Origin of the sequence: Pseudomonas sp. QD4 (assembly GCF_049199125.1) — a bacterium.
In the GTDB taxonomy this organism is placed as follows: Bacteria; Pseudomonadota; Gammaproteobacteria; order Pseudomonadales; family Pseudomonadaceae; genus Aquipseudomonas.
This window is the reverse complement of record NZ_JBLZOM010000009.1, coordinates 140,375-197,142: the sequence shown is the minus strand read 5'-3', so window position 1 is coordinate 197,142 and position 56,768 is coordinate 140,375. Positions and strand designations below refer to the sequence as shown.

General features: G+C 64.6%; 49 protein-coding genes and 1 pseudogene (2 of these 50 running past the window's edge). 39 read left to right on the top strand and 11 right to left on the bottom strand.

Features of this window, described 5'->3' with window-relative positions; genetic code table 11:
• The 6 genes from ACOZJV_RS32310 to ACOZJV_RS32285 all read left to right on the top strand — a co-directional run.
• Positions 1–1,507 carry the 3' portion of an MFS transporter gene (locus ACOZJV_RS32310; protein WP_201128834.1) on the top strand. 38 nt of this gene lie to the left of the window's left edge, so the window shows 1,507 of its 1,545 coding nt (coding positions 39–1,545); the start codon falls outside the window, past its left edge; it ends in the stop codon at positions 1,505–1,507.
• A 25-nt stretch (positions 1,508–1,532) separates the two neighbouring features.
• The gene (locus ACOZJV_RS32305; protein WP_078469164.1) at positions 1,533–2,591 is read left to right on the top strand and encodes an HlyD family secretion protein; all 1,059 of its coding nucleotides are present in this window, start codon (positions 1,533–1,535) and stop codon (positions 2,589–2,591) included.
• Positions 2,588–4,087, top strand: a complete 1,500-nt coding sequence (locus tag ACOZJV_RS32300) for an efflux transporter outer membrane subunit (RefSeq protein WP_421549375.1) — start codon at positions 2,588–2,590, stop codon at positions 4,085–4,087. Before ACOZJV_RS32305 ends, ACOZJV_RS32300 begins: the two co-directional genes overlap by 4 nt.
• A gap of 71 nt (positions 4,088–4,158) precedes the next feature.
• Positions 4,159–4,668 carry a sigma-70 family RNA polymerase sigma factor gene (locus ACOZJV_RS32295; protein WP_020300726.1) on the top strand — a complete coding sequence of 170 codons (510 nt, stop codon included), beginning with the start codon at positions 4,159–4,161 and terminating at the stop codon, positions 4,666–4,668.
• Positions 4,665–5,618, top strand: coding sequence for a FecR domain-containing protein (locus ACOZJV_RS32290; RefSeq protein WP_078469166.1), 954 nt, complete (start codon positions 4,665–4,667; stop codon positions 5,616–5,618). Before ACOZJV_RS32295 ends, ACOZJV_RS32290 begins: the two co-directional genes overlap by 4 nt.
• A gap of 102 nt (positions 5,619–5,720) precedes the next feature.
• A complete protein-coding gene (locus ACOZJV_RS32285) occupies positions 5,721–8,183 on the top strand; it encodes a TonB-dependent siderophore receptor (protein WP_421549374.1) in 2,463 nt (820 codons plus the stop codon).
• A gap of 9 nt (positions 8,184–8,192) precedes the next feature.
• On the opposite strand, the gene ACOZJV_RS32280 is transcribed toward ACOZJV_RS32285, so the two are convergent.
• Together ACOZJV_RS32280 and ACOZJV_RS32275 are read right to left on the bottom strand one after the other, a co-directional pair.
• The gene (locus tag ACOZJV_RS32280) at positions 8,193–8,906 is read right to left on the bottom strand and encodes a DUF3142 domain-containing protein (RefSeq protein WP_421549373.1); all 714 of its coding nucleotides are present in this window, start codon (positions 8,904–8,906) and stop codon (positions 8,193–8,195) included.
• A 3-nt stretch (positions 8,907–8,909) separates the two neighbouring features.
• Positions 8,910–11,075, bottom strand: a complete 2,166-nt coding sequence (locus tag ACOZJV_RS32275) for an outer membrane assembly lipoprotein YfiO (protein ID WP_421549372.1) — start codon at positions 11,073–11,075, stop codon at positions 8,910–8,912.
• Positions 11,076–11,327: 252 nt separating this feature from the next.
• On the opposite strand from ACOZJV_RS32275, the gene ACOZJV_RS32270 reads away from it, so the two are divergent.
• Genes ACOZJV_RS32270 through ACOZJV_RS32255 form a run of 4 tightly spaced genes read left to right on the top strand, consistent with a single transcriptional unit; the run spans position 11,328 to position 16,045 of the window.
• The gene (locus ACOZJV_RS32270; protein ID WP_421549371.1) at positions 11,328–12,110 is read left to right on the top strand and encodes an efflux RND transporter periplasmic adaptor subunit; all 783 of its coding nucleotides are present in this window, start codon (positions 11,328–11,330) and stop codon (positions 12,108–12,110) included.
• Positions 12,107–13,426: an efflux RND transporter periplasmic adaptor subunit gene (locus ACOZJV_RS32265; RefSeq protein WP_421549370.1), complete on the top strand. Its 1,320-nt coding sequence runs from the start codon at positions 12,107–12,109 to the stop codon at positions 13,424–13,426. Before ACOZJV_RS32270 ends, ACOZJV_RS32265 begins: the two co-directional genes overlap by 4 nt.
• On the top strand, positions 13,426–15,522 hold the full coding sequence (locus tag ACOZJV_RS32260) for an HlyD family efflux transporter periplasmic adaptor subunit (protein WP_421549369.1): 2,097 nt from the start codon (positions 13,426–13,428) through the stop codon (positions 15,520–15,522). Before ACOZJV_RS32265 ends, ACOZJV_RS32260 begins: the two co-directional genes overlap by 1 nt.
• A gap of 28 nt (positions 15,523–15,550) precedes the next feature.
• Positions 15,551–16,045, top strand: coding sequence for a GNAT family N-acetyltransferase (locus tag ACOZJV_RS32255; RefSeq protein ID WP_421549368.1), 495 nt, complete (start codon positions 15,551–15,553; stop codon positions 16,043–16,045).
• Here ACOZJV_RS32255 and ACOZJV_RS32250 read toward each other — a convergent pair.
• Positions 16,038–16,349 carry a DUF6916 family protein gene (locus ACOZJV_RS32250; RefSeq protein WP_078469174.1) on the bottom strand — a complete coding sequence of 104 codons (312 nt, stop codon included), beginning with the start codon at positions 16,347–16,349 and terminating at the stop codon, positions 16,038–16,040. The genes ACOZJV_RS32255 and ACOZJV_RS32250 overlap by 8 nt on opposite strands.
• A gap of 56 nt (positions 16,350–16,405) precedes the next feature.
• Positions 16,406–16,996 (bottom strand): phage tail protein, encoded by a 591-nt coding sequence (locus tag ACOZJV_RS32245; protein ID WP_421549367.1) that lies wholly within the window; start codon positions 16,994–16,996, stop codon positions 16,406–16,408.
• Between the two features lie 217 nt (positions 16,997–17,213).
• Between ACOZJV_RS32245 and ACOZJV_RS32240 the strand changes: the two genes are divergently transcribed.
• The 7 genes from ACOZJV_RS32240 (at position 17,214) to ACOZJV_RS32210 (ending at position 28,932) form a co-directional block, all read left to right on the top strand.
• Entirely contained in the window at positions 17,214–18,791 is a 1,578-nt protein-coding gene (locus ACOZJV_RS32240; protein ID WP_421549366.1) for a glycosyltransferase family 39 protein, read from the top strand.
• Between the two features lie 163 nt (positions 18,792–18,954).
• On the top strand, positions 18,955–19,800 hold the full coding sequence (locus tag ACOZJV_RS32235; protein WP_421549365.1) for a sulfotransferase family protein: 846 nt from the start codon (positions 18,955–18,957) through the stop codon (positions 19,798–19,800).
• A gap of 51 nt (positions 19,801–19,851) precedes the next feature.
• On the top strand, positions 19,852–25,035 hold the full coding sequence (locus tag ACOZJV_RS32230) for an Ig-like domain-containing protein (protein WP_421549364.1): 5,184 nt from the start codon (positions 19,852–19,854) through the stop codon (positions 25,033–25,035).
• A gap of 40 nt (positions 25,036–25,075) precedes the next feature.
• The gene (locus ACOZJV_RS32225) at positions 25,076–26,590 is read left to right on the top strand and encodes a TolC family protein (RefSeq protein WP_421549363.1); all 1,515 of its coding nucleotides are present in this window, start codon (positions 25,076–25,078) and stop codon (positions 26,588–26,590) included.
• Entirely contained in the window at positions 26,574–27,179 is a 606-nt protein-coding gene (gene cysC / locus ACOZJV_RS32220) for an adenylyl-sulfate kinase (protein ID WP_421549362.1), read from the top strand. The genes ACOZJV_RS32225 and cysC overlap by 17 nt, the downstream gene beginning before the upstream one ends.
• Positions 27,176–27,967 (top strand): aspartyl/asparaginyl beta-hydroxylase domain-containing protein, encoded by a 792-nt coding sequence (locus tag ACOZJV_RS32215; RefSeq protein ID WP_421549361.1) that lies wholly within the window; start codon positions 27,176–27,178, stop codon positions 27,965–27,967. Before cysC ends, ACOZJV_RS32215 begins: the two co-directional genes overlap by 4 nt.
• Positions 27,955–28,932 carry a sulfotransferase family protein gene (locus ACOZJV_RS32210; RefSeq protein ID WP_078469182.1) on the top strand — a complete coding sequence of 326 codons (978 nt, stop codon included), beginning with the start codon at positions 27,955–27,957 and terminating at the stop codon, positions 28,930–28,932. Before ACOZJV_RS32215 ends, ACOZJV_RS32210 begins: the two co-directional genes overlap by 13 nt.
• On the opposite strand, the gene ACOZJV_RS32205 is transcribed toward ACOZJV_RS32210, so the two are convergent.
• Together ACOZJV_RS32205 and ACOZJV_RS32200 are read right to left on the bottom strand one after the other, a co-directional pair.
• A complete protein-coding gene (locus ACOZJV_RS32205) occupies positions 28,921–29,679 on the bottom strand; it encodes a slipin family protein (protein WP_078469183.1) in 759 nt (252 codons plus the stop codon). The two genes, ACOZJV_RS32210 and ACOZJV_RS32205, sit on opposite strands and share 12 nt — an antisense overlap.
• Position 29,680: 1 nt before the next feature.
• A complete protein-coding gene (locus tag ACOZJV_RS32200; RefSeq protein WP_421549360.1) occupies positions 29,681–31,051 on the bottom strand; it encodes an NfeD family protein in 1,371 nt (456 codons plus the stop codon).
• Positions 31,052–31,285: 234 nt separating this feature from the next.
• Here ACOZJV_RS32200 and ACOZJV_RS32195 point away from each other — a divergent pair, with 234 nt between their 5' ends.
• The 22 genes and pseudogenes from ACOZJV_RS32195 (at position 31,286) to ACOZJV_RS32090 (ending at position 52,288) form a co-directional block, all read left to right on the top strand.
• A complete protein-coding gene (locus ACOZJV_RS32195; RefSeq protein ID WP_020296389.1) occupies positions 31,286–31,747 on the top strand; it encodes an aminoacyl-tRNA deacylase in 462 nt (153 codons plus the stop codon).
• Positions 31,748–31,790: 43 nt separating this feature from the next.
• Positions 31,791–32,036, top strand: coding sequence for a DUF2789 domain-containing protein (locus ACOZJV_RS32190; protein WP_020296390.1), 246 nt, complete (start codon positions 31,791–31,793; stop codon positions 32,034–32,036).
• A gap of 65 nt (positions 32,037–32,101) precedes the next feature.
• The gene (locus tag ACOZJV_RS32185) at positions 32,102–32,347 is read left to right on the top strand and encodes a type II toxin-antitoxin system Phd/YefM family antitoxin (RefSeq protein WP_421549359.1); all 246 of its coding nucleotides are present in this window, start codon (positions 32,102–32,104) and stop codon (positions 32,345–32,347) included.
• Positions 32,337–32,617, top strand: a pseudogene (locus ACOZJV_RS32180) (type II toxin-antitoxin system RelE family toxin). The gene ACOZJV_RS32185 and the pseudogene ACOZJV_RS32180 overlap by 11 nt, the downstream one beginning before the upstream one ends.
• A 147-nt stretch (positions 32,618–32,764) precedes the next feature.
• The gene (locus ACOZJV_RS32175; RefSeq protein WP_078469187.1) at positions 32,765–33,193 is read left to right on the top strand and encodes a MarR family winged helix-turn-helix transcriptional regulator; all 429 of its coding nucleotides are present in this window, start codon (positions 32,765–32,767) and stop codon (positions 33,191–33,193) included.
• Positions 33,190–35,274, top strand: a complete 2,085-nt coding sequence (locus ACOZJV_RS32170) for an FUSC family protein (RefSeq protein WP_201128855.1) — start codon at positions 33,190–33,192, stop codon at positions 35,272–35,274. The genes ACOZJV_RS32175 and ACOZJV_RS32170 overlap by 4 nt, the downstream gene beginning before the upstream one ends.
• Positions 35,271–35,480, top strand: a complete 210-nt coding sequence (locus tag ACOZJV_RS32165) for a DUF1656 domain-containing protein (RefSeq protein ID WP_020296394.1) — start codon at positions 35,271–35,273, stop codon at positions 35,478–35,480. The genes ACOZJV_RS32170 and ACOZJV_RS32165 overlap by 4 nt, the downstream gene beginning before the upstream one ends.
• Positions 35,477–36,373, top strand: a complete 897-nt coding sequence (locus ACOZJV_RS32160) for an HlyD family secretion protein (RefSeq protein ID WP_078469189.1) — start codon at positions 35,477–35,479, stop codon at positions 36,371–36,373. Before ACOZJV_RS32165 ends, ACOZJV_RS32160 begins: the two co-directional genes overlap by 4 nt.
• Positions 36,370–37,818, top strand: a complete 1,449-nt coding sequence (locus tag ACOZJV_RS32155; protein WP_421549358.1) for an efflux transporter outer membrane subunit — start codon at positions 36,370–36,372, stop codon at positions 37,816–37,818. The genes ACOZJV_RS32160 and ACOZJV_RS32155 overlap by 4 nt, the downstream gene beginning before the upstream one ends.
• A 93-nt stretch (positions 37,819–37,911) precedes the next feature.
• Positions 37,912–38,544: an NADH:ubiquinone oxidoreductase subunit N gene (locus ACOZJV_RS32150; RefSeq protein ID WP_078469191.1), complete on the top strand. Its 633-nt coding sequence runs from the start codon at positions 37,912–37,914 to the stop codon at positions 38,542–38,544.
• 261 nt (positions 38,545–38,805) lie between these two features.
• Positions 38,806–40,308 carry a YdgA family protein gene (locus ACOZJV_RS32145; RefSeq protein WP_201128857.1) on the top strand — a complete coding sequence of 501 codons (1,503 nt, stop codon included), beginning with the start codon at positions 38,806–38,808 and terminating at the stop codon, positions 40,306–40,308.
• Between the two features lie 349 nt (positions 40,309–40,657).
• Positions 40,658–43,135, top strand: coding sequence for a poly-beta-1,6 N-acetyl-D-glucosamine export porin PgaA (pgaA, locus tag ACOZJV_RS32140; RefSeq protein WP_201128860.1), 2,478 nt, complete (start codon positions 40,658–40,660; stop codon positions 43,133–43,135).
• Between the two features lie 12 nt (positions 43,136–43,147).
• Complete coding sequence (gene pgaB, locus ACOZJV_RS32135; protein ID WP_421549357.1) at positions 43,148–45,145, top strand: poly-beta-1,6-N-acetyl-D-glucosamine N-deacetylase PgaB; 1,998 nt, start codon at positions 43,148–43,150, stop codon at positions 45,143–45,145.
• 3 nt (positions 45,146–45,148) lie between these two features.
• Positions 45,149–46,495 carry a poly-beta-1,6-N-acetyl-D-glucosamine synthase gene (gene pgaC / locus ACOZJV_RS32130; protein ID WP_421549356.1) on the top strand — a complete coding sequence of 449 codons (1,347 nt, stop codon included), beginning with the start codon at positions 45,149–45,151 and terminating at the stop codon, positions 46,493–46,495.
• Complete coding sequence (gene pgaD / locus ACOZJV_RS32125; protein WP_421549355.1) at positions 46,495–47,016, top strand: poly-beta-1,6-N-acetyl-D-glucosamine biosynthesis protein PgaD; 522 nt, start codon at positions 46,495–46,497, stop codon at positions 47,014–47,016. The genes pgaC and pgaD overlap by 1 nt, the downstream gene beginning before the upstream one ends.
• Positions 47,017–47,100: 84 nt before the next feature.
• Positions 47,101–47,631, top strand: coding sequence for a hypothetical protein (locus tag ACOZJV_RS32120; RefSeq protein WP_421549354.1), 531 nt, complete (start codon positions 47,101–47,103; stop codon positions 47,629–47,631).
• A 6-nt stretch (positions 47,632–47,637) separates the two neighbouring features.
• Positions 47,638–48,105 carry a hypothetical protein gene (locus ACOZJV_RS32115; RefSeq protein WP_421549353.1) on the top strand — a complete coding sequence of 156 codons (468 nt, stop codon included), beginning with the start codon at positions 47,638–47,640 and terminating at the stop codon, positions 48,103–48,105.
• 159 nt (positions 48,106–48,264) lie between these two features.
• Positions 48,265–48,825 (top strand): YbhB/YbcL family Raf kinase inhibitor-like protein, encoded by a 561-nt coding sequence (locus tag ACOZJV_RS32110; RefSeq protein ID WP_020297015.1) that lies wholly within the window; start codon positions 48,265–48,267, stop codon positions 48,823–48,825.
• A gap of 87 nt (positions 48,826–48,912) precedes the next feature.
• Complete coding sequence (locus ACOZJV_RS32105; RefSeq protein WP_421549352.1) at positions 48,913–50,679, top strand: vWA domain-containing protein; 1,767 nt, start codon at positions 48,913–48,915, stop codon at positions 50,677–50,679.
• A 37-nt stretch (positions 50,680–50,716) separates the two neighbouring features.
• A complete protein-coding gene (locus ACOZJV_RS32100; protein WP_078469682.1) occupies positions 50,717–51,298 on the top strand; it encodes an RNA polymerase sigma factor in 582 nt (193 codons plus the stop codon).
• Positions 51,295–52,020 carry a hypothetical protein gene (locus ACOZJV_RS32095; protein ID WP_421549351.1) on the top strand — a complete coding sequence of 242 codons (726 nt, stop codon included), beginning with the start codon at positions 51,295–51,297 and terminating at the stop codon, positions 52,018–52,020. Before ACOZJV_RS32100 ends, ACOZJV_RS32095 begins: the two co-directional genes overlap by 4 nt.
• Positions 52,021–52,102: 82 nt before the next feature.
• A complete protein-coding gene (locus tag ACOZJV_RS32090) occupies positions 52,103–52,288 on the top strand; it encodes a hypothetical protein (protein WP_421549350.1) in 186 nt (61 codons plus the stop codon).
• 63 nt (positions 52,289–52,351) lie between these two features.
• On the opposite strand, the gene ACOZJV_RS32085 is transcribed toward ACOZJV_RS32090, so the two are convergent.
• The 5 genes from ACOZJV_RS32085 to ACOZJV_RS32065 all read right to left on the bottom strand — a co-directional run.
• Complete coding sequence (locus tag ACOZJV_RS32085) at positions 52,352–52,816, bottom strand: hypothetical protein (RefSeq protein ID WP_421549349.1); 465 nt, start codon at positions 52,814–52,816, stop codon at positions 52,352–52,354.
• Complete coding sequence (locus ACOZJV_RS32080; RefSeq protein WP_421549348.1) at positions 52,813–53,667, bottom strand: hypothetical protein; 855 nt, start codon at positions 53,665–53,667, stop codon at positions 52,813–52,815. The genes ACOZJV_RS32085 and ACOZJV_RS32080 overlap by 4 nt, the downstream gene beginning before the upstream one ends.
• 155 nt (positions 53,668–53,822) lie before the next feature.
• Positions 53,823–55,154, bottom strand: a complete 1,332-nt coding sequence (locus ACOZJV_RS32075; protein ID WP_201128875.1) for a carbohydrate porin — start codon at positions 55,152–55,154, stop codon at positions 53,823–53,825.
• Positions 55,155–55,300: 146 nt separating this feature from the next.
• Entirely contained in the window at positions 55,301–56,107 is an 807-nt protein-coding gene (locus ACOZJV_RS32070; protein WP_421549347.1) for an aldolase/citrate lyase family protein, read from the bottom strand.
• A 15-nt stretch (positions 56,108–56,122) separates the two neighbouring features.
• Positions 56,123–56,768: the 3' portion of an SDR family NAD(P)-dependent oxidoreductase gene (locus tag ACOZJV_RS32065; protein WP_078469206.1), read on the bottom strand. It continues 125 nt past the right edge of the window; the window shows 646 of its 771 coding nt (coding positions 126–771); the start codon falls outside the window, past its right edge; its stop codon occupies positions 56,123–56,125.

The window sequence follows — 56,768 nt, the reverse complement described above, 5'->3', positions numbered from 1 at the left end:
AGCCACCAGCAAGCCGGCAGTTGTTGCCCCGCCCGTGTTCGGCCCGCGGATCATTATCGGCCTGGTGGGTGTGTTGCTGGCGGTGCTGGTCTCGGGCCTCAACGAGATGGTGACCAAGATCGCCCTGGCCGATATCCGTGGCGCGCTGTACATCGGCTACGACGAAGGCACCTGGCTGGTGGCCAGTTACACCGCGACTTCGGTGGCGGCCATGGCCTTCGCGCCCTGGTGTTCGGTGACGTTTTCCCTGCGGCGCTTCACCCTCGGTGCCATCGCGTTGTTCACGGTGCTGGGCGTGCTCTGCCCGTTCGCCCCCAACTACCCCAGCCTGTTGCTGCTGCGCACCGTGCAGGGTCTGGCCGGCGGCGCGCTGCCGCCGATGCTGATGACCGTTGCCCTGCGGTTCCTGCCGCCCAACGTCAAGCTGTACGGCCTGGCCGGCTATGCCCTGACCGCCACCTTCGGCCCGAGCCTGGGCACGCCGCTTGCAGCGCTGTGGACCGAGTATGTCGGCTGGCAGTGGGCGTTCTGGCAAGTGGTGCTGCCGTGCCTGGTGGCCATGGCGGCGGTGGCCTACGGACTGCCCCAGGACCCGCTGCGCCTGGAGCGCTGCAAGCAGTTCAACTGGCGTGGCCTGCTACTGGGGTTCCCGGCGATCTGCATGCTGGTGATCGGCATCCTGCAAGGCAACCGTCTGGACTGGTTCGCCTCGCCGCTGATCACTCTGTTGCTGGGGGGTGGCCTGCTGTTGCTGGTGCTGTTTCTGATCAACGAATGGTCGCAGCCGATCCCGTTCTTCAAGTTGCAGATGCTGGGCATCCGCAACCTGTCGTTTGCCCTGCTGACCCTGGCCGGGGTGCTGGTGGTGCTGACGGCGGTGATCATCATCCCCTCCAGCTACCTGGCCCAGGTCCAGGGTTACCGCCCGCTGCAAACCGCGCCGGTGATGCTGGTCATGGCCTTGCCACAGTTGCTTGCCCTGCCGCTGGTGGCGGCCCTGTGCAACCTGCGCCGGGTCGATTGCCGCTGGGTGCTGGGGATTGGCCTGGGGATGCTGGTCCTGTCGTGCCTGGGCGGGACGCAGCTGACCTCGGTGTGGAACCGCGACAATTTCTACCTGCTGCAACTGCTGCAGATTTTCGGCCAGCCGATGGCGGTGCTGCCGTTGCTGATGCTGGCCACCGGCAGTATCCAGCCCATCGAGGGGCCTTTTGCCTCGGCCTGGTTCAACACCGTGAAGGGCTTGTCGGCGGTGATCGCCACCGGCGTGCTGGACGTCCTGACCACCCACCGCCTGCATTTTCACTCGACCATGCTGGTGGACAGCCTGGGCAATTCGCCCCTGGTCGACAGCGGCGTCGCCGGTCTGGCCCAGCGCCTGCACCAGCAGGCCGTGGTGCTGACCTCGATCGATCTTTATTACTGCATGGCAGGGCTGGCCGCGGCGCTGATCCTGCTGATTTTCTGGCTGCCGACGCGGGTCTACCCGCCGCGCGCGCCCACTTGAACGCTCAACGAGACAGAAGGTTTTTATGACGATTCATATCAAGCACAAAGTTGCCGTCAGCGTGACCGCGGTCGCGGTGCTCGGCGCATTGATCTACCTGGTCACCGGCAAGGCGACCGAGCAGACCACCAACGACGCCTACATCGCCGCCGACTACACCCTGGTGGCGCCCAGGGTCGCGGGGTTTATCAAAGAGGTGCTGGTGGAGGACAACCAGCAGGTCAAGGCCGGGCAGTTGCTGGCGCTGATCGATGACCGTGACCTGCGGGCCGCCGCCCAGGCCGCCGATGCCGACACCCTGATGGCCAAGGCGCAACTGCAAAACGCCCGGGCGACCCTGGAGCGCCAGAGTTCAGTGATCGCCCAGGCCCAGGCCACGCTGGTGGCGGCACGGGCGGAAATGGCCTTCGCCGAGCATGAACTGGCGCGCTACAACCACCTGGCCGGTGTCGGTGCCGGCACGGTGCAGAATGCCCAGCAAGCCAGGACCCGCATCGATCAGGCCAGTGCCCGGCAGGCCAATGCCGCGGCGGTGCTGGCGGCCGAGCGCAAGCAGGTGGAGATCCTCACGGCCCAGTGCGATGCGGCCGAAGGCGGCTTGAAACGGGCCCAGGCGGCGCTGGAAATGGCCAGCTACGAGCTGTCGTACACGCGCATCGTCGCCCCGGTGGACGGCATGGTCGGTGAGCGCGCGGTGCGGGTCGGGGCCTATGTCACCCCGGGCAGCAAGATCCTCGCCGTGGTGCCCCTGGAACGGGCCTATGTGCTGGGCAACTTCCAGGAGACTCAACTGACTGACGTCAAGCCCGGGCAAGAGGTGCAGGTGCGCGTCGACAGCCTCGGCGGCGAAGCCCTGTATGGCCGGGTCGAGAGCATTGCCCCGGCGACCGGCGTGACCTTTGCCTCGGTCAAGCCGGACAACGCCACCGGCAACTTCACCAAGGTGGTGCAGCGCATCCCGGTCAAAATCGTCCTCGACCCGGGCCAGGCCCTGGCCGAGCGCCTGCGGGTGGGGATGTCGGTGGAAGCCAGCATCGACACCCTGGGCAATGGCACCCGGGTGCGCGAGGTGACGCAGCGATGATGGGCCATTCCCCAAACCGCGATTCAGGCCAGGGCCATCGCATCAAGGCCGGCGTTCGCTCGGTGTGGGCGCTGAGCCTGCTGTCGTTGGCCGCCTGCAGTGTCGGCCCGGACTTCCAGCCGCCCCAGGCGCAGCAGGTCAGTGCCTGGTCCGTGCCGGACAAAGTCGCCGCCAGCCAGGCGGTCAGCCGCGACATGGATGAGCGCTGGTGGGACGTGTTCCACGACCCGCAGCTCTCGGCCCTGAGCCATCGCGTGCTGAGCGACAACCTCGACCTGCAACTGGCCACCAGCCGCCTGGCGCAGAGCCTCGCAGCGCGCCAGGTGATCGGCGCCGATCACTATCCAACCACCGCCGCGAACGGCAGCTACGGGCGCAAGCGCAACAGCGCCGAAGGCTTGAACGATCCGTCGGGAAACAGCGGCAAGTCCGCATTCAACCTGTGGGACGCCGGCTTCTCGGCGTCCTGGGAGCTGGACCTGTGGGGTCGCGTACGGCGCGAAACCGAAGCCGCCGACGCCACCCTGGAGGTCGCGGAAAACGATCGGCGCGGGGTGTTGCTGTCGGTGCTGTCCGAGACCGCCCAGGACTACATCCAGCTGCGCGGGGTTCAGAGTACCCGGGCCGTGACCGAGCAGAACCTGGAGGTGGCGCGGCACAGCCTGCAACTCTCGCGACTGCGCCTGGCCGATGGCGTGGCCACCGACCTGGACGTTGCCGAAGCCGCGGCCCAGGTGGCAACCATCGAAGCCCGGCTGCCGGCCCTGGAGCAACAGCAGGCGCAGTTGATCAACGCCCTGAGCCTGCTGCTCGGTGAGCCGCCCCAGGCCCTGCACGCCGAACTGGCGGCCGACGCCCCGGTGCCGCAAACCCCGCGTCAGGTGGCGATCGGCTTGCCGTCGCAACTGGCGCAACGGCGCCCGGATATCCGCCAGGCCCAGGCCCGGCTGCATGCCGCCACCGCCAGCATTGGCGTGGCCGAGGGCGATTTCTACCCGCGCATCACGCTGTCGGGCAGCCTCGGTTCGCAAGCCATGCAGCTTTCGGATTTCGGCTCCTGGGGTTCACGCCAGTTCGGCATCGGGCCGCAGTTCAGCTTGCCGCTGTTCGACGGCGGGCGCCTGCGCGGCATGCTCCATCTGCGCGAGGCGCAACAGCAGGAAGCGGCCCTGGCCTACCAGCAGACCGTGCTCCGTGCCTGGCATGAAATCGATGATCAACTGACCCGCTACAACGCCAGCCAACTGCGCCGCGACAGCCTGGCCGAGGCCGTGCACCAGAACCAGATCGCCCTGCGCACCGCGCAGCAGCAATACGTTGAAGGGGTGGTGGATTTCGTCAACGTGCTGACCGTGCAAGGCGCGTTGTTGACCACGCAAGAACAGTGGGTCGAAAGCTCGGCCGGCGTGTCGCTGGCCATGGTTGGCCTGTACAAGGCCCTGGGCGGCGGCTGGGAATCGGTGTATCCGCTGGCGGACGCGCAAGCCTCCCGCTGAAGACGGGCTTTGCCTGGAGATATAAAAAAGTGTAATGATAATTGCTCTCAATCACGTGTGCGGTTCCTTTCATGGAAGCAACGACTGACGGCAAAGAGCAGGTTCATCGCCTTTACCGCGATCATCACGGCTGGCTGCAAGGCTGGCTGCGCAAGCGCCTGGGGGATCGTGAGCACGCGGCGGACGTGGCGCAGGACACCTTTCTGCGGCTGCTGGTCTCGGGGCGGTTTCCCGGGCCACTGGAAAGCCGCAGTTACCTGGCGCAGATTGCCCGCAACCTGGTGATCGACCAGTGGCGCCGCTTGCGCATCGAGCGCGCCTACCTGGAAAGCATCGCCCACCTGCCCGAGCCGGAGTCGCCGTCGCTGGAGACCCGCGCGCTGATTCTCGAAACCCTGATGCAGATCGACGCCATGCTCGATCGCATGCCGGAAAAAGTCCGCCAGGCCTTTGTCCTCTCGCAGTTCGAAGGCCTGAGCTACGCCTGCATCGCCGAGCGCCTGGAGGTGTCGGTCAGTTCGGTGCAGAAGTACATGATCCGCGCCATCCAGGCCTGCTATCAGGTCATCTACGAAGAATGAAACGCCACGACGCGCCGATTGCCCCGTCCATCGTCGAGCAGGCCAGCGAGTGGCTGATGCTGCATTGGGGCGGGGAGATGGATCCGGCCCAGCGCCAGGCTTTCGCCCGCTGGCAAACCGCCGATCCCGAGCACCAGCGTGCCTGGCAGCGCCTGCAGCAGTTGCAGCAGACCCTGGGCGCAGTGCCCGCCGAAAGCGCCCGCGCGGTGCTGCGCGATGTGCCGGATGCGCAACGACGTTCGGCGCTCAAGCTGCTGGGTCTGTTGCTGGTGGCCGGTGGCAGTGGCTACCTGGTGCAGGGCAGCCAGCCCTGGCGCAGCGCTTTCGCCGAGCAGCGCACCGCCACCGGCGAGATTCGCCACCTGACCCTCAGCGACGGCACGCGCCTGGACCTCAACAGCAACAGCGCCGTCGACTTGCGCTACAGCGCGCAGGAGCGGCGCATCCGCCTGATCAGCGGCGAGATCCAGCTGAGCAGCGGCCACGATGCCTCGCGGCCATTGATTGTCGAAACCGATGCCGGCGACATCCAGGCCCTGGGTACGCGCTTTACCGTGCGCGATGTCGACAACGGGACCCGGGTCGGGCTGTTCGAAGGCGCGCTGCGCATCAGCCCGCGCAACGCCCAGCCCGTGCACCTGGAGGCCGGCAACAGCCTGTGGTTCAGCGCCCGGCAGGTCGCGGCCAATCAGCCGTTGGACCTGAATGCCAGCAGCTGGAGCCAGGGCCGGCTGATTGCCGAGCGCCAGCCGTTGGGGCAGTTCATCGCCGAACTGTCGCGCTATCGCCCGGGCGTATTGCGCTGTGACGAGGAGGTGGCGCACCTGTTGCTGACCGGGGTATTTCCGCTCAATGACAGCGACGCGATCCTTGCCGCCCTGGAGCGCTCGCTGCCGGTGCGGGCCCAGGCCGTGACCCGTTACTGGGTCACGCTCAAGGCCCGGGTGTGACCCCCGCAAAAAAATAACTGCAGGCCCCTTGTCGATTTTGTCGTCTGGTTCGGGATAGCTGTTGAAAGCCGATCAAGACGCATTCTCATGGGGAGTTCCGGAATGCCTTACCAACCGTCACCGTCCACCCAAACCCTGAGCGCTGCCGTGCGCCATGGCCTGTTCGCCGGCCTGCTGGCGGTCGCGCCGCTGGTGCCCTGTGTGGCCCAGGCCGCCGAGGCCAGCCAGAGCGAGTCGCGCCAGTACAACATCGCCGCCGGCAGCCTCGACCAGGCCCTCAATCAATTTGCCAGTGCGGCCGGGATCCTGTTGTCGGTGGATGCGCAAATGACCCAGGGCAAGCGCAGCGCCGGCCTGCAAGGGCGCTATGACGTGGCCCAGGGCCTGCAACGCCTGCTGTTGGGCAGCGGCTTGCAGGCCCTGCAAGCGGGTGGTGGCTGGATGTTGCAACCGGCCCCGGCGGACGGTCCGCTGCAACTGGGCGCGACCCAGGTCAGCGCCCCTCAGGTCGAGGAAAGCGCCTGGGGCCCGGTGCAGGGCATCGTCGCCAAGCGCAGTGCCACCGGCAGCAAGACCGACTCGGCGCTGGTGGAGATCCCGCAGACGATCAACGTGGTCACCGCCACCGAGATCAAGGCCCGTGGCGCGCAAACGGTGACTGAAGCCTTGCGCTACACCCCGGGCATGACCGGCGGTGGCTTCGCCGACCGGGTGAAGATTTTCGATGAGCCGACCTCGCGCGGCTTCACGCCGACCCCGCTGTACCTGGACGGCCTGCACCTGCCCTATGGCGGCGGCAGTACCGGTGGCGCATTGCAGATCGAGCCCTATTCCCTGGAGCGCATCGAAGTGCTCAAGGGCCCGGCGTCGGTGCTGTACGGGCAGAACCAGCCCGGAGGCATCGTCAACATGGTCAGCAAGCGCCCCACGGCCACGCCCCTGCATCAGGTGGTGCTCGAAGGCGGCAGCGATGACCACAAAAGCCTGGCCCTGGACCTGGGCGGTCCCCTGGACGAACAGGGGCAGTTCCTCTATCGCCTGACCGCCCTGGCCAACGACAGCGGCTCGCCGATCGATTACGTCGAGCAGAAACGCCAGTTCATCGCGCCCAGCCTGACCTGGCGCCCCAACGAAGACACCAGCCTGACCCTGTTCGCCCAATACCAGAAAGACAACGACGTGCCCGAGGCCCAGGGTTTGCCGCGCATCGGCACCCTGGTGCCCACGGTCAACGGCAAGATCAGCCGCGACCTGTTCCTTGGCGAGCCGGGAGTCAACGCCTACGACCGTGATCAGTTCGTCCTCGGCTATGAACTGTCCCATCGCCTGAACGAGGTCTGGACCCTCAAGCAGAACGTGCGCTACGCCGATGTCGACGACCATTACCGCGCGCCGCTGCACGGCTACAGCTTTGTCGCCAACCCGCTGACCGGGGCCAATGACCAGCGCTACATGACCCGCTTCGGTGTCGACTGGAAGCAGCACAACAAGGTGGTAGGGGTGGATAACATCGCCCAGGCCGAATTCGACACCGGGGCGTTCAAGCACACCCTGATCGTGGGCCTGGATTACTACCACTCCAACAGCCAGTTCGCCGGCAAGTACGACCGCACCAACCCGATCATCGATCTGTACAACCCGACCTACGGCACGCCGATCAATTTCAACGGGCTGTATCGCTGGGACAACACCGTGACCCAGACCGGCCTGTATGTGCAGGACCAGATCAAGCTCGACCAGTGGGTGCTGGTGCTCGGCGGCCGCTATGACTGGGCCGAGACCAACAACAAAGTGGTGCTGACCAAGCAGAACAGCAGCAGCAAGGACCAGGCGTTCTCCGGCCGTGCGGGGCTGGTCTACCTGTTCGATAACGGCCTGGCGCCGTTTGTCAGCTATTCCGAGTCGTTCATGCCGTTGAGCGGCACCGCCGAGGGCGGCAGCCCGTTCGAGCCGTCCACCGGCAAGCAGTATGAAGTGGGCCTCAAGTACCAGCCGCCGGGGCAGGAAAGTTTCGTCCAGCTCTCGGTCTACCACCTGGACCAGGAGAACGTGCTCAACTCCATTCCCGCTAGCACGTTCAGTGACCAGAGTGGTGCGGTGCGCTCCCGTGGGATCGAGCTGGAGGCCAAGGCGGCCCTCAGCGAATCCCTGGACGTGATCGCTTCGGTGTCGCGCAACGACATCAAGTACACCAAGGACGATTCCGGCCGCGAAGGTCGGCACCCGGCCGGTAGCCCGCCGCTGACCGCCTCGGCCTGGGCCAACTACACCCTGCTCGGGGATACGCCGCTGGCCGGCCTGGGCGCCGGGTTGGGGGTGCGCTACGTGAAGGGCAATTACGGCGATGACTACGCCGGTGCGTTCCAGATTCCGTCCTACACCGTACTGGATGCGGCGCTGACCTATGACCTGAACCGCTCGCCGTTCAAGCTCAAGGGCGTGAAGCTGGCGCTGAACGTGAAGAACCTCGAAGACAAGACCTATGTCGACCTGTGCCGGACCGAGCTGGACTGCTACTACGGCGAAGGGCGCACGGTGGTCTCGAGCCTGACTTACGACTGGTAAAAAACAGCCCTAGTTCTGCAAAAACACCACATAGCCCCTGAACCAGGGGCTATCGCGCAGGTAAGCGGGTTCGGTCCAGGCACCGCCCTGGATCAGCCCGACCTTGTACGGCAGCCCCAAGCGGTCCAGGCGCGGCAGGTAGGCGGCGTAATTGGGGATGCTGTGGCGGCCCTGGTAGGTCTGCACCACCACCTCGTCGATCACCCCCTTGAGCTGGCCGATGGCTTGCGGGTCGGCGTTGCTGCCCCAATCCATCAGTCCGGTAATGCTCAGGCGGTACTGCCGTGGCAGGCGCTGGCGCAGGTCACGCAGGAAATCGGCGTACTCCTCCAGGTAACGGGTGCCGGCGTCGAAGTCGATCTGGATCCCGACCACCGGGTTGCCCGCCTGTTGCCAGCGTTGCACCTGCCCCAGCAATTGGGCGTAGATCGGCTCCGGCCAGCGCAGGGTATGGGCGCGGTACACCACCCACACTTCACCTTGAGTCAGGCGCGGCACCGAGACGCCCTGGGCGATCAGGCGCACGCCGCGTTCCGGCTGGCGGCGCGAGGTGCTGATCTGGCCCTGGAGGATGTACAGGCTCTTGGCCTGGGCCAGCACCGGCTGCGGCTTGACCCCGCTCCATAACCAGAACGCGTCATAGTCGCCGGCGTCGACCGCGGCCCAGGCCTGGCTGCTGATCAATACGGCCAGCAGCCATCCAGCGCGCAACAGAGCGTTCATGGGTTACCAGTAATACGGCAGGGATTTGCTCCACTGGGTATCGGCGTAGGTGCCCTTGATCTGGCGGAACCAGGCCTTGCGCACCGCCGGCTCGACATCGGTGCCGCCGCAGCTGTTGTTGCCCGAGGGCGCGTAGCACTTGATGGCGCGGAACAGCGCGTAGGCGCGATCGTCCTTGGGCGCGTGCTGGTTGTCGATCACCTGGCGATAGCCGTCATGGCGGGAAAACACTGCCGGTTTGGCGTCGATACCGCTTGAGCCCAGCTCGCCCTTGTACGGCGCGGCATCGAGCGGCGAATGGTCGAGGCCGTTGCGCAGAATGAACTCGCCCAGGCAGTTCAGGCCCTTGGGCTGCTGGTTGTTGGCCTGCAACACGGCGGCGATCTCGGCGATGCTCGGGCAGCCGTAGCCGGACTCTCCCGGCTCGCCCTGCCAGTTGAACATCGCCAGTGGCTTGCCGCTGTCGTAGAAGTAGCCGATGCCGACCCCGAGCTTGTCGGGCGAAGGGCTGGCGGGCATGCGCTTGAAGTCTTCGGCAAAGGCTGCGTACTGGCCGCGCAACAGCTCTTTGTAGAGCAGCACGAACAGGGCGCTGTCGCGTTCGCCGGCGTCCACGCCCTGGGTCACCTGTTGGCGCAGCAGCGGCAGGTCGGCGCTCAGGCGTTGCAGGCGATAGCGCAGTTGCGGGGTCTTGATCGGCGAGTCGGCGGCAAAGACTTTGTCCAGACGCTGGCTGAACTCGTAGTTCCAGGCCAGGGCCAGCTCCACGTAGTCACGCTGCAAGGGTTGCTTGACCTTGCCCAGCAGCTCCAGCCACAGGGCTTCGGCCGCCTTCCAGTCCTGGGTCTTGTGCAGCGCCAGGCCGCGCAGCACCTGCTGGCTGAAGGCGAAGTAATCGAGTTGCGCGGGCACGCTGCCTGGCAACAACGCCAGGGCCTGCTGCGGCTTGTCCTCAAGGTTCAGGTAGGCCGCCGCCTGCAGGTAGTCGAACAGGGCCGGCTGTTCGGCGAACACGGCCTTTTGCGCCTGGAGCTGCTTGAGGTTGAAGGTGCCCTGGTAGGCGCTGATGCGACTCAGGTCCTCGACCGCCAGCAACTGCGGGGTGCGGATATCCGGGGCCTCGGTGCCGAGCAGCTTGTTGTCGGTCTCCTGAATCAGCTCCGGCAGGCTGATATTGCGTTGCGCGGGCGTGGCGTGCAGCAGTTGCCAGCTGTAGTCCTCGGCCAGCTTGCGGTCATCGCCGGACAGCCAGTGCACCCGGCGCAGCAGGCCCTTGGCCGACGCACTGAAGTGCCCCTGGGGGTAGGCCGCCAGGTAGCGTTCCAGGTTCTGCTCGGCCAATTGCAGGTTGGGCCGATCGACCTTGTTCAGGTCCGGCAGGCCCATGTCATCAAACGTGTCGGCTTGCGCGGCGTTCAGTGGGATGCGCGCGCTCATGTACAGCGCGGTTTCCTTGAGCCAGGGCTGGGGGCTGTCGGTCAGGCTGGCGAAACGCTGGGTCGCCTTGTCGAAGCGGCCGCTGTAGAACTCGGCGGCGCCCCGCAGGTAATTGGCGAAGGCCTTGCCGGTTGCAGAGAAGTGCTGATCTTCGATCAGGACCTCGGCATTCCCGGCCTCCCACTCACAGACTTGCAGCATCTGCATGCGCTCGCCCGCCAGGTCGCTGCGTTCCTGCGTCGACAGTTGCGGGGTGTCGAGCAACTGGCCGATAAAGGCGCTGGCGCTTTCCAGGTTGTTACTGCGGCAGCGGTTGCCTTCGCCCTCGATAAAGTGCGGACGCTGATCCAGGGTGGCCACCGCCGGCAACTCCAATTGCGCCAGTTGCTGGTCGAGGCGCGCGACCACCGCATCCTGTGCGGCGGGCGTGGCGTTTTCTGGCTCCGGGTCCAGGCGCATCAGGTCGAACGGCACCGGGCCGTAGCCGGCTTGCAGGTCATTGTTGCTCAGGGCGATAGGGCTCAGGGGCAGGGTGCCCTGATCGGACATCAGCAGGCGCAGGTTGGTCCGGCTGTCGTTGTTCGGGCTCAGGAACGGCACGCTGTTGCAGGCGCCGCTGCCTTGCGGGGTCCAGAGCACTTCGCATATGGATTCGTCGAAACTGGCATAGGCCGGGGTCGCGCAGACGGCGCCAAGCGCCAGTGACACAGATGACAGAAAACCGATACGCATGAATTGTCCCTAATCCCGAAAGCACGGAGTGCGGTAACCCGATAGTGGCGCAGATCATACAGAAGCGCTTGGGGCGCACCTACTGGCTGGCGTATTGATGTCAGCTAACCTTTTTCAGGTTCGTAGGTAACAGGCCCGAGCTAGAGCTAGCGGGCTGAAATGGCGGAAGTTGTTCGATAAAGATGATGGCGTTTTGCTTGACGCTCATCCGCGCTGTCGTAGACTCCGCCCATCCGACAGGGAGTAACGGTTATGCGGCGTTTACGTGGTTTTGGATTCGGATTGACCTGCTTGGCATGCCTGGCACAAGCACAAACGCCTGTCACCGACGACCCGCTGTTGAGCGTGCCTGCGGCGGACGCCAGCGCTTCGTCCAGCAGTGAGGCGCGTGGCGTGTTGCGGGCCCGCGACCAGGCGATGATGGCCAGCGAGCTGTCCGGGCGCATTGTTGAACTGCCCTTCAGTGAAGGTGAGTCGTTCAAAAAGGGCGAGGTCCTGGCGCGTTTTGATTGCTCGGCCTACCAGGCCCAGCTCAACGCCGCCCAAGCCGCGAGCCGCGGCGCCAGTGAAGAGTTGGCGCACAACAAGCAATTGGCCGCGCTCAACTCCGTGGGCCGCTTCGAGGTGTCGCGGGCTGAGGCCAAGCTCACTGAAACCCAGGCGCAATCCCAGGTCTATCAGGTTCAGGTCAAGCGTTGCAGCGTGGTCGCGCCCTTTGACGGCCAGGTGGTGCAACGCAAGGTGCAGCGCTTTGAGAGCGTCGCTGCCGGTTCGCCGCTGATGGAAATCGTCGACAACCGCACCCTGGAAATCCACCTGCTGGTGCCTTCGCGCTGGATGGACAAACTCAAGCCTGGGCAGAGCTTCAGTTTTGTTCCCGATGAAACCGGGCAACCGCTGACCGCCACGGTCAAGCGCCTGGGCGCGCGCATCGATGAAGGCAGCCAGACCCTGTTGCTGGTGGCCACATTGCCCAATGCCACGGGGCTGCTGGCGGGCATGAGCGGCACGGCACGGTTCGCGGAGCCTAAATGAACGCGCCGCTGACGGCCTCGGCGGAGCAGGTGTTCGCACGCTTTCTCGACCTCGAACGGCAGACCCGCGCCGCCGCGACCCTCGATCAACTGGCCTACAGCCTGGTCAATGACGGCCAGGCGCTGTTTGGTTTTCGCCACGCGGCGCTGCTGATTGCCGGCAAGGTACGTGCGGTAACCGGGGTCAGCAGCCTTGATCCGAATGCGCCGTTTGTGGCGTTCGTCGAGCAGGCGGTGGCCCAGTTGGCCAAGCTCAACCAGTCGCAACAGGCGCGGGTGGTGGCGCCCGAGGCACTGAACGAGGCGCTGCGTGCCGACTGGCAAAGCCTGTCGGCGGCCCAGGTGTTCTGGCTGCCGTTGCTCGACCGTAAGGGCGAGGTGTTCGGTGGCCTGTGGCTGGCGCGGGACACCCCCTGGAGCCCCGCCGAACAAGTGCTGCTGGCGCAATTGGGCGATACCTACAGCCATGCCTGGGGGGCCCTGCACCCGCGCCAGCCGTGGCGCCTGCGCTGGACCCGCAAACGCCAGTTGCTGTTGGCGGCCATCGTGCTGTTGGGGCTGTTGATCCCGGTGCGCCAGTCGGTGCTGGCGCCGGCCGAAGTGGTGCCCCTGGGTGGGCGCGTGGTGGCGGCGCCGCTGGATGGGGTGATTGCCGAGTTTTTGGTCAAGCCCAACCAGAGTGTGAAGACCGGCGATCTGCTGCTGCGCTTTGAAAGCACCACCCTCACCGCTCAGGCTGACGTTGCGGCGCGGGCTCTGGGCGTGGCCGAGGCCGAGCTCAAGGCCAACGCCCAGCGCGCTTTTGCCGACGCGGAATCGAATTCGAAGCTCGACCTGCTGGCGGCCCGAGTCGAACAGAAACGCGCCGAACGCGATTACGCGCGAGAGCTGCTCAAACGCAGCGAAGTGCGCGCCGAACGCGACGGTATCGCAGTGTTTGCCGACGCCGAACGCTGGACCGGCAAGCCGGTGCAGACCGGCGAGCGGCTGATGGAAATTGCCGACCCGAACCAGGCTGAGTTGCGTATCGAACTGGCGGTGGGTGATGCGATTGCCCTGGAGCCCCAGGCCGAAGTCGCACTGTTTCTCGACAGCGACCCGTTGCAGCGCCACCTGGCGACCCTGGAGCACGCCGCCTATGAGGCGCAACCTACGGCCGGCGGGCAGTTGGCCTACCGCCTTGACGCGAGCTTTCTCCAGGCGCCGCCGCGCATCGGTTTGCGCGGCACGGCGAAGATCTTTGGCGAGCGCGCGCCGCTGGCGCTGTACCTGTTGCGCCGGCCCCTGGCTGGCCTGCGTCAGAGTGTCGGCCTGTAATGAACCTGCCGGGCCTGCGCGCCGACTTGCAGCTTTCGGCTGCCGCCCCAGCCCGCGATGGTTCGCCGCGCTGGACCCTGGCCGACCCGGTGCGCGGGCGTTATTTCAAGCTCGGCACGGCGGCGATTCGTTTGTTGCGGCACTGGGCCCTGGGCGACCCGCAGCAGGTGTTGCAGGCGGCCAACCGTGAGCCCGGCCTGGCGCTTGGCGAGGGCGAGCTGGACGAACTGCTGGTGTTTTTGCGGGCCCATGACCTGATCAGCGCCCTGGACCCGGAGCAGCGTTCCAGCTACAGCCACAAGGCTGCGGCGCAACGCCAGAGTTTTTGGCAGGTGCTGTTGCACCAGTATTTGTTCTTTCGTATTCCGTTATGGCGCCCGGATGCCTTCCTCAATCGCGCCTGGCCCTGGCTGCAAAGGTTGGGGCCTGGTCTGTTGCGCTACGGCTTGCCGCTGACGCTGGGGCTTGGGGTGTTTCTGGTGTCCCGGGACTGGCAGCGCTTTCTCGCGACCTTCCCCCACCTGTTCAGCCTCGGCGGGGCCCTGGCATTCGGCACGGCGCTGTTTTTCGCCAAGCTGTGCCATGAGTTCGGCCACGCCTTTATGGCCAAGCGCGCCGGCTGCCGGGTACAGAGCATGGGCGTGGCGTTTATGGTGCTGCTGCCAATGTTCTACACCGACGTCAGCGATGCCTGGCGGGTCAATGACCGTCGCGCGCGGCTGCTGATCGGCGCCGGTGGTGTCCTCGCCGAATTGCTGCTGGCCTGCATCGCCTTGCTCGCCTGGTCACTGCTGCCGGACGGCCCGGCGCGCACCGCGGCCTTCATGCTCGCCAGTGCCACGTGGATCACCACCCTGTTGATCAACCTCAACCCCTTTATGCGCTTTGACGGCTATTTCCTGCTCAGTGACCTGTGGGAAGTGGACAACCTGCAAGGCCGGGCCTTTGCCCTGTGCCGTTGGCACCTGCGCGAGGTGCTGTTCGGCTATGGCCAGCCGGCGCCCGAGCCTTGGTCGCCGGCGATGCAGCGGCGCCTGCTGTGGTGGGGGTATGGCTCGTGGTTGTGGCGTGCAGCGCTGTTTTTCGGGATCGCCCTGGCGGTGTATCACCTGTTTTTCAAATTACTGGGCATCTTCCTGATGCTGGTGGAGCTGGTGTGGTTCATCTTTTTGCCGATTTGCAAGGAAGGCTATCAATGGTGGGCCCGGCGCGAGCAGGCCTACACCCCGCGTGTGCTGCTCACTGGTCTGGGCCTGCTGGCGCTGGTGCTGCTGCTGGCGGTGCCCTGGCGTAGCAGCGTCGAAGTGCCGGCGATGCTCGAGGCCGGGCGCGTCACGGCGTTGCATGCGCCGGTGGCGGCGCGGGTCAAGCAGGTGCTGGTCGAGGATGGCCAGAGCGTGGCCCAGGGCGCGCTGCTGGTGGAGCTGGAGTCGCCGGACGTCGACTCGCGGCTGGTGATCGTGCGGCGTGAAATCGACATCCTGCAATTGCAGATGCGGCGCCAGGCCGGGCGCAGTGAAACGGCGGCGGATGTCGGCGTGCTTGAGCAGCGACTGGCCGAGGCGGTGGCCGAGTACCGTGGTTTGCAGGCCCGGCGTGAGCGCTTGTTGTTGCGCGCGCCCCAGGCTGGTCAGGTACGGGACCTGATGCCGCAACTGGTGGCCGGGCGCTGGGTGTCGACCCGCGAGCCACTGGCGCGGATTGTCGAGGGCGGCACCCGGGTGCGTGGTTACCTGGCTGAAGAAGATTTGTGGCGGGTCGCGCCGGGTGCCCGTGGGCGGTTTATCGCCGATGACCCGATGCGCCCGGCCTGGCCGCTGGAGTTGCTGGATGTGGACGTCAATGGCGTGGCCACTATCGACCTGGAGGCCTTGACCTCCGACCACCACGGGCCGATTGCCGTGCGCCGCGACGAGAACCGCCGGCCCGAGCCAGTACAGGCGCAATACGGTGCACGCCTGAAGTTGCTCGCAGAGGTGCCGACGCCGAGCCATCCGCTGCGCGGCGTGGCGGTGTTGCAAGGGCGCGGCGAATCATTACTGGGCACGGCCTGGCGGCGCATGGCGGCGCTTGGCGTGCGCGAAAGCGGTTTTTAGTGAGTGCGGGATTGAGGGAGTACAGCCGATGTTGAACAGTTCGTCCGCCGCCGGGTTATCCATGCGCCCTTCACGGCCCACGGATGGGCCCTTTATGCAGAGCCTTTACCAGTCGGCCCGGCCCGAGTTGCAGTTGATCGACGCCGAGCCCGAGGTGGTGGCGCAGGTGGTGGCCCAGCAGTTTCTGGTGCAGGAACGGGGCATCGGTGACAACTTCCCCGACGCCATTCACTACGTGGTGGAAAAGCTCGACACCCCGATCGGCGTGCTCAGTGCCGATTTCGGGCCCAATGAAATCCGCGTGCTGTACCTGGCGTTTATTCCCGGGGCACGGGGCAAGGGCTATGGCCGCTCGGTGCTGCAAGGGGTGCAGAAGGCCGCCGAACAAGTGCGCTGCCCGGTGGCGACGGTGGTCTGGGCCAGCAACCCCCAGGCGCGCCAGCATTACCTGGCGCTGGGGTTTCGGGTCGAGGAAAGCACACCCGGCGCCGAGCGCCTGGTGTGGTACCCGGGGGTCAGTTGAAGATGATGTTGAAGTAGCCCTGGGCCGGGTCACGACCCAGCGCTGGCTCGCGGGATACAAAAATCGCTTCCACGCGCCCCAACTGCGGCAGTTCCAGGGCGCATAGGCCATCGACAAAATCGGTCGGTTGCAGGCTGCGCAACTGCACGTTGAACGGGATGCGGGTGTTTTCTGGCAGGCGCGATTGCGGGCGCGACACCACCGCTTCGACTTGCACCGGCAACGGGCTGCCGTCGGGCAGGTACAGCGGGCACGGCTGGTTCACCAGTGCCAGGAAGTGTTCGTTGCAAACCTGTTGCAGCATTGAGGTTCTCCTGAAAAACCACTAACCGGAGCACTAGGCTCCGGCCAGCGGCTGGATCAATTGCGTGAAGGGAAGATCCCTTGCAAGGCAATGCTGAAGTTCACCGCCAGGAACGGGTTGCTCACTTCCAGCGGCACGTTGCCACCGACGGTGCTCAGGGTGCCGCCGATGCTGCTGCTGGCGCCCTTGAGCGCGACTGGCGAGGCACCTTGCTGGTCCGAGAAAATCGCTGCTGAAGGGGGGCCACTGGAGACAGAAGCGCCGATGTAGGCGTTGGCCGGGGTGGGGGCGGTGAGCGGATTGCTGGGCACGTTTGCCAGGTTGACGGTGGTGGTGACGGTCAGCCCGCTAGTCGGAATCGCCTGGGCTGGCACGTTACTGGTCAAGACATTCAAGCGCTCGACGCCGCCGATCTGGCCGATGACCCTTGCGGACAGACTGGGCCCTTGCCCCATCCCCATGGGCAGTCGGCTTTGCAGGTTGGGCAGGCCTAAGGTGGTCTGGCCGTTGCCTCCGTAGTAGGTGCCGAGCAGAGCAAACAGCGCCGCATTCTGCGCGACGCCGATTAGCTGCCCATTGCACAATGCCCAGCCATTGGGGGCAAAGTTGAAGCCGAACATCTGGATACTGCCGAGAAACGCTTCCATAGATCCTAGTCCTTGCGCTGCGTTGAGTGAGGTGCGGCGCCCGTTGTACAGCGGGCCAGGTGAGTGGCCTTTACGGGTCTGTAGCGCACCGCCAGCAAGCGTAGACCTTTGTCTGGTTTTGCGTTCAGGTTTTTGTGGGGTCAAATAGCCATTACTTTCGCGCGCCGGCCTACGCTCAGCGCGCCACCTGTTTCAGGTCGATTTCTAGAGGATGCTGATGGGCGTTGCGCGCAATGATGAAGCCGCCAAGCTGCGATCTGTCGCGGCTGAGCGAGCGCTGCCAGAACTGTTACGCGCCCCGTGGCTGCTGCCGCTGCTGGCCCTGGCCCTGGGCGCTCGCCTGTATCAATTGACGGCTGCGGCGATCTGGGGCGACGAGGGCTCCAGCCTGTTGCTGGCCCAGTACCCGTTGGCCGGGATCTGGTTCCACGCGGCCCACGATGTGCATCCGCCGCTGTATTTCATGCTGCTGCGGGGCTGGAGCGGCCTGTTCGGCGACTCCATCGAATCGATCCGCCTGATGAGCGCGGTGCCGGGGGTGATTACGGTGTTCCTCGGCACTTGGCTGGCGCACCTGATCGCCAGCCGCCGGGCCACGATGCTTACCTGTCTGTTGCTGGCGCTGCTGCCCACGGCCGTGCGCTACAGCCAGGAAATACGCATGTATTCGCTGATGGGCGTGTGGCTGCTGGGGGCGACCCTGGCGCTGCTGTACTGGGTGCGGGCGCCGCAGCGGCGGCGTTACCTGGTGTGCTATGCGCTGCTGATGGCGGCAGCGTTCTACACCCATTATTTTTCCGCGCTCTGTGTGCTGGCCCATTGGGCTTACCTGCTGGTGCTGCGTGCCCCCTGCGCTGGCGCCCAGCGCTATATTTCTCGCCGCGACTGGTGGCTGGCCAACGTGGCGATCGTGCTGCTGTTCCTGCCGTGGTTGCCAGGGCTGATCGACCTGGTGCTGCACATGGATGCCCTGGAGGTGGGGGGCGATGTTGGCTGGGAGCCGGCGGTTACACTGCGTTCATTGCCGTCGATGCTGTGGCAACTGATGGCCCAGGACGATGCCGAAGGCATGCCGTTGTGGCTGCTGCTGAGCCTGCCCAGCGTGCTGGGCGCAATGATGGTGTACGTGGTCTGCACCGACCGCAGCCGCTACAGGTTCGCCACCCTGGTGGTGCTCTACAGCGCGCTGCCGTTGCTGGTGCTGTATGCGGTGTCCTTTGCCTCGCCGGTGTTTATCGAGCGTTACCTGACCGTGCCAGCGCTGGGTTTGCCGATCATCCTGGCGCTGGGCATCGACCGCCTGGCCCGGCGCTGCAAGGCCCTGGCCCTGCTCCTGTTGCTGGCGGTGCTGGCCGTGGAGGGCGTGGGGCTGAAAAATAACTATGCGGTGGACGCAGGCGACCAGTTCAACGACATGGTCGCCTACATGAACCGCCATACCCTGGCGGGCGACCAGGTGGTCCTTGGCGATATGTTCTGGTACCTCACCTGGGGCTACTACGACAAAAGCGCGACCGCCCCCAGGCTGTATACGCCGCCCACCGCCGCCGGCGTGTCGACCCGGCCCAACCGCTACGGCTTTGGCACGCTGATCGATGAAAGCGCCGGGGTCTACCTCGACCATCTGCAAGACCTGCCCCCGGGCAACGGTCGGGTCTGGCTGGTGATGAGCCGGGAAGCGCCGGACGAGTTCCCGGCCATTCCAAGCGGTTGGCGAAAAATTGACCAGCATGCGGGAGGCGATACCCAGGCGGTTTTATATCAGGCTTGTGGTGCGGCCTGTAGCCTGCGCTGAGGCTGGGAGGGCCGGTATAGAGCCGTCAGTCTGAGGTTTCTAAAAAAACCCATGTTCATGGTTTTTTTCCGACTTAAAACCCCACTCATTGATATCAAAATACTACTAGTTAGAAGCAATTCCTTAGGCTACGATTTGTCCTACAAAATGGACTTGATTGCAGGTGAAGGGATTGCCGAGTTTCCACTTTATCTCCGGATTGCCGCGCTCAGGGTCTACCCTGCTCTCTGCCATTCTTCTGCAAAATCCGCGTTTTCATGCCGGCATGACCAGCCCGGTTGGGTCGCTGTTCGCCAGCGTCCTCGGCCAGTGCAGCGCCGGCAGCGAATTCGGTTCGGTGATCGACACCGCCATGCGCCGCCGCCTGCTCGGCGGGCTGTTCGACTCCTACTACGCCGACAAGGCTGATAAACCGGTGATCTTCGACACCAATCGCCAATGGTGCTCGCGACTGCCGGCCCTGACCGACCTGTTTCCCCAGTGCAAAGTCATTGCCTGTGTGCGCAACGTGGCCTGGGTCATGGACAGCATCGAGCGCCTGTATCGGGCCAATCCCTTCGAAAACACCAAACTGTTCAATGACGATATCGAGCGCAACACCGTCTACAGCCGGGTCGAAACCCTGGCCCAGCGCAACCGCCTGGTGGGGTTTGCCTGGGCGGCGCTGAAAGAGGCGTACTACGGCGAGCACGCCGACTCACTGCTGATCGTCGACTACGACTTGCTGAGCCAGGCGCCGGAGCGGGTCATGCGCCTGGTCTACGACTTTATTGGCGAGCCCTGGTTCGAGCATAACTTCGACAACCTGGCCTACGATGCGCCGGAGTTCGACCAAGCCCTGGGCGTGGCCGGCTTGCACAAGGTCAAGCCCAGGGTGGCCCTGCAATCGCGGCGCACCATCCTGCCGCCTGATCTGTTTGAGCAGTATTCCAAGCTGTCCTTCTGGCTCGACGGCTCGGCCAGCGCAGCTAATGTCATACGCATGAAGGCCGAAACCGCTATCAGTTGATCGCGGTTTTTTATTTCCCCTTTGGTAAACGTTCGAGTTCGGGTGAGCAGCATGTGGTGGAGCAAAGGCAAGTCGCGGGTAACCCAGGGGGCCAGAGCCATGGCTTCGCCACTGATCATGTCCCTTGAACCGCGCATGCTGTTCGACGGCGCTGTTGCGGCCACCGTCGCGGATGCGGCGCAACCCGAGAGCCATGCCACGGCGGACCCCAGCGCAGACGCGGCCAAGACCCCGGCCTCGGCCGACCATCCGGCCACCGGCAGCAATGCAAATGCCACTGCCGGCACCGGTGACAGCCATGACCAGGCTGACGCGCCCCTGGCCGCCACACCCAACGCGGTGCCTGGGCAGACCGTGGTGTTCGTCGACTCCCGGGTCAAGGATTCCGCCGAACTGTTGAAGGACGTGGCACCCGGCACCCAAGTGGTGCAACTGGATGCGACCCGCGACGGCCTGCAGCAGATCGCCGACTACCTGGACCAGCACCAGGGCGTCAGCTCGGTGCAGATCATCGCCCACGGCAATGCCGGCGACCTGTGGCTGGGCAACAGCTACCTGTCGGCGGACAACGTCGCCGAGCGCAGCGCGGTGCTGGCCGAGATCGGCAAGGACATGAACGTCGGCGGCGATATCCTGATCTACGCCTGCAACACCGCCCAGGGCGAGCGCGGCATCAGCTTTGTCGACTCCCTGGCCGCACTCACCGGGCGCGACATTGCCGCCTCCACCAATCGCACCGGCATCGGCGGCGACTGGACCCTGGAAATCGCCACCGGCAGCATCGAAAGCGTCAACGCGTTGTCCAGCCAGGCCATGGCCGGGTACGACTGGGGCCTGGCCACGATCACCGTGCAAAACCTCAATGACAGCGGCGGCGGTTCGTTGCGCGATGCACTGGCGAGCGCGCAGAACGGCGATATCGTGACCTTCAAAGACACCCTCAGCGGCAGCACCGTAGGGCTGGATACCCTGCTGGAAGTCAGCAAGAGCATCACCCTCGACGGTGACCTGGACAATGACGGCACCGCCGACATCACTCTCGACGGCCAGTACAAGACCAGCGTGATCAAGGTCGACGCCGGGACCACGGTGGTGTTCGACGGTCTGGTGATTACCCGAGGCTTGAGCGCTGCGACCGGTGGCGTCAGTGGCAACGCATTGGAGGCCAATGACGCCCTGGGCGCCGGCATCAGCAACTTTGGCGATCTGACCCTGCGCAATGTCACGGTGACCGCAAACGCGGCGTCCGGCGGCGGCGGTGGCGGCGGCGTGGACGGTCTGAACGTGGGCGGCGGCGGTGGTGGCGGCGGCGGTATCGGCGGGAAAGTCGGCGGTGCCGGTGGTAATGCCGGCGCGGGCGGTGGCACTTACACAGGCACCCCAGGCACGGCCAACACGGGCGGTAACGGTGGTGGTTACACCGTGGATGATATGGGCGGCAGAGGCGGCTCCGCGGTGGGCGGCCAGGGCGGGGTCGGCACGTTTGGCTACAGCGACGGTGGCAATGGCGGTACCGCCAGCAACGGCACGCTGTCGATTGGCGGCGGCGGTGGCGGCTCTGGTTGGGACGCCGTGGGCGGCACCGGCGGCTCGGCGGCGGGTGGCATCTACAACGCCGCGGGTGCCAAGCTCACCGTGGTGGGTACGTCGGTCATCAGCAATAACCTCGGCGCGGGCGGCGGCGGAGGCGGCGGCAGTGGTAGTGGCAGTAATGGTCTGGATGGCGGCGCAGCCGGTGTGGGTGTGGGTGCGATCTGGAACAAGGGCGCGGTATTGATCACCGCCGCCAACAGCCTGGCGATGACCGGCAACGTCGGCGTCAGCGGGGCGGGCGGCAAGTCCAGTGGCGGTAACCTCGGCGCCGTGGTGCAGGGCGAAAACGGCATCTACAACGATGGCGGCAGCTCTGACACCAACTACATCCCCGGGCCGCGCTCGACCGTGGTAGTAGCAGACAACCTACTGGGCGTCGGCCAGACCAGCACGGTCACCATCACCTTTACCGAGGCCGTGACCGGCCTGACCAATGCTCACTTGAGCGTGGCCAACGGCACCCTGAGTGCGGTCAGTTCCGCTGACGGCGGCCTGACCTGGACCGCGACCTTCACCCCGGACAGTGGCGTCACCGACACCAGCAACCTGATCACCCTGGACAACACCGGGGTGGTCAACGCCGGTGGTGATGCCGGTGTGGGCAGCAGCGACTCCAACAATTATGCGGTGGATACTGTGCGTCCGACCGCGACGATCAGCGTGCTCACCTCGACCCTGAACAACACGCTGACCTCGACCGTGAACATCACGTTCAGTGAGGTGGTGAACGGCTTTACCTTGGCCGACTTGTCGGCGGCCGATGGCAGCCTGAGCAACCTGACCACCAGCGACAACATCCACTTCACCGCGACCCTGACCCCGAATGCCGGGGTTGAAAGCAGCGGCAACGTGATTACCCTCGACAACAGCCACTTCACCGACAGCGCCGGCAACGCCAGCGTCGACGTTGTGACGTCCAACAGCTATACGGTCGATACCGTCTTGCCAACCGCGACCATCTTGGTCGCCGAGCCTGCGCTCGCGGCGGGCAGTACCTCGCTGGTGACCATCACCTTCAGCGAAGCGGTCAGCGGTTTTGACAACAACGACCTGAGCGTGCCCAACGGCACCCTGAGTGCAGTCAGCAGCATCGACGGCGGCATTACCTGGACCGCGACCTTCACCCCGACGGTCAACGTGCGTGACACCACCAACCTCATCAGCCTGAACAACGCCGGGGTCAAGGACCAGGCTGGCAATGACGGTACGGGCACGACCAACTCGGGCAACTTCACCATCGATACCGTGCGTCCCAACGCCACCATCGTGATCTCGGACCCGGTCCTGGGCATCGGCGAAACCTCGCTGGTGACCATCACCTTCGACCAGGCGGTGACCGACTTCAGCAACGCCGACCTGACGATCAGCAACGGCACCTTGAGTGCTGTGACCAGCGGCGACGGCGGCATCACCTGGACGGCGACCTTTACCCCGAGCGGCAATACCACCGACGCCAGCAACCAGATCATCCTCGACAACAGTGGGGTCCAGGCGACGGTTTCCGGCAATGTCGGCGTCGGTAGCAGTGTGTCCAACAACTATACGGTCGATACCGAGCGTCCGACCGCCACCGTGGTGGTGGCCACCGATCACCTTGGAGTCGGCGGTTCGTCCGTGGTGACCATCACCTTCAGCGAGGCCGTGAGCGGTTTTGACCTCGGCGACCTGATCGTCGATAACGGCACCCTGAGCGGCCTGACCACCAGCGACAACATCACCTACACCGCCACCCTGAGCCCGGTCGGGGGCATCAACCAGGCCAACAACCACATTGTCCTGGACAGCAGTGGCGTGACCGACGCTGCCGGCAATGCGGGCGACGGCAGCGTGAGCTCGAACGCCTATGTGATCGATAGCCTGCGTCCGACCGCGACCATTGTGATGTCCGATCCCGCGCTGTTGGCGGGGCAAACCTCGCAGGTGACCATCACCTTCAGCGAGCCGGTGATCGGCTTCGACAACACCGACGTGAGCGTGGCCAATGGCACCCTGAGCAACCTCATCAGCAGCGACGGCGGCACTACCTGGATCGCGACGTTCACCCCGACCAGCGGCGTGAGTGACATCAGCAACCTCATCACCCTGAACAACACCGGGGTCCAGGACCTGGCCGGCAACGTCGGTATTGGTGTGACCAACTCGACCAACTACAGCGTCCAGACGCTGCAGCCAACCGCGAGCATCGTGGTGGCGAACCCGGCGTTGCTGGCCGGTGGCGATTCTCTGGTGACCATTACCTTCAGCGAGGCGGTCAGCGGTTTTGACAACTCAGACTTGAGTGTGGCCAACGGCACCCTGAGCAACGTCATCAGCAGCGATGGTGGCATCACCTGGACCGCGACCCTCACCCCGGGCAGCAATGTCACGGACACCACTAACCTGATCACGCTCAATAACAGCGGCGTGCAGAACGCTTCGGGCAACGCTGGCAGCGGCAGCACCGACTCCAACAACTACAGCATCGACACCCAGCGTCCGACGGCGACCATTTCGGTGGCCAACGCGCACCTGGGCATCGGCCAGAGCACCACCGTGACCATCACCTTCAGCGAGGCGGTCAGCGGTTTTTCCCTGGCGGACCTGAGCGTGGCCAACGGCACCCTGTCCAACCTGGCCAGCGTCGCTGGCGGCACGACCTGGACCGCGACCCTGACCCCGACGGTTGGCGTCACCGACGCTACCAACCTGGTGCTGCTCGATACCAGTCAGGTCACTGACCTGGCGGGTAACCTTGGCTCGGGTATCGCCATCTCCAACAACTATGGAGTCGATGCCGATCTGCCGAGCGCCACCATTGTGGTCGCCAACCCGAGCCTGACTGCCGGCCAAACCACCACCGTGACCATCACCTTCAGCGAAGCCGTCACCGGTTTCGACCTGTCGGACCTGAGCGTGGCCAACGGCACCCTGTCCAACCTGGCCAGCAGCGATGGCGGCAAGACCTGGACCGCGACCCTGACCCCGACGCCCAACCTGACCGACGCCAGCAACCTCATCAGCCTGGACAACAGCAGTTACACCGACCTGGCGGGCAACGCCGGTAGCGGTTTTGCCAACTCCAACAATTATTCGGTGAGCACGGTGCCCGTGGCCGTCGATCCGGTGTCCCAGGTCGGCGATCCAGAATTCCGGGTCAGCGAGCCGGTGGCGCCGCCCGACCTGTCCAACGTCCCGCTGCAACCGATCATCTTTGGCCCGCCGAGCGGCGACTTGGGCTCGCCGTTGGTGATGCCGCCGCTGTTCGAGCAACGCACCAGTGGTGGTGGCCTGCCGCCGATCGGCAGTATTTTCATCAACAACGGCGCCCTGGCCCCGAGCTTCATCGCCCAGGTGTTCAGCACTGACAGCGGCGGCGATGGCAGTGGCAGCGGCTTCCTCGGCTTTGGCGGTGGCGATGGCGGGATGTTCGGCAGCAGTACTCTGTCGAGCCTGTTCAATCAGGGTTCGGGCACGCAAAGCGATTCCCTGAACGCCTTCGGCAAGCATTCGATCAGCAGCGATGCGACCCAGGGCCTGCGCGGGGTGTTCGGCGCGCCGACGCTGGGCCAGCAATTGCAGCAACTCAAAGACAACGAACAACGGCAGATCCACGATCTGACCTTTGCTTTTGAACAGGCCGGCATCAGCGAAATGCAGGCTTGAAACTCACTTAATCAATGCGGTTCCCAGGGGCGATTCAGGGATGAGAAACAGTCAGAAGTTGTTCAGCGTCAGCCTGCTGGCGCTGGTAGTGAGTGGTTGTGCGGTCACCAGTGACCCCATCGAACGCAGCGTCAGCGAGCAGCGCGCCAAAAGCGACCTGTCGAGCATGTACAAGGACCAGGAGCCGCTCAGCGGCCCGCTGACCTTGCACCAGGCCATGGCCCGCGCGGTGAAGTACAACCTCGAAGGCCGCCTGAAAATCATGGAGGAGGCCCTGGCCAAGCGACAGCTGGACCTGGCCAGCTTCGACATGTTGCCGCGCATGGCGCTTTCCGCCGGCTACGCCGGGCGCAACAACATCAGCGCCTCCAGCAGCGAAAGTGTGCGCACTGGCACTCAGTCCCTGGAACCCTCGACCTCCCAGGACCGCGACCGCAATGTCGCCGACCTGACCATGGTCTGGAACGTGCTCGACTTCGGCGTCAGCTACATCAGCGCCAAACAGCAGGGCGACCAACGCCTGATCGTCCAGGAGCGGCGGCGCAAGGTGATCAACACCATCGTCCAGGACGTGCGCTCGGCCTACTGGCGAGCGGTGGCCGCCGAGCGTCTGCTGGGTCAGATCGACAGCCTGATGGCGCGGGTCGACAAGGCCCGGGGCAATAGCCAGAGCATGAGTGAGCAGCGCATCGGCGACCCGGTGCAGGCACTGGGTTACCAGCGCTCGCTGATCGAAGCCACACGCCAGCTCGAAGAGCAGCGCCGTGCCTTGTCCCTGGCCAAGACCGAGCTGGCGACCCTGATCAACCTACCCCTGGGCACCCCCCTGACCTTGGCCACCGCGGATGATTATTCGATCCCCGAGCTCAAGGTCGACATGGCCGTGCTGGAACAGGAGGCCCTGGCCAGCCGTCCGGAGTTGCGCGAACAGGACTACCAGAGCCGCATCAGCTCGGCGGAAACCCGCAAAGCCATGCTGCGCTTGCTGCCGGGCCTGGAGTTTTCCGCAGGCGGGCATTACGACAGCAACTCATTCCTGGTCAATGACAAGTGGGCCGACTATGGGGTCAAGGTCACCTGGAACCTGTTCAACGTGATCTCCGCTCCGGCGGCGATCAACGTCGCCAAGGCCGGTGAAGAAGTGGCCACCGCGCGGCGTCAGGCGATGTCGATCGCGGTGATGGCCCAGCTTTACGTGGCCAACGCCAACTACCGTGAAGCCATGCGCCAGTTCAAGACCAACCAGCAGTTGTCGAATATCGACGGGCAGATCGTCGGCCAGTTGCGCAATCGTTATCAGGCCAACGGCCTGGGCGAGCTGGACCTGATCCAGGGCGAGCTCAACACCCTGCAGGCTGACCTGCGTCGCGATCTGTCTTACGCCGACCTGCGTAACGCCTATGGGCAGATCTTCGCCAGCGCCGGTCTCGACCCGCTGCCGGATGAGGTGCAGTCGACCCAGGTGCAATCCATCGCCAGCGCCCTGGCCGGCCGGGAAGCCGAGTGGGCCGCGGGCAATATCGCGGTGCCGGTGGCCCATGCCCGACAGCCGTGACCTGCAGGCACCCACGGCCAGCATCAGCCGTACGCGCCGCGAGGCCCGCAATGGCCATCGTGGTGCGGCGATCCTGCTGACCGGGTTGCCGGCGGCGGGCAAATCGACCCTGGCCCAGGCCCTGCACGCCGAGCTGTTCGCGCGTGGCGTACAAAGCCTGGTGCTGGACGGCGATGCCCTGCGTGGCGGGCTGAATCGCGACCTGGGTTTTACCGAAGCCGATCGTTGGGAAAACATTCGCCGGGCCAGTGAACTGGCGGCGTTGTTGGTGGGCAATGGGCAGATCGTGATCATGGCGATGATTGCGCCCCTGATCGAGCTGCGCGAACTCTTCGCCCAGCGCCTGGGCGAGGACTATTACGAAGTCTGGTGCAGCGCCTCCCTGGCGGTGTGCGAGCAACGCGACCCCAAGGGCCATTACGCCCGCGCGCGGCGTGGCGAGATGGCAAGCTTCACCGGAGTCTCCGCGCCCTATGAGGTGCCGCTTGCCGCGGCGCTCGAGCTGGACACCGGCCACGGCTCGGTCGAAACCTGCGTGGCTCGGCTGCTGGATTGGCTGGGCGAGTGCCGGGTGTTGCCCCAGCCATGAGTCGAGTGGCGTATGCGCGTTTGCCGGTCAGCCTGGATCTACCCCTACTGTTGCAAGCCCTGGCCGAGATCAGGCCCGAGCAATGGCAGGGTCATTTCAACGCCGAGTATTACCAGGGGGATTGGAGCGGCGTCGCGCTGATTGCGCCGCAGGATGCCCTCACAGAACTGGCGCCAGGGCAGGGCGCGGCGGTCGAGCGCGCGCCGTGGCAGCGTGATTCGCGCTGGCAGCAGGCCTTGTGCGAGCTGGAGCTGGAAATCCGTTCGGCGCGGTTGCTGCGGGTGGGACCGGGCAGCCGCATCTTTGAGCACCGCGACTACGATCTGGCCGGGCCCGAGGCTGACTTGCGCCTGCACATCCCCTTGCTCAGCCCGCCGCTGGTCGACTTTATGCTCGATGGCCAGCGCATGCCGCTGGCCGCTGGCGAATGCTGGTTTCTCGACCTGTCACGGCCCCACAGCGTGGACAACCGGGACTGCAGTGAGCGGATTCATCTGGTGCTCGATTGCCGCCCCGGTCCCTGGTTGAGTCAGGCCATCGCCGCCGGTTGCACCACGACCCCGGCCCCCGGAGAAGGGGCGGCAGCGGCGGCATTCACTCAGTTTCGCCAGTTGCTGGAGGAGCATCCATCGCTGTGCCAAAGCCTGCAGGCGCTGACCGACGGCGAAGCCTTTATCGCCCATACCCTGGCGCTGGCGGCGCAGCACGGGCTGCAGATCAACGCCGACCAGGTGCGCGCGGCGATGCGCCAGGGTCGTCGTCAATGGAATGAACAATGGAGCCACTGAACCTGCACGGCTGGTTGCCGATTCGTATTTTTGCGCGCCAGGGTCAGTGGCGGGTCGACTGGTGCTGGTTTGGCGATACGCCCTTGCACCAGCCGTTTTTCCGCGAGGCGGTGGATGCGGCGCTGCGCTTGCCGTTCAACCAGGCGTTTCGGCGCGAGACGCCACTGGCGACCCTCAGCCAATGGCAGGCCGAGAGCCCGGGGTGTGAGCCCCAGGCCTTTATCTGCCACGCCTCGCGCTGCGGTTCGACCCTGATCAGCCAGATGCTGGCGGCGCTCGATCACTGCACCGTGATCAGCGAACCGCCGCCGCTCGATAGCCTGCTGCGCAGCGGGCTGCCGGCCGACACCCTGGTGCCGGCGCTGCGGGGCCTGATCAGTGCCTATGGCCAGGCCCGGGGCTTTGTGGAGCAGCGCCTGGTGATCAAGCTCGATGCCTGGAACATCGGTGAGCTGCCCTTGCTACGCCGCTGCTTTGCCACGACCCCCTGGTTGTTCGTGTACCGCGAGCCTTTGGAAATTGCTGTCTCTCATCTGCGTCGCAGCGGCATGCACATGGTGCCGGGGTTGATCGGGCCCAGTGCTTTGGATGATGCCGAGAGCGGTTTCGAGCGCGAGGCGTTTATCGCCCGACGCCTGGGGCGGCTGTTGCAGTTGGGGCTGGAGCGCTGCGTCGAGTTCCAGGGGCTGGCGGTCAATTACAGCGAGCTGCCCCAGGCAATGGCCGGGCGTCTGGCGCTGTTTTTCGGGCTCGACGCCGAGCAGTGCGCGCGGGCTTTTTCCAGGGTTGAACAACATGCCAAGCAGCCCGACCAGGTGTTTGTGGCCGACGGCGCGAGCAAGCGCGATGAGGCCTCGCCCCTGCTGCGAGAGCAGGTGGAGCGTTGGGCCCGAGGGCCTTACGCACGCCTGGAAAGCCTGCGCGCGGCGCAGGCTCGGGGCCGCGCTGCGGGTTCAGGGTTTTGAGGACAGGTCGGCCATGCCCTTGAGCAGTTCGATCGGCAGCGGGAAGACGATGGTCGAGGTCTTGTCACCGGCAATCGAACTCAGGGTCTGCATGTAGCGCAGCTGCATGGCGCCGGGTTGGCGGCCGAGCATTTCGGCGGCCTGCATGAGTTTTTCCGAGGCCTGCAACTCGCCCTCGGCGTGGATCACCTTGGCCCGGCGTTCGCGTTCGGCTTCGGCCTGTTTGGCGATGGCGCGGACCATGGATTCATTGAGGTCGACGTGTTTGATTTCGACGTTGGCCACCTTGATGCCCCAGGCGTCGGTCTGCGCGTCGAGCACCTGCTGAATATCCATGTTCAGGCGTTCGCGCTCGGCCAGCAGTTCGTCCAGCTCATGCTTGCCCAGCACCGCACGCAAGGTGGTCTGCGCCAGTTGGCTGGTGGCCATGAGGAAATCCTCGACCTGGATAATGGCTTTTTGCGGGTCCAGCACCCGGAAGTAGAGCACCGCGTTGACCTTGACCGAGACGTTGTCGCGGGTGATCACGTCCTGGGGCGGGACGTCGAGCACCACGGTGCGCAGGTCGACGCGAACCATCTGCTGCACCACTGGAATCAGCAGGATCAGCCCCGGCCCCTTGACCTGCCAGAAGCGCCCGAGTTGGAACACCACGCCGCGTTCGTATTCGCGCAGGATCCGAAAGGTCGACACCAGCAGCACAATCAGCAGCGCCACGAGCGCCCCGACACCTATTTCCAGGCCCATCTCATTCTCCTCGCGGCGCGGATGCGACCGCTGTGACGTGCAGATACAGGCCCTGGCGGGCCATCACGCGCACCGCTTGCCCGGTGTGCAAGGGGCTGGCGCCGAGGACCTGCCAATATTCGCCCTGCAGCTGGACCCAGCCGTGACAGGGTTGGTCGATGTCTGCGGCGGTCACCGGGGTCACGCTGCCCACCAGCCCAGCATCGCCATTGACCGGTTGTTTGCGTCGCGTGCGCAGTGCCAGGCTCGCCAGGGCCACCAGCAGCACGGCGCTGAGCACCGCCAGGCTGACGATCAGCGGCAGCGGGATGCCATAACCCGGGATGTCGGTGTCCATCAGGATCACCGAGCCGGCGATAAAGGCGACGATGCCGCCGAAGCCGATCACGCCGAAGGTCGGCAAGAAGGCCTCGGCCACCATAAAACCGATGCCCAGCAGGATCAGTCCTACGCCCGCATAGTTCACCGGCAGCAACTGCAGGGCATACAGGCCCAACAACAGGCAGATGCCTCCCAGCACCCCGGGCAGCGCCGTACCGGGGCTGACGAATTCGAAAAACAAGCCATAGACGCCGAGCATCATCAGGATCATCGCCACGCTGGGGTGGGTGATCAGCGACAGCAGTTGGGTGCGCCAGTCGGGGTCATGGTGAGTCAGCGCTGCGCCCAGGGTATGCAGCTGTACCGCCTGCCCCGCGGCGTTGAGGGTTTTGCCATCCAACTGCTTGAGCAGGCTCGGAAGATCGTCGGCCAGGTAGTCCACCACCTTGATCTTCAGGGCCTCTTCGGCCGGCAGGCTGACGGCTTCGCGCACGGCCTTCTCGGCCCACTCGGCGTTACGCCCGCGCAATTGGGCCAGGCCACGGATATAGGCCGCGGCATCGTTGATCTGCTTGTGCGTCAGGCTGTCGACAGCGGGGTCGGGGGTGGTGGCTTTGTCGCTGCGCGGTGCGGCCGGCGGGTTGGCGGACCCTGGCAGGACGCCGAGCTGCACCGGGGTGGCGGCCCCCAGGTTGGTGCCAGGGGTCATGGCGGCAATATGGCTGGCGTAGAGAATGTAGGTCCCGGCGCTGGCCGCCCGCGCACCGCTGGGGGCGACAAAACTGGCGACCGGTACCGGGCTGGCGAGAATGGCCTTGATGATTGCGCGCATCGAGGTGTCGAGCCCACCCGGGGTGTCGATGCCGATCACCACCAGTTGCGCGTGTTCAGCGGCGGCCCGGTCCAGGCCGCGCAGCACATAGTCGGCGCTGGCCGGGCTGATCACATCGTTCAGCGTCAGCACCACCACCGGGTCCACGGCCCAGGCCGGCCCGACCGGTAGACCGATCAGCAACCCGAGCAGCACTGCCCGCCATCCACCTCTGTTCATATGACCCTCCTGGAGAGTCATGCACCGGGACGTCCATCCGTTCGCTGGCCTTGTGCTTGAGTCTAGTTGAGCAAGCGGGCGCCCGAATCGTGCAGCCCTGCACGGCGGGTGCCGTTGGGAAGTTAATCGGCCGGGCGGTGGTGGCGACCCCTGGCGCGACCTAGACTCAGGTGCAGTGAGCAACAGGTGGTCAACCCAAGTCCGGCAACCCTGTGGCGGACACCGAGGTGCAGCATGCGTATGGCAAAAACCGTGCAACGCAGCCTGGAGCAGGCGCATTGCGAATTTGATGTGGTGACTCACCCGCATTCGGCCAGCAGCCTGGAGACCGCGCGAGTGGCCGGGGTGCCCGCCGAGCGGGTGGCTAAATCGGTGGTCCTCGACGACCACCATGGGCATTACCTGATGGCGGTCCTGCCTGCGAGCCGGCACCTGGACCTGAGCAAGGTCCGCGGCAGTGGCGAATGGCAGATCACCCGCGAAAGCACCCTGGCCCATCTGTTTCAGGACTGCGAACGGGGCGCCGTGCCGGCCCTCGGCGAAGCCTACGGCCTGGACATGGTCATTGACCCCTTGCTGACACGGCAGAAAGACATCTACGTCGAAGCCGGCAATCACCACAACCTGGTGCACATGAGCATGGAGCAGTACCTGAAGATGGTGCCCCATGCCGAGGTGTGCGAGGTCAGCCACTAACCGGCCCGGGCGCTTTTTACCCCGGCCAATCCAGGAGCCCTCCATGGAGTCACCGACCCACAGCCTGCCGGCGCTGTTCAAGCAGCTCGGCCTGCCCGACGACCCGATCAGCATCGAGCGTTTTATCGCCACCCATTCGCCGCTCAAGCCCGAGCTGCACCTGGCGGACGCGTTCTTCTGGTCCCGCAGCCAGGCGGACTTTTTGCGCGATGAAGTGCTGGAGGATGCCGATTGGGCGGAGGTGGTGGATCAGTTGGATGTGTTGTTGCGCAAGGGGCGTGGGGGGTAGAAAGGGCACATTTGTCACTATGCGAAATTTAGACCAGAATTAGGTACTAATTTGAGGTCTTAATTATGCAAAGTGTGTTGGCTGATAAAGCCGTCAGTGTGTCGGAACTGAAGAGAAACCCCTCTGCTGTGCTCAGTGGCGCCCAGGGTGGTCCGGTGGCGGTTTTAAACCACAACCGGGTCATGGGTTACATGGTTCCGGCTGATGTTTTCGAGGCCATGATGGAGCGGCTTGATGATCTGGAACTGGCGGAAATCGTACGGGCGCGCAGCCAGGAGACCCCGATATCGGTAAGTCTGGATGACTTATAAGCTTGAGTTCCTGCCTTCTGCGCTTAAAGAGTGGAACAAGCTGGGCATACGCTGCGTGAGCAGTTCAAGAAGAAACTCGTGGAGCGCGTGCAGTTCCCGCGAGTGCCTGGCGATGCGCTGCATGGCATGCCTGACTGTTACAAAGTCAAATTGAAGGCCTCCGGGTACCGATTGGTTTACCAGGTGATAGACGAACGGGTGGTGGTTTCCGTGGTGGCGGTTGGCAAGCGTGAACGCGGCACGGTTTACGAGCGAGCCAAAAAACGCTGAGTCATTTCTTGTGCACGGACCCATAGCGGTCGCCAGGAATAGTTTGTATCAAAACTTGACCAAAAATATCCGCCAATGTCATATTGATAGTTAGCAAACTAACAGTGTGCGAATCCTCCCTTGTCCCAGAATCTCGATGCGCTCCAGATGAATATCAGCAGCGGCATGGTGGTCGCCTCGCGCCACTGGCGGCGGATCTGCCAGACCACGCTGCTCAACTATGGAATCTCCGAAGCCTGCGCCGTGCCGTTGTTGATGATCGGGCGCCTGGGCGAGGGCGTGCGTCAGGTGACGGTGGCCCATGCCGCCGGGATGGAGAGCCCGTCCCTGGTGCGCCTGCTCGATCAGTTGTGCAAGGCCGGTTACGTGTGTCGCACCGAAGACGCCCATGATCGCCGCGCCAAATGCCTGAGCCTGACCGCCAGTGGCCGCGAACTGGTGCAGGCGGTGGAGGTGGAGTTGGCGCGCCTGCGTCGCGAAGTGCTGGACGGCATCGCGCCTGGGGACCTTGAGGCCGCGCTGCGGGTGATTCGCGCCTTCGAGTCGGCGACCCATTTGCCGGTGGCCGCTTCTTGAACGGATTTTTTACCGGCATGCCGCCGGCGCGGGACTGGTTCTACGGCGCGCGCACCTTCGCCGCGTCGATGATCGCGCTGTATATCGCTATGCTGATGCAGATGCCGCGTCCCTACTGGGCCATGGCGACCGTGTATATCGTCTCCAGCCCCTTTGTCGGTCCCACCAGCTCCAAGGCGCTGTACCGCGCGGTCGGCACTTTGCTTGGGGCGGCGGCGGCAGTGCTGTTTGTGCCGATGTTCGTGCAGAGCCCCTACCTGCTGGTGCTGGTGATTGCGCTGTGGACCGGCATCCTGCTGTTTTTGTCCCTGCACCTGCGTACCGCCAACAGCTACGCGCTGATGCTGGCTGGCTACACCTTGCCGCTGATCGCCCTGCCGGTGGTGGATAACCCCCTGGCGGTGTGGGACGTGGCCGAGGCGCGTACCGAGGAAATCTTCCTCGGCATTGTCTGCGCCGCGGTGGTCGGCAGCATGTTCTGGCCGCGGCGCCTGGCCCCGGTGTTTGTCGACGCGGCCGGCAAGTGGTTTGCCGATGCGTCCACCTACAGTCAGCGTTTCCTCAGTCGCACCGTGGACCCGCAGGAAGTCAGCGCCCTGCGCGGCTCGATGGTCGCCACCTTCAACAGCCTGGAGCTGATGATTGGCCAACTGCCCCACGAAGGCGCGCGGCCACAGACCGTGCGTAACACCAAGGAACTGCGGGGGCGCATGATCCACCTGCTGCCGGTGGTGGACGCCCTGGATGACGCGCTCTATGCCCTGGAACGACGCACTCCGGAGTTGGTGGCGCAGTTCGCACCGCTGCTGGAACAGGCCAATGCGTGGTTGCAGGACACGGCAGCGGGTGCCTCGGTGGAGCGCTGGCAAGCGCTGCGCAATCAGCTCGAGGCCTTGCAGCCGAGCGCCGAAGCGCTGGATGACCGACGCCAACTGCTGCTGTCCAACGCCCTGTATCGGTTGGGCGAATGGATCGACCTGTGGCAGGACTGCCGCAGCCTGCAACACGCCATTCAATGCGAAAGCCAGGACACCTGGCGCGCGGTCTACCGGCATTGGCGCCTGGGCCGGCTGACGCCGTTTCTCGATCGCGGGTTGATGCTGTATTCGGTGGTCTCGACCATCACCGCGATCATCGTCGCCTCGGTGCTGTGGATCCTGCTGGGCTGGACCGACGGCGGCAGCGCGGTGATCCTGGCGGCGGTGGCGTGCAGCTTCTTCGCCTCCATGGACGACCCGGCGCCGCAGATCTACCGCTTCTTTTTCTGGACCGCGATGTCGGTGCTGTTCGCCAGCCTCTACCTGTTCCTGATCCTGCCCAACCTGCATGACTTCCCGATGCTGGTGCTGGCCTTTGCCGTGCCCTTTATCTGCGTCGGAACCCTCACGGTACAGCCGCGCTTTTACCTCGGCATGCTGCTGACCATCGTCAACACCTCGTCCTTTATCAGCATCCAGGGCGCCTACGACGCCGACTTCCTGAGCTTCGCCAACTCCAACCTGGCCGGGCCCATGGGCTTGCTGTTTGCCTTCGTCTGGACCCTGATTGCCCGGCCCTTCGGTTCGGAGCTGGCGGCCAAGCGCCTGACGCGCTTCAGCTGGCGCGACATTGTCGGCCTGACGCAGCCGGCGACCCTGGCCGAGCATCGGCACCTGGGGGCGCAAATGCTCGACCGACTGATGCAGCACCTGCCGCGACTGGCCATGACCGGCCAGGACACCGGCGTCGCCCTGCGCGAACTGCGGGTGGCGCTGAATCTCCTCGACCTGCTGGCCTATTCGCCACGGGTGCAGGGTTCGGCGCAGGCACTGGTGCGGCAAGTGGTGGCCGAGGTCGGGGCGTATTTCCAGGCCTGCCTCAAGGCCGGTGAACGCCTGCCGGCGCCCAGTGCTCTGCTGATGACCCTGGACCGTACCCGGCGCGCCCTCAACGCTCAGGCCCAGGACGACCACGAAACGCGCCTGCATCTGCTGCACGCCCTCAGCGGCCTGCGCCTGGCCTTGCTGCCGGGGGTGGAATTCGTCGGCGGCGGCGAGCTTGAAGAACCGCTTCCCCATGGCATCGATGGAGCGCCTTTATGATCGGTGATCTGGATATCAGTGGGGTATTCCTGCCCACGCTGCTGGTGCTGATGGGCATTACTTATGTGTTGTACCTGGTGGTGCACGGGTTGTTGACGCGCATGCACTTCTATCGCCTGGTCTGGCACCGGGCACTGTTCAACGTGGGTCTCTACGCCTTGCTGCTCGGCGTGGTGGATTCACTCAGTCGATACCTGATGACATGAAAAAACCTTTATTGACCATCGGTCGCGTAGTCCTGACCTTGCTGGTGGTGACCTTCGCGGTCGTGGTGGTGTGGCGCATGGTGATGTACTACATGTTCGCGCCCTGGACCCGGGACGGGCATATTCGCGCCGACATCGTGCAGATCGCGCCGGATGTGTCCGGGTTGATCCAGCAGGTCCAGGTGCGCGACAACCAGTTGGTGCAACGCGGCCAGGTGCTGTTCAGCATCGACCAAGACCGTTTCAAGCTGGCCCTGCGCCAAGCCAGGGCGGCCCTCGCCGACCGCCAGGAAACCCTCGACCAGGCCCAGCGTGAAGCCCGGCGCAACAAGGGCCTGGGCAACCTGGTGCCACGCGAGCAACTGGAAGAAAGCCAGTCGCGGGTGGCCCGTGCCCAGTCGGCCCTGGCCGAAACCCTGGTGGCGGTGGACAGCGCGCAGTTGAACCTCGACCGCTCGGTGATCCGCAGCCCGGTCGACGGTTACGTCAACGACCGTGCGCCGCGGGCCCAGGAATTCGTCACCGCCGGGCGCCCGGTGTTGTCGGTGGTGGACAGCAACTCCTTCCACATCGACGGTTATTTCGAAGAGACCAAGCTCGACGGTATCCATGTCGGCCAGGCGGTCGACATCCGGGTCATCGGTGACCGTGCACGGTTGCGCGGGCATGTCGAAAGCATCGTCGCCGGTATCGAGGACCGCGACCGCAGCAGCGGTTCCAACCTGCTGCCCAACGTCAATCCGGCCTTCAGCTGGGTGCGGCTGGCGCAGCGGATTCCGGTGCGCATCGCCTTTGACGATGTACCGGCGGATTTCCGCATGATCGCCGGGCGCACCGCCACGGTGTCGATCATCGATGGCCAGGGCAAACCGCAGCAGGAGCCCGGGCAATGAACACGGCGGCGCGTTTGGCCCTGGCCGGGTTCGGCCTGCTGCTCTCGGCCTGCCACATGGTCGGGCCGGACTACCAGTTGCCGGCGGACGCCGCGCTGCAGCGTCCCGACTTGCAAGGTGAACTGGCGGCCAAGGATGCGGATGTGGTTTCCGCGCCGGTGCCCGGCGATTGGTGGCGCCTGTATCAGGACCCGCGCCTGGAGCAGTTGGTGCAGCAGGCCCTGGCCTCCAACACCGACCTGCGGGTCGCCGCGGCCAACCTGGCGCGGGCCCGGGCCCAGGTCGATGAGGCCCAGGCTGCTGGCGGCTGGAGCGGCGGGGTGAAGATGGGGGCGCAGCGCTTGCAGGAGTCGGGCGAAGCCTTCCTTCAGGCCGGCAAGGTGCCGGTGGCCAATGTCGGTGATATCGCGATCAGCACTTCCTATCAGTTCGACCTGTTCGGCACCCTGCAGCGAGGCATCGAGGCGGCCAAGGCCAATGCCGACGCAACCCAGGCCGCGGCCGACACCGCACGCATCACCCTGGTGGCCGACGTGGTCCGGGCCTATACGCAAATCTGCGCGGCCAACGAGGAGCGGCAGATCGCCGAGCATTCCCTCGACCTGCAAGCCCAGAGCACCCAGCTGACCCAGCGCCTGCGGGATGCGGGACGCGGTGACGAGACCCAGGTCACCCGCTCGCAGACCCAATTCAAGTCATTGCGCGCCGAATTGCCGCGCTATGAAGCGGCGCGCCAGGCCGGGCTGTTCCGCCTGTCGATGTTGCTGGCCAAACCCCTGGACCAACTGCCCGCCGGTACCAGCAGTTGCGCCGAGCTGCCGCACATTGCGCAATTGTTGCCGGTGGGTGACGGCGCGACCCTGCTCAAGCGCCGGCCCGACGTGCGCCAGGCCGAACGCCGCCTGGCGGCCGCCACCGCCGACATCGGCGTGGCCACCGGCGCGCTGTACCCGGACATCAGCATCGGCGCCACCGTCGGCACGGTCGGCATCCTGGAAAACCTCGGCAAGCCCGCCACCAACCGCTGGGGCTTTGGCCCGCTGTTGAGCTGGAGCGTGCCGTTCAATGGCGCCCGCCAGCGTATTCATCAGGCCGAAGCCGTGAGTCAGGGTGCCCTGGCGCATTTTGACGGGGTGGTGCTCAACGCCATCCGCGAAACCCAGACCGGCTTGGCGCAATACAGTGCCCAACTGCAACGCCGCGACGCCCTGGCGGATGCCGAAGTGTCGGCGCAGCAGGCGGCGGACCAGACCCACCGCTTCTTCCAGGCCGGCCGTGCGTCGTTCCTGGCCGACCTGCAAGCCACCCGGACCTACACCGATATGCGCGCGCAACTGGCCTCGGCCAACACCCAGGTCGCCATGAGCCAGATCGATCTGTTCCTGGCCCTGGGCGGTGGTTGGGAAAGCGGACGAACGCAAGGCTCGCCGCCCAGCAAACCCTGAGCCCGTTGCTATGCTTTGAGCTGTTGGGCGAGCGCCTTTCAAGAGCGCCCCCGTCCACGGCTCAAGCACGTGATGGTCATGGGGATTCCAATAATGAAAAACCCTTATGCTCCCGGCTTCTGGTGCGTTCTGTGCGCGCTGTTGCTGCTCTCTGCGACTTACTTCTACGGCATCATGCTGGCCCACCAGATCGACAAGGCGATGGTCTTCCTCGACAGCGCCAGTGCGCTGATCGCGGTACTGGCAATCGTGGTGGTGGCCTGGGCTTCGCTCGGCAGCCTGCGGCTCAAGAAAAAACAACTGGAACAGAGCAAGACCCTGGTGGTGATCTGGGACACCAAGGTCGCGCTGCGTCGGGTCGAAACCGTGTTCGATCGCTATTTCTGGGGCAGCTACTGGCAGCCGGGGCGCAGTTTCCAGGAAGTCATGGGCGAACTCACCGGCACCCCCCTGGAAAAAAGCCTCGAAGCCCTGAAGAAACAGTGCGTGGTCCTCGACCGCCAATCCTCCGACGGCCGGCACTGGCTGAACAACGCCCGGGAACTCTCCGACGTCGCCGCCGCCATGGCCCGCCAGCGCTACCAACTGGACTTCTGCGACCCGCGAGGTGATTCCCCGGGCGGCGCGGTGATCGATCGCGACTTCGAAGTGCTGGTGTACACCTGGAGCGCCCGCCTCAAAAGCTTCGACCACCAGCTCGACGCCCTGGAAATCGAATACTCCTGAGCCGTTGTAGCCGCCGCCAGGCTGCGCTGGCCTTTGCAGGCCCACAAAAAACCAAGCCAAACCGCCGTGGATGGCCACGCCCGTTCGTCCCATGAATGCGCCCTGGCTCACGGATTAACGAGTTTTCACACGCAAAGGCTGGGTCGCCGGACGCCGCCAATGCTAATCTTCGCCCGCTTTACGCGAAGTCGAGCCGCAACCCGTCATGGGTTCAGGGAAGACGACCACACCTTCAAACAACGGATATTGATCGGGTCAGACATGAATAAATCAGCAGGCGTACTGTTAGGAATCGTCGTCGCAGTAGGTGCAATCAGTGCCGGCGGCGCCTGGTACACCGGCACCAAGCTCGAAGGTGTACTGCAAACCTCGATCGCCGATGCCAACAAGGAACTGCAGGCCGCAATGGTCGGTTCCAACGGCAGCGCGACCCTGGAGCTGGTATCCCTCGATCGCAAGCTGTTCACCAGCACCGCCCATTACCGCCTCAAGGGCGAAGGCGAGCTGTTCAACGGCAACGCCGAGCTGCTGTTCGTCGACCATATCGAACATGGTCCGCTGCCGTTCTCGCGCCTGATCAGCCTGAAGTGGCTGCCGGTCATGGCCACCAGTCACTACGAGCTGGAAAAGAACCCGCAGACCGAAAAATGGTTTGCCGCCGCCAATGGCCAATCGCCGCTCAAAGGCCTGGTCAACATGGGTTACGACCGCTCCGCCAACGGCACCCTCGAGCTGCTGCCGCTGGATATCGCCCTGGATGACAACACCAAGTTCAAGTTTTCCGGCCTGAACCTGAATGTCGACAGTTCTTCCGAGGCCCAGAAGGTCAAGGTCGACGGCTACATGGACAGCCTCACGCTGCTCCTGAGCCCGGCGGACAAGCCACCGGTACTGGTCGAGCTGAACGGCCTGACCCTGGCCAGCAACCTCAACAAAAGCAGTTTCGGTTTCTACCTGGGCCAGAACACCCTGGAGCTGACCAGCACCAAGGCCACCTTTGGCGACAAGAAATCGGTCCTGACCCTGAAGAACTTCGAACAGAAGACCTCCAGCGAAGAAACCGGCACCACCCTGGGCGGCCGCGCCGATTACAAGGTGGGTGAGATCAACTTCGACGGCAAGAACATCGGTTCGGCGCAGATGGCCTGGAGCATGAAGAACCTCGACACCCAGTCTCTGATGGACCTGGTGCAGGTTTATCAGACCAAGCTGCAACCCTACGAAGCCGCTTCCACCGCCGCCGCCGAAAATGGCGAACCGGCACCGGAGCTGCAAATGACCGAGGCCGAAGAGGCCAAGGTGCGCAGCGCGGTGAACAAGGTGCTGGAATCCAAGCCGCAGCTCGCCCTGGAAAACTTCTCGTTCAAGACCGCCAACGGTGAGAGCCGCTTCAACCTCAGCCTGCACCTGGCCAAGCCGCAGAACCTTGAGTTGCCGCCTGCTGAACTGGGCAAGCAACTGATCAGCCTGCTGGACGCCAACCTGCAACTGTCCAAGCCGATGATTGCCGATGTGGCGGCGCTGCAGGCGCAACTGGATGGCCAGACCGACGCCAAGCTGATCGCCGATCAGAGCAACATGGCGGCAGAAATGGTCAGCGGCATGGCCCTGGGGACGCAACTGGCGAAGCTGGAAGGCACCGATATCGTCTCCAAGCTGCACTACGCCGATAACCAGGTGGACTTCAACGGCCAGAAGATGAGCGTTGAGCAGTTCATCGGTTTTGTCATGAGCAAAGCCGGTGGTGCCGGCGCCCTTCGCTAAGCCCGCTTCGGTCGGTCACCGCCGGCCGACAACGTTGTAGCAACCTGACGCCCGACGCCTGTTTTCTAACAGGATCGGGCGTTTTGCTGTGCGTGCAAAAAATGTCTGGAGCCTGATGGCGATCCGCAAACTCCGGGCTTGAGCTCTTGGGGAAAACCCAACGGGTTCAAATTTCCGAAACCTTGGGCGGGAAATGAATCTGAATAAATATTGCGCTGCAAATTCTCGTCTAACCTTGCGTGAAAGAATCCACTCGAAAAGATTTAGCCGGATCTTCTGATTCCGGCTTTCCGGCGCGTAACCAGCAGGGGGCGCAAGACCTCGGCTAGCCATTAAGGATGCTGACGAAATGCCGTTTATTGTTCATCCCGTTCGCCTCTATGGTTTGCGACCGCTGTTTCGCCTGGCGTTGTGCAGCCAGTTGCTCTGGCCGACCCTGGCGTTTGCCGACGCGGCCTATGACCAACTGATTATCCAGGCGCGGGCCGGTACTTACGCTCCGGCCCTGACCCATCTGCGCGCCGTACCGCCCGATCAGTTGACCAATGGGCTGGTCAGCGACCACCTGCAAATTGCCAGTTGGGCCGGCCTCGATTCAGAGGTGGTGGACGTCTATGAGCATCAGGCGCGCAACCGGGTATTGCCGGTGCAGGCGTTGACCGCCACGGCTCGCGCCTATCGCAACCTCAAACGCTGGGATTCGGCGACCCAGGTCTACCGTAAGGCCCTGGAGCGCGACCCGCAAAACGCCGACCTGCAACTGGGCCTGGCCATGACCCAGGCCGATGCCGGCCAGCCTGCCGAGGCGGTTGCCCGGGCCCGAGCCCTGGTGGCGGCCAAGCCCGATGACCCGGCGCGCCGCCTGGCACTGGGTTACGCGCTGACCCGTTCGGGCGCGCCCTATGATGCTTTGTTCGAATACGACCAGGCGTTTGTCCGCGCCGGCAACAAGCCTGAAGTCGCCCGTGAATACATTGTCGCCCTGCAGCGGGCACGCTTGCCGGAGCCGGCCCTGCGCCTGGCTCGCCAGCGCCCCGGGCTGCTCGATCCGGTGACCCAGCGCCGCCTGGAAGGCGACGTGGCGGCCGAGCGCGTGCGCCTGGCCGAGTTTGCCACCCGCAGTGAAAAAGAACGCTTCGTCATCGCCGACCGTGCCCTGGCCGATTACGACCAGTTGCTCGGCACCTGGACTCCGGACCCGCAAGCCAAGGAAGACGTGACCCGCTGGCGCATCGATCGCCTGGGCGCGCTGCGGTATCGCTCGCGCACCGACGAAGTGATCCGCCAATACCACCAGTTGGTGGCCGAGGGCGTGACCATTCCAACCTACGCCATGCGTTGGGTCGCCGCGTCCTTCCTTGATCAGCGCGAGCCGGAAATCGCCAGCGACCTGTATCGCGAGGTCCTGGCGGCGCCGGATGCCGACAGTGCGAACAAGGTCGAAGACAGCACCGCCTTGTACTACGCGCTGCTGGAAAGCGACCGCCCGGAAGAAGCGCAAAAGGTCGCCAGCGACCTGGCGCAAAGCCAGCGGCCACGGGTTGAACTCAAGGGGCTGCCGATCGGCAACCCCAACGATGACTGGATGGACGCGCAGCAATTGCTGGCCCAGTCCGGCACCTACAGCGCTGACCTGCCTGACAGTGAACAGCGGCTTGCGGCCCTGGTCGACCAGGCGCCGGGCAACACCGGCCTGCGCCTGGCCCAGGCCGATCTGTACCTGGCCCGGGACTGGCCGCGCCGTGCGGAAAGCCTGCTCAAGGAAACCGAGAGCTTGGTGCCGCGCGATATCGGCCTTGAGGTCGCCCAGGGCCACACCGCGATGGATCTGCAGGAATGGCGGCAGATGGACGCGCTCACCGATGACACCCTGGAGCGCTTCCCGGACAACCGCCAGGTGCAGCGTCTGGCGCGCCAGCGGGACGTCCACGACATGGCCGAACTGCGGGTCGAGACCTACGGCGGCAAGAGCTACGGCGGTGGCAACAATGGTGCCGGGGCCGTGTCCGGGAGCCGGGATTTCGGCATCGAAAGCGTGCTCTACAGCCCGCCCATCAATGAAGACTGGCGCCTCTTCGGCGGCGTCGGTTACGCCACCGGGGATTTCCAGGAAGGCACCGGCCACCATCGCTGGCAGCGCCTGGGCGTAGAGCAACGCACCCGGGACATGACCCTGGAGGCCGAGGTCTCCAACCATTCCTACGGCTACGGCGACAAGCTCGGGGCCCGAGTGTCGCTGGCGCGGGATATCGACGATCACTGGCAATACGGCGGCAGCCTCGAATATCTGTCGGCCAACACCCCACTACGGGCGCTGAACAGCGATGTCACGTCCAACGGCGGCAGTGCATTCCTGCGCTGGCGCGCCAACGAAAGCCGCGAATGGAAGTTGGCCTTGAGCCCCTCGCACTTCAGCGATGGCAACAACCGCCTTGAAGCCTTGCTCACCGGTCGCGAGGGCGTGTACGCCTCGCCCCACGTGCAGGTCGATCTGGGACTGGAAGTCGGCGCCAGCCACAACACCAAGGAAGACACGCCGTACTTCAACCCCAAGTCGGACTTCAGCGTGTTGCCGACGGTCAACGTCAACCACGTGCTCTACCACCGTTACGAAACCTCGTGGAGCCAGCAGTTCCAGGCCGGGGCCGGTACCTACAGCCAGCGTGACTACTCCACTGGTGGCGTCTGGCTGCTGGGTTACGGCCAGCGCGTGACCTGGAATGACGTGTTCGAAGCAGGGGCCAACTTGAGTGTGATCAACCGGCCTTACGACGGCGATCGGGAAACCGACCTGCGGCTGCTTCTCGACCTTACCTATCGCTTCTAGAAGAGTTTGACGATGCCTCTGATCACCCGTTGCATCCTCCTGCTGGGAGTCCTGATTCTCAGCGCCTGCGCCCAAAAAGCCCCGGAGTTCGTGCCGCCGGCCCAACGCCCGCTGCCGGACAATGAGGCCCCATGGCCGAAAAACCATGTCCTGGGCATCGCCTATCACGACGTCGAAGACCGCGACCCCGATCAGGCGGTGGTGGCGGTGCGCACCGAGCGCATGATCGAACAGCTGGCCTGGCTGCGTGAAAACAACTATCGGCCGGTGACCATCGACCAGATCCTGGCGGCGCGCAAAGGCGGCCCCGAGCTGCCGCCCAAGGCCATCCTGCTGAGCTTCGACGACGGCTATGCCAGCTTCTATACCCGGGTGCTGCCGGTACTGCGCAGCTACAACTGGCACGCGTTGCTGGCGCCGGTGGGTGTATGGATCGACACCCCGGCCGACCAGAAGGTGGACTTTGCCGGTGAAATGCGTCCGCGTTCGCAGTTTCTGACCTGGGCGCAAATCCGCGAAATTTCCCAGTCCGGGCTGGTGGAAATCGCCGCTCACACCGACGCCAGCCACAAAGGCGTGTTGGCCAACCCGCAAGGCAACCTGCAACCGGCAGCCGCCACCCGGCGCTACGATGCAACCACCGGCCGCTATGAAAGCGAGGCCGACTTCCAGGCACGCCTGCGCAACGACGTAGCGACCATCTCCAAGAAAATTCGCGCAGTCACCGGCTACAACCCACGGGTCTGGGTCTGGCCCTATGGGGTGGCTGACGGCACGGCGCTACAAGTCATCGGCGACCAGGGTTACCAGATGGCCCTGACCCTCGACGATGGGCTCGATGCCCTCGACAACCTGATGAGCAGCCCGCGTTTCCTGGTGGCATCCGACCCGGATGGCATGCACTTCTCCAACAGCATCACCGGCGTTCAGGCCGACGCGCCGATGCGCGTGGTGCACGTGGACCTGGATAACGTCTACGACCCCGACCCGGCGCAGCAGGAGATCAACCTCGGCAAGCTGGTGCAGCGCATGTCGGACATGGGGGCCAACACCGTGTTCCTGCAAGCCTTCGCCGACCCCAAGGGTGACGGCCTGGTGCACTCGCTGTACTTCCCCAACCGCCACCTGCCAGTGCGTGCCGACATCTTCGACCGCGTGGCCTGGCAACTGCGGACCCGGGCCCACGTCAAAGTCTTCGCCTGGATGCCGGTGCTGAGCTTTGCTCTGGACTCCAAGCTGCCACGGGTGACCCGCTGGGACCCGGCCACCGGGCAGGTGTCCACCGATCCCAAGCAATACCAGCGGCTGTCGCCGTTCGACCCCGAGGTACGGCGAGTCATTGGCGAGATCTACCAGGACGTGGCGCGCCTGACTTCGGTCGACGGCATCCTCTACCACGACGACGCGGTGCTTTCCGATTTCGAAGACGCCAGCCCCGCCGCCCTGCGGGTGTATACCGCCAACGGCTTGCCCGGCTCGATCGCGGCCCTGCGCGCCGACCCGGCCACGTTGCAGCGCTGGACTCAGTTCAAGACCCGCTACCTGACCGATTTCACCCATGAGCTGACCGCCAAGGTTCGCGCCATTCGCGGTCCGCAGGTGCAGACCGCACGCAACCTGTTCGCCGAGCCGATGCTCAACCCCGACAGTGAGGCCTGGTTCGCGCAGAACCTCGACAACTTCCTGGCCAACTACGACTGGACCGCGCCCATGGCCATGCCGCTGATGGAGGGCAAAAACGTGCACCAGTCGGGGGCCTGGCTCGAAGACCTGGTGGCCACGGTCAAGGCACGGCCGGGCGCCCTCAAGCGCACGGTGTTTGAATTGCAGGCCCGGGATTGGGCGGCAAAACCGGCGGCGGATATCTCCGCTGAACAGATGGCTGACTGGATGGGCCGTCTCAAGCGTCAGGGCGCAACCAGCTTTGGTTACTACCCGGACAACTTCCTTGAGAACTCGCCGGACCTGAAAACAGTTCGGCCCGCGCTCTCCAACAAATGGAACCCTTGAATCATGATCGATCGACTCTTAGCCCTATTGGTGCTGGCGATTGTCCTCGGGGTGCCGCTGGGCCTTATTTTCCTGGTCACGGGCCAGTTCCTGATGGACTTCGTGTTCTTCTACCCGTTGTTCATGTCGGGGCTGTGGATCGCCGGCGGCCTGTACTACTGGCTGCACTGGGAGCGCCACTGGCCGTGGAAGGAAGACACCCTGCCGCCGGTGCTGGAAGGCGAGCCGCTGATCACCATCCTGATCCCTTGCTACAACGAAGGGGATAACGCCGCCGACACCATCCATGCCGCGCTGGGCCAGCACTACCCGAACATCGAAGTGATCGCCATCAACGATGGCTCCAAGGACAACACCGCCCAGGTCCTCGATGCCCTGGCCCTGCAGGACCCACGCCTGCGTGTGCTGCACCTGGCGGAAAACCAGGGCAAGGCCGTGGCCCTGCGCATGGGCGCCGTGGCTGCGCGCAGCGAATACCTGGTGTGCATCGACGGCGATGCGTTGCTGGCGCCCAATACCGCGGCGTACCTGGTGGCGCCGATGCTGCACAACACCCGTCTCGGGGCAGTGACCGGCAACCCACGGATCCGCACCCGTTCGACCCTGGTCGGTCGGGTGCAGGTCGGCGAGTTCTCCTCGATCATCGGCCTGATCAAGCGCACCCAGCGGGTGTTCGGCAAAGTCTTCACCGTCTCCGGGGTGATCGTCGCCTTCCGTCGCACCGCGTTGCACCGGGTGGGCTACTGGAGCCCGGACATGATCACCGAAGACATCGACATCAGCTGGAAGCTGCAACTGGACCACTGGACGATCTTCTACGAGCCCCGGGCGCTGTGCTGGATCCTGATGCCGGAAACCCTGGGCGGCCTGTGGAAGCAGCGCCTGCGCTGGGCCCAGGGCGGCGCCGAGGTGCTGTTCAAGAACATTCGCGGCATCTGGGAATGGCGCCACCGCTACCTGTGGACCCTGCTGTTCGATTACTGCCTGTCCACCGGCTGGGCCTTCACCTTCCTGTTGTCGGTGATCTTCTGGGCCGTGGGCAAATTCATCGAGATGCCCGAGGCCATCGCCGTGCACCACCTGTTGCCGCCGGCCTTTACCGGCCTGGTGCTGGCAATGGTGTGCCTGATGCAGTTCGCGGTCAGCATCCTGATCGACCGACGATATGAAAAGGACCTGTGGAAGACCATGTTCTGGGTGGTCTGGTACCCCCTGGTGTTCTGGTTCATCAGCTTGCTCACCACACTGGTCAGTTTTCCCAAGGTGCTGTTCGGGAGACATCAGAAACGGGCGCGCTGGGTCAGCCCCGACCGCGGGATCAAGCCGATAGATGATGAGGAGGTGAACTGATGAAAATCATCAGAACCCGTCAACGCCCGTTCCTGGTGGTCGTCGATGTGTTTTTCACCGTACTGGCATGGATTGGCCTGCTGTACCTGTTGGTGCGTGGCCTGTTGCCGCTGGTCGGTTCCCATGAAGGCGGGCCGCGCATCGATGTCAGCCTGCTCGACGCCTTGAGCACCCTGGAGATCTACCTCTGGGTCGCGCTGGTCAACGCCGCATTGCTGATCGGCTGGGCGCGCTACCGACAACTACGAAGCCGCAAGTATCCGCCCCGCCTACCGGCACCGGTGGTGGATGATCAGCGCCTGAGTGAAACCTTCAACCTCAGCGAAGACAATTTCACCCGCATCCGCCTGCCGGGCACCATGGTCGTGCACAACGACGAAGAGGGCGGCATCAGCCACGTTGCCACCCAGTTCTATCGCATCGAGCCGCAGGACCAATTGCATCCGCCGCTGGCCGCCGTCACGCCGACCCGGGTCATCCACCTGCCGGATGAAGACGGGAAGGGCAAAGACAAGGCCTGAGCCCCTTTGGCACAATGCGCCGAACGCTGAAAAGCCCCGTTTCCCGGGGCTTTTTATTGCCCGCTAAAACCAGGGATGAAGCAGATGCACGATGAGTTACCGGCGGCCCTTGCGACCTTTGTCAGCCAGTTGCCGCTGCCCTGGATCACCGTTGCGCCGCAAGCCGGCCCGGCCCTGGATTGGTTGCCCATCTTCGCGTTTGCCCAAGGGCGAGTCGGCATCGGCCTTTCGCCTCAGGGGGCCTGGGTGCAAGTGCATGACCAGCGGGTTATGCCCTGCATCGAGGGTGCGGCGCTGGTGGCGCTGCTGCCGCTGCTGGAGATGCCCCTGGAGCAGGTCCGCGCGCTGCTCAGCGAGGGCCTGGATCGGCATGGGTTGCCCCAAGCCATTGGCGAGCACTTTCCCTTTGCCCGGGTGGTCGCCACCGGCTTGCTAAGCCCGAGCGAATACTGGACGACCCGGGCCCTGCAATGGGCGGCGGACGGCGTCCGCTGCGCCACGGTGCAGGCAGCCCTGCACACCCTGAGCGAGAACGGACCGACACAGAACGTGCGACACCGGGCTCGGAAACTGGCCCGGCATTTACCGGTCAATGCACTCAGGTCAGGAGAGTAATCAGCGATGACAGGTCTGTTTATAAACGAAGCCGATAGCGCGCTATTGGCCCGCAGGCTGGCGGAGTTTGCCGTATTCAAGGCGGAGCGTTTGCCGGTGCTGCATCAGTTTGTCGAGGCCATTGGCGGTGAGAATGCCTACGAGGTATTGATTGCACCGGCGAAATTCCTGCCGCTGCTGGAGCGCTCCTTCAACCACTTGGAGGTGGAAGAACACAATCGGATCTGGTTGATCACGCGCATTGGCTACTTTATCGGCGAATACCTGCTGACGGCCTATGACGGCTGCTGGCAGGTGGATGAGGATCCCCGGTCGACGGCCTTTGCCCGCTATGTGGTCGGTGAGTTCTCCTACCCGCCGCGGCCAGGCTTGAGTGTCGACCCTTTTGATATCGCCCAGCGCTATGTCGATGGAGCGCTTCCCAGGAGCCTGGCCGGGGAGATTGAGCGAGGTGTGCAGGCGCACCAGGGCTGATCGCCCGGCCGCGTTGATGAAATCCCGTGCTTGCCCATTTACAAGCACCCCCCACCTCAAGCTCAATCACCCCCCGTGCGCTGCACGAACGGTCATGGCCGGTCGTGCAAGCTATAGTCTTCAGCTCACCGACCCTCCGCGTAATAAAGGTGCTTGTGTATGTCTCGCTTTGCTTCTCGCACTACTTGGCTGACCGCCAGTGCCCTGTTGCTGTGCCTGCAACTGCCGGTTCAGGCCCAGGAGCGTTTTACCCTGAATATCCCCGGTGTCACCGATGACCGTCTCTTCACCTCTGGCAGTGCCAGCGATGCCAAGGGCTGTGGCGGGCACAACAATTCGCCGGCGCTGAGCTGGACCGCCGGGCCGGAAGGGACCTTGAGCTATGCGATCGTCATGCACGACCCGGATGGCGCCAAGGGTCAGGGCGTGGATCATTGGGTGCACTACGGAATCAAGCCGACCACCCGGCAGATCGCCGCCGGTGCCGGGAGCAAGTCGACCCTGGAAGGTGTGGGCGGTACCAACAGCAAGAAGACCACCACCTATGTCGGCCCTTGCCCTCCGATTGGCGACAGCGCGCACCACTATGTGATCCAGATCTATGCCCTGGACCTGGCGCCCGACGCGTTGCCGGCCGGCCTGACACGGGCCCAGCTGCTGGAGAAAATCAATGGCCATGTACTGCGTAACAGCAGCGTGGTGCGGCGCTACGTGCGCTGAAAAAATTTTCACGGGGCTTAACCCGAATTGCACAGGGGCTTCGTCTGAAGGGGGGAATGGATCACTTTTCTCCCGAGGTCAGCCCCCATGTCCCTTCCTCTGCACTACCTTCGTCCGGCCGCACAGGGTTTCGCCGCCGGATTGTTGTTGGCGATCGCCGGTTGCGGCGTTTCTTCCAAGCCGGATGTCACCGCGGCCGAACCAGCCTCGCCGAGCGGGGTATTGATCCCGGCTCCGGCCCCGATCCCGGTTGCGCCGCAGGTGCAGAGCGAAGCGTTGAGGGCCGATGCGGTGGTCAGCAAGCGCAGCATGAGCCGGCCGATGATGACGGCGCCGATGATGGCCGCCGATCAGCAGCCTGCCGGCTATCGCGATGAATCGCGCGAGCAGTACCAGACCCAGCCTGACAACCCGATCCACAGCGTGGCGCAGGCACCGGTCTCGACTTTCAGCGCCGACGTCGACACCGGCGGCTACGCCAATGTGCGGCGCCTGCTGAACCAGGGCAGCCTGCCCCCCGAAGGCGCGGTGCGCCTGGAGGAAATGGTCAATTACTTCCCCTACGATTACGCGCTGCCCAGCGATGGCTCGCCCTTTGGCGTGACCACCGAGCTGGCACCGTCGCCGTGGAACCCCCACACCCGTCTGCTGCGTATCGGCATCAAGGCTTCGGACCGCGCGGTGGCCGAACTGGCGCCGGCCAACCTGGTGTTTTTGGTGGACGTGTCCGGCTCCATGGACCGCCGCGAAGGCCTGCCCCTGGTAAAAAGCACCCTCAAATTGCTGGTGGATCAACTGCGCGACCAGGACCGCGTGTCGCTGGTGGTGTACGCCGGTGAGTCGCGGGTGGTGCTGGAACCGACTTCCGGGCGCGACAAGGCGAAAATCCGCAATGCCATCGAGCAGCTCACCGCCGGCGGCTCCACGGCGGGTGCTTCGGGTATCGAGCTGGCCTACCAGATGGCGCGCCAGGGGTTCATCAAGGACGGCATCAACCGCATCCTGCTGGCCACCGATGGCGACTTCAACGTCGGTATCAGCGACTTCGACAGCCTCAAGCAGATGGCTGCCGACAAGCGCAAAACCGGGGTCTCGCTGACCACCCTGGGCTTTGGTGTGGATAACTACAACGAGCACCTGATGGAGCAACTGGCCGATGCCGGCGATGGCAACTATGCCTACATCGACAACCTGCGCGAGGCCCGCAAGGTGCTGGTGGATCAACTCAGTTCGACCCTGGCGGTGGTGGCCAAGGACGTGAAGCTGCAGGTGGAATTCAACCCGGCCCAGGTCAGCGAGTACCGCTTGCTGGGCTACGAGAACCGCGCGCTCAAGCGTGAGGACTTCAACAACGACAAGGTCGATGCCGGGGAAATCGGCGCCGGGCACACGGTGACTGCGCTCTATGAAATCGTGCCCAAGGGCGAGAAGGGCTGGCTCGAACCCCTGCGCTATGCCTCGGGCAAGGCGGCAGGCGAGAGCAGCAACAACCCGGAACTGGCGATGTTGCGCGTGCGCTACAAGGCGCCCGAAGGCGGTAGCAGCCGCTTGATCGAGCGCCCGATCATGTCGCAGTCCCAGCCTGCCACGCTGGCGGCGGCCAGCACCGACCTGCGTTTTGCCGCAGCCGTGGCGGCGTTCTCGCAGCAGCTCAAGGACGGGCGCTACACCGGCAGTTTCAGCCTCGACGACACCCTGAAGCTGGCGCGTGGCGCCCGGGGCGATGACCATTACGGCCTGCGCGGCGAGTTCGTGCAGCTGGTTGAACTGGCGCAAAGCCTGCAAACTCAGGCCCCACAACCCGGCCTGGCCGCGCAGCGCGACGACAGCCAGATTCAGAGCCGACTTGAATGACACCATGATCCGCAGCGAACAGGAGTTGATCAGCACTATGGCGGCTGCGAACCCACCCTCCGCCGCCAGCAGCGATGAAGCGCTGCTGGCGCGCTACCGCGCCGGTGATCCGGCGGCCTTCGAGGTGCTGTATCAGCGCCATCGCCAGGGGCTGTACCGCTTTCTCCTGGGCCTGTGCAACAAGCCCGAGCTGGCCGAAGAGGTGTACCAGGACACCTGGCTGAGCCTGATCCGCAGCACCAGCCAGCCCCAGGGCCGGGCGACCTTTCGCACCTGGCTGTACCAGATCGCCCGTAACCGGCTGATCGATCACTGGCGCAAGCACGGGCAGCGCAACCCGTTGCACGACAGCTACGACGAGCAAATGCACGGTGAGGTCGATGACGCGCCGGGCCCGGAGCAACAGTTGAGCCTGAGCCGTGACCAGCAGCGCATCGACGCGGCCCTCGAAGACTTGCCGGCCGACCAGCGCGAAGTGTTCCTGCTGCGTGCCCATGGCGACCTGGACTTGCCGGAGATCGCCAGCCTCACCCAAACCCCGCTGGAAACCGTAAAGAGCCGTTTCCGTTATGCGTTGAAAAAACTGCGTCGGCTCCTGGCCGAGGAGGTACTCACATGACTGACGCCCGACAAACGCCACCTTCTGTCGAAGAACAGATGCTCAAGCACATCCGCCAGCACAGCGTTGGCGAGCCCCCGGCCAGCCTCGATGCACTGATTCTGGCCAGCGCCCGGCGTGAACTGCCAAAACCCGCGCCGAGCCTGTGGCAGCGCTGGTTGCAGGCCTGCCAGAAACCGCGCCTGCAGATGGCGTTCGCCAGCCTGTTTGGCGTGGCCTTGATCCTGGTGCTGGTCCAGCGTTCGCCGGATCATTACCCGACGCCGACCATGGCACCCGCGCCGGCTCCCGCTCCCGCCTCCGCGCCCATTGCGCCCATGGCCCGGCAAATGGCCGAGCCGGCCCCCGCCGAGCTGGCCGAGCGCGTGCCGGAGCCGATGGTGCAGGGCGCGATGTCTGCGCCTGCTCCACGCCCGGCGGCGCCCATGGGCGGTTTGTCGGCCAGCCCCGCCGCCCGGGAGTACAGCGACCAAACCCAGATGTTCAGCGACGAGGCCTCGGCCCAGGTAGCCAAGCCCATGGCCGATCAGGCCAAGGGCAAGCCCATGCTCAGCAAGCGGGCGGCGGTCCCGGTGCGGTCGGTGGACGACGAGTTGCGGGAGGTGTTGCGCCTGCGTGAAGCGGGGCAGGTGAAGGAGGCTGACCAGCGTCTGGAGGCTTTGCACAAGCGTTATCCACAGCTGGACGTGCAGGCTCGGTTGCAGGACTTGCAGCGGCCATGATGCAAAAGGCTGCGCAAAAATTGGTCTGCGGCGCTGAAAGCGAGCACTATCGAGCCCAGGTCCGCAAAGTGGGAGATTGGCCATGGCGCCACGTATCGACGGCATCGCCAAACTATTGAATTGCCCGACCAAGGGCAATGACATACGCCAGGCGATCAAGCAGAGCCGCAAGGATTTCGGTCTGGAAGCTGAGGCAGAAGATGACGAAGGGGAGCCATTGCCGGCTCCCGGTAGCGCGGAGCCCCCGGCCCCCGATACCGACACGTAATAACGCCGCGAGCACGCTCGCGGCGTTTTGGTTTGACAGCCCCGCCTGTACGGCCCTCGATGCTTAGTTGTAGGGCGAACTCTTCAAGTCGAGAAACTCGGGCGGGCAGCCGGCCTCCCGCATGCGCTGGCCACGGTTGGGGTACAGCTGCCATTGGGTTTCCAGTTGCCAGCGATACCACGTCAGGTGCTGGACTATCCGCCGCCGGCAAAGCGGCGACAGTTCCGCCAGCCAGTCGGAACCGTCCGGTGCCCGGCGCAGGCGCGTCGCGTAATAACCGAAGAGGTTTTCCCGCAGGCTGAAGCCATCGTCCAGGGTTTCTTCGAGGCTGTGCACATACAGTTCGAAACTCTCGCGCAGTTGCTGCTCGCCTTCGGCATGGTCGCGAACGTAGAGAAAAATATCCGTCCAGTTGATGCTGAACATATGGTCGCCCCAGTCGGGATCACGGGTGAAGTACGGGCCCTGTCCGCGAAAGAACTGCGGGATTTCCTGGCGCTGCAGGGCATCTTCGAAATTGTTGCTCATGGGCGGGGTTCCTCGCGTGAACCTTGGACGTTGCTGATGCTGACCGACAGCGCCACGCATTCGATCAGGCAGTCGAAACCGATCTTCAGTTGTAGAAAATACCCGCCCGGCACTGCGGTGATTCGGGTCCGGGCGCGGCCATCGAAGCGGGTGCCGCTGACCGCCAGGTCGCTGATCCCTTGCACCCTCAGGTCCAGGGCGCAATGGCTCGGCGCCTGGCTGTCCGGCCAGGTGGAAGGTCGTGATGTCAGGCGCGTCAGAGCGCCCGCCAGGTGCAGGCTCAGTTGTTCGTCTTGAAACACCGGGCCCCGGGTGGCCAGGTCATAGGGGCTGGCCGCCATGCCGAATACGGCTTTCCAGGCTGCGGGGTTATCGACGGCGAACAGCCAGTCGTAAGTGCCCAGGTCGCGCTCGGGGAGGGCCCTGCAGTGCGCCAGGGACGGCAGGCTGGCGCGGCTCAGATCATCGCGCCAGAGCTCCTGGGCAGCGTTCAGCAGGCGCTGGAAAAAATCCCGGCTGTTTTCGATCCTGGCCGGCCAGGTGGAGGGCCACTGACTGTCTTCGAAGTCGTCTTCGTCGTCCTCCCACACGTGCTGGAAGTCATAGCCAGGGTCGGCCAGGGCTTCTTGCAGCACTTCCACCAACAGCCGCCGATGGCGAAAATTTTCCTCGCCGTGGGTGCGGGCCAGACAATGCTGGCGGATCAGGTAGTCGCGGTCTTCGTCGGCGTTGGGGTTGTAGCGGCTGAGTTCGGCGTCGAGGGCGGGGGGCATGTCATAGCGCATAAAGCAGCTGACCCAATGCCGCAGGCTCGGCTGGTAAGGCTGGTTGGAACCGGGGTGGCACAGCATCGGGACCTCCTGTCCGGGCTCGGCGCGAGGCGGCGCGAACCTGGCCGGGACGCTGGCCATGCAGCGCCCTCTGGCGAAAGGCGCGAATGTAGCAAGTTGCGCCCCGCCACGACAGCTTCGGCAACCGGCTGCCGGCAGGGCGCGATCACTGCACCTCAGAAATCGGCGATAAATTGCACGCCGCCCACCACGGCCGAGTCGGTCTGGGTCACGCCGCCGGGGTACTTCACGTATTGCAGGTTGGGCCGCACCATCAGCCAGCGGGTGGCCTGGTAGCCGTAGTTGATCTCGTAGCTGTATTCGCGCTTTTGCTCCGGCACATAGAGTGCGTCGTCGATGGACGTCACCCCGTGGTCGGCATTGAGCACCTGAGCGTTACGGCTGTAGCGGTCGTTGACCTTGAGCCGCGAGGCGCCCAGACCAATGGTGTCATCCGGGCGCGAGGCGAACGGGCCGCGATAGATCAGGCCGACCTGAATCAGGTTCTCGATCATGCTGCTGTCCGGGTCGTTGAAGGTCATGTTGGTGAACACATTCAACCCGCGTTTGTTGTTGCCCTCCACCGTGGTCAACTGCTGCTGGGCCGAGAGCCACCAACCGCTGTTGTCGCGGTACTTTTTGTAGGGCTGGCCGCTGCGGGCGGCATCGTTGCCGTCGGCGTCCTTGAGCATGTCGCGACCGTCGACATCGCTGTAGTAGTAACCCAGGTGGTACTCGGACGAGAGGTCGTTGATCCGGCCTTTCCACACCGCTTCCAGCGGGAAGCTGGTGCCCACCGAACCTGCGATAAACGGCTTGAAGCCATTGCTCAGCTCGGCGTTGCCGGGGTTTTTGTCATAGGCGCCGGCCTGCACGTAGAACTCGGGGGTGAAGTGGTAGCGCACGCGGATCGCCCACTGGCTGATGGGGAAGCTGTTCCAGGTGCCATTCCAGTTGCCTTCCTGGGAGCCGCACAGGGTCACGTTCTGGAATTCGCAGGGGAACTGGTCGAAGTCTTCGCCATGGCCGAAGCGCCCCAGTTTCACTGCCAGCCTGCGCTCGAAGAACTTCTGCTCGTACCACAGCTGCGACAGGCGCCAGGCATTGCCGCCGCCGTAGACCTCCATGGTCGACGTCATGCCGGTGGCGTCGGGGTGGTGCACCCGGTCATTGGTGATGTCCTTGCCATGGCGTTCGCCGATGCCGATGCGCAAGGTCGCGTCCTGCCAGCCCAGGAGCTTTTGCAGGTCCATGTCGACACCGAGAATGATCTGGTCGCTGAGCCGCGCCGTGGTGCTGCTGTCATAACCGCCGGCGAGGTTGGAGCCCAGCTCGGCGACGTATTTGAGGGTGAAGTCAAAACCCTGCTGCGCCAGTTTTTGCCGCTGGCCGTTCCAGTCTCCCAGCAGCCACGGCGACTCGGCGTCGAGGGCATCGTAGGCGAAGGCACCAGCGGAAAAACCACTGGCCAGCAAGCACAGTACAGCCCCGGATAAGTGTTTGTTCATGAGCGGATTTACCTGTTGTTATTGTTGTGGGCACAGCCCTGCGCGAGGATTTCCGGGCGCAGTGATCCGCGACGTGGTGGCCACGCCGTTCGCGGAATGTTTAAAAAAAGCCCGGGCCTGCTCAGGCAGACCCGTAAAGGTTCGGCTCAGTAAGTGCGGGAGGGGCCTGTCGCCGGGGCGCCGTCCGGCTCGCGATAGCGCGCCAGATTGTTCAGCGCGGCCTGTCGGAACAGGCTGATATCGATGCCCACGGCAATGAACTGGCAACCCCATTCGCCATAGCGGCGAGCGTCCTCTTCAAAGGGCGCGAGGATGCCGGCGATCTTGCCGGCGGCCAGGGTGGCATCGATGGCGGTGCGGATCTGCGCCTGCACCTCGGGGTGTCCGGGGTTGCCGGGAAAGCCCAGACCTGAAGACAGGTCCGCCGGGCCGACAAACACCGCGTGCACGCCTTCGACGGCGGCGATATCGGCGACGTTTTCCACCCCCAGTTTCGATTCCACCTGGACGATCAGGCACAGCTCTTCATGGGCCGTGGCCAGGTAGTCGGGCACCCCGTCCCAGCGCGTTGCCCGTGCCAGGCCGCCACCGACGCCGCGAATGCCGTGGGGCGGATAACGCATGGCGCGCACCAGTTGCCGCGCCTGCTCGGCGGTTTCGACCATGGGCACCATCAGGCTCTGTACACCGATATCCAGCAGTTGCTTGATCAGGCTGCTGTCGCCATTGACCGCCCGTACCACCGGCGCGCTGGCGTAGGGCGCCACTGCCTGGAGCTGGGCGAGGATGCTGGGCACGGTGTTGGGCGCGTGTTCGCCATCGATCAGCAGCCAGTCGTAGCCGGTGCTGGCGGCGATTTCCGCGGCGTAGCCGGTGGCAAAACCGGCCCACAAGCCGTATTGGGTGCTGCTGCCGGCCAGGGCAGCCTTGAAGCGGTTAGGGGGCATCTGCATGGCGAGGCTCCTGGGTTATTGCAGGTTGACGAACAGACCGCCGTCCACCAACAGGGCGGCGCCGGTGACGTAGCGGGCCATGTCGGACGCGAGAAATACGATCGGCCCAGCGATGTCATGGGGTTCGCCGAGGCGGCCCAGGGGCGTGCGCTTGACCATGTACTCGCGTTTTTCCGGGTCGGCGAAGTCGTCCTTGTTGATGTCGGTGGCGATCGACCCCGGCAGCACCGAGTTGCAGCGAATGCCATAGGGCCCCAGGGCAATGGCGCAGGACTGCATCAGCGAATGCAGGCCGGCCTTGGTCGGCGTGTAGTGGGTTTGCATGCCGCCGCCCACCAGGGCGCTGATGGAGCTGACGGCGATGATCGCGCCGCCGCTGCCCTGGCGTTTCATCTGGTTGGCCGCGGCCTGCACTGCGAAGTAGGCGCCATTGAGATTGGTGTTCACCGTCTTCAGGTACACCTCCTTGGGCATGTCGAGGAAGGAGTGGAAGGGGCAGATGCCGGCGTTGTTGACGAACACATCGACACTGCCGAAGGCCTCGACGGCGGCATCCACCAGGCGCTCGCCGGTGTCGAGGTCGGCGGCGTCGCTGCCGATCTGGATCGCCTGGCCGCCGAAGGCCTCGATCTCCTTGAGCAGGGACGCGGCGGACTCGTGG

What these genes read in the sequence shown, in the direction of transcription:
- ACOZJV_RS32215 (WP_421549361.1), top strand. Translation starts at nt 27,176, where the DNA reads ATGAGTCGAGTGGCGTATGCGCGTTTGCCGGTCAGCCTGGATCTACCC.
- ACOZJV_RS32155 (WP_421549358.1), top strand. Translation starts at nt 36,370, where the DNA reads ATGAACACGGCGGCGCGTTTGGCCCTGGCCGGGTTCGGCCTGCTGCTC.
- ACOZJV_RS32300 (WP_421549375.1), top strand. Translation starts at nt 2,588, where the DNA reads ATGATGGGCCATTCCCCAAACCGCGATTCAGGCCAGGGCCATCGCATC.
- ACOZJV_RS32090 (WP_421549350.1), top strand. Translation starts at nt 52,103, where the DNA reads ATGGCGCCACGTATCGACGGCATCGCCAAACTATTGAATTGCCCGACC.
- ACOZJV_RS32085 (WP_421549349.1), bottom strand. Translation starts at nt 52,816, where the DNA reads ATGAGCAACAATTTCGAAGATGCCCTGCAGCGCCAGGAAATCCCGCAG.
- pgaA (WP_201128860.1), top strand. Translation starts at nt 40,658, where the DNA reads ATGCCGTTTATTGTTCATCCCGTTCGCCTCTATGGTTTGCGACCGCTG.
- ACOZJV_RS32205 (WP_078469183.1), bottom strand. Translation starts at nt 29,679, where the DNA reads ATGGGCCTGGAAATAGGTGTCGGGGCGCTCGTGGCGCTGCTGATTGTG.
- ACOZJV_RS32265 (WP_421549370.1), top strand. Translation starts at nt 12,107, where the DNA reads ATGAACGCGCCGCTGACGGCCTCGGCGGAGCAGGTGTTCGCACGCTTT.
- pgaD (WP_421549355.1), top strand. Translation starts at nt 46,495, where the DNA reads ATGAAAATCATCAGAACCCGTCAACGCCCGTTCCTGGTGGTCGTCGAT.
- ACOZJV_RS32110 (WP_020297015.1), top strand. Translation starts at nt 48,265, where the DNA reads ATGTCTCGCTTTGCTTCTCGCACTACTTGGCTGACCGCCAGTGCCCTG.
- ACOZJV_RS32240 (WP_421549366.1), top strand. Translation starts at nt 17,214, where the DNA reads ATGGGCGTTGCGCGCAATGATGAAGCCGCCAAGCTGCGATCTGTCGCG.
- ACOZJV_RS32080 (WP_421549348.1), bottom strand. Translation starts at nt 53,667, where the DNA reads ATGCTGTGCCACCCCGGTTCCAACCAGCCTTACCAGCCGAGCCTGCGG.
- ACOZJV_RS32280 (WP_421549373.1), bottom strand. Translation starts at nt 8,906, where the DNA reads ATGAACGCTCTGTTGCGCGCTGGATGGCTGCTGGCCGTATTGATCAGC.
- ACOZJV_RS32075 (WP_201128875.1), bottom strand. Translation starts at nt 55,154, where the DNA reads ATGAACAAACACTTATCCGGGGCTGTACTGTGCTTGCTGGCCAGTGGT.
- ACOZJV_RS32225 (WP_421549363.1), top strand. Translation starts at nt 25,076, where the DNA reads ATGAGAAACAGTCAGAAGTTGTTCAGCGTCAGCCTGCTGGCGCTGGTA.
- ACOZJV_RS32190 (WP_020296390.1), top strand. Translation starts at nt 31,791, where the DNA reads ATGGAGTCACCGACCCACAGCCTGCCGGCGCTGTTCAAGCAGCTCGGC.
- ACOZJV_RS32115 (WP_421549353.1), top strand. Translation starts at nt 47,638, where the DNA reads ATGACAGGTCTGTTTATAAACGAAGCCGATAGCGCGCTATTGGCCCGC.
- ACOZJV_RS32185 (WP_421549359.1), top strand. Translation starts at nt 32,102, where the DNA reads ATGCAAAGTGTGTTGGCTGATAAAGCCGTCAGTGTGTCGGAACTGAAG.
- ACOZJV_RS32245 (WP_421549367.1), bottom strand. Translation starts at nt 16,996, where the DNA reads ATGGAAGCGTTTCTCGGCAGTATCCAGATGTTCGGCTTCAACTTTGCC.
- ACOZJV_RS32275 (WP_421549372.1), bottom strand. Translation starts at nt 11,075, where the DNA reads ATGCGTATCGGTTTTCTGTCATCTGTGTCACTGGCGCTTGGCGCCGTC.
- pgaB (WP_421549357.1), top strand. Translation starts at nt 43,148, where the DNA reads ATGCCTCTGATCACCCGTTGCATCCTCCTGCTGGGAGTCCTGATTCTC.
- ACOZJV_RS32165 (WP_020296394.1), top strand. Translation starts at nt 35,271, where the DNA reads ATGATCGGTGATCTGGATATCAGTGGGGTATTCCTGCCCACGCTGCTG.
- ACOZJV_RS32290 (WP_078469166.1), top strand. Translation starts at nt 4,665, where the DNA reads ATGAAACGCCACGACGCGCCGATTGCCCCGTCCATCGTCGAGCAGGCC.
- ACOZJV_RS32285 (WP_421549374.1), top strand. Translation starts at nt 5,721, where the DNA reads ATGCCTTACCAACCGTCACCGTCCACCCAAACCCTGAGCGCTGCCGTG.
- ACOZJV_RS32160 (WP_078469189.1), top strand. Translation starts at nt 35,477, where the DNA reads ATGAAAAAACCTTTATTGACCATCGGTCGCGTAGTCCTGACCTTGCTG.
- ACOZJV_RS32070 (WP_421549347.1), bottom strand. Translation starts at nt 56,107, where the DNA reads ATGCAGATGCCCCCTAACCGCTTCAAGGCTGCCCTGGCCGGCAGCAGC.
- ACOZJV_RS32250 (WP_078469174.1), bottom strand. Translation starts at nt 16,349, where the DNA reads ATGCTGCAACAGGTTTGCAACGAACACTTCCTGGCACTGGTGAACCAG.
- ACOZJV_RS32150 (WP_078469191.1), top strand. Translation starts at nt 37,912, where the DNA reads ATGAAAAACCCTTATGCTCCCGGCTTCTGGTGCGTTCTGTGCGCGCTG.
- ACOZJV_RS32255 (WP_421549368.1), top strand. Translation starts at nt 15,551, where the DNA reads ATGTTGAACAGTTCGTCCGCCGCCGGGTTATCCATGCGCCCTTCACGG.
- ACOZJV_RS32200 (WP_421549360.1), bottom strand. Translation starts at nt 31,051, where the DNA reads ATGAACAGAGGTGGATGGCGGGCAGTGCTGCTCGGGTTGCTGATCGGT.
- ACOZJV_RS32210 (WP_078469182.1), top strand. Translation starts at nt 27,955, where the DNA reads ATGGAGCCACTGAACCTGCACGGCTGGTTGCCGATTCGTATTTTTGCG.
- pgaC (WP_421549356.1), top strand. Translation starts at nt 45,149, where the DNA reads ATGATCGATCGACTCTTAGCCCTATTGGTGCTGGCGATTGTCCTCGGG.
- ACOZJV_RS32145 (WP_201128857.1), top strand. Translation starts at nt 38,806, where the DNA reads ATGAATAAATCAGCAGGCGTACTGTTAGGAATCGTCGTCGCAGTAGGT.
- ACOZJV_RS32270 (WP_421549371.1), top strand. Translation starts at nt 11,328, where the DNA reads ATGCGGCGTTTACGTGGTTTTGGATTCGGATTGACCTGCTTGGCATGC.
- ACOZJV_RS32120 (WP_421549354.1), top strand. Translation starts at nt 47,101, where the DNA reads ATGCACGATGAGTTACCGGCGGCCCTTGCGACCTTTGTCAGCCAGTTG.
- ACOZJV_RS32100 (WP_078469682.1), top strand. Translation starts at nt 50,717, where the DNA reads ATGGCGGCTGCGAACCCACCCTCCGCCGCCAGCAGCGATGAAGCGCTG.
- ACOZJV_RS32305 (WP_078469164.1), top strand. Translation starts at nt 1,533, where the DNA reads ATGACGATTCATATCAAGCACAAAGTTGCCGTCAGCGTGACCGCGGTC.
- cysC (WP_421549362.1), top strand. Translation starts at nt 26,574, where the DNA reads ATGCCCGACAGCCGTGACCTGCAGGCACCCACGGCCAGCATCAGCCGT.
- ACOZJV_RS32260 (WP_421549369.1), top strand. Translation starts at nt 13,426, where the DNA reads ATGAACCTGCCGGGCCTGCGCGCCGACTTGCAGCTTTCGGCTGCCGCC.
- ACOZJV_RS32175 (WP_078469187.1), top strand. Translation starts at nt 32,765, where the DNA reads ATGAATATCAGCAGCGGCATGGTGGTCGCCTCGCGCCACTGGCGGCGG.
- ACOZJV_RS32230 (WP_421549364.1), top strand. Translation starts at nt 19,852, where the DNA reads ATGTGGTGGAGCAAAGGCAAGTCGCGGGTAACCCAGGGGGCCAGAGCC.
- ACOZJV_RS32195 (WP_020296389.1), top strand. Translation starts at nt 31,286, where the DNA reads ATGCGTATGGCAAAAACCGTGCAACGCAGCCTGGAGCAGGCGCATTGC.
- ACOZJV_RS32105 (WP_421549352.1), top strand. Translation starts at nt 48,913, where the DNA reads ATGTCCCTTCCTCTGCACTACCTTCGTCCGGCCGCACAGGGTTTCGCC.
- ACOZJV_RS32295 (WP_020300726.1), top strand. Translation starts at nt 4,159, where the DNA reads ATGGAAGCAACGACTGACGGCAAAGAGCAGGTTCATCGCCTTTACCGC.
- ACOZJV_RS32095 (WP_421549351.1), top strand. Translation starts at nt 51,295, where the DNA reads ATGACTGACGCCCGACAAACGCCACCTTCTGTCGAAGAACAGATGCTC.